Annotated in this window: 65 protein-coding genes (1 of these 65 running past the window's edge); 25 read left to right on the top strand and 40 right to left on the bottom strand. The window is 53.5% G+C overall.

Features of this window, described 5'->3' with window-relative positions; all coding sequences use genetic code 11:
- The 20 genes from RMR21_RS26180 to RMR21_RS26085 all read right to left on the bottom strand — a co-directional run.
- On the bottom strand, window positions 1-394 hold the 5' end (the start) of the coding sequence (locus RMR21_RS26180; protein ID WP_234625008.1) for a DotA/TraY family protein. The gene continues 1,940 nt to the left of window position 1, outside the view; 394 of the gene's 2,334 nt are visible here — the first part of the coding sequence; it begins with the start codon at window positions 392-394; its stop codon lies beyond the left edge, outside the window.
- 25 nt (window positions 395-419) lie between these two features.
- Complete coding sequence (locus tag RMR21_RS26175; protein WP_320188639.1) at window positions 420-1,934, bottom strand: hypothetical protein; 1,515 nt, start codon at window positions 1,932-1,934, stop codon at window positions 420-422.
- A gap of 3 nt (window positions 1,935-1,937) precedes the next feature.
- Window positions 1,938-2,543 (bottom strand): hypothetical protein, encoded by a 606-nt coding sequence (locus RMR21_RS26170; protein ID WP_234625010.1) that lies wholly within the window; start codon window positions 2,541-2,543, stop codon window positions 1,938-1,940.
- Window positions 2,544-2,546: 3 nt separating this feature from the next.
- Window positions 2,547-2,795, bottom strand: coding sequence for a hypothetical protein (locus RMR21_RS26165; protein WP_234625011.1), 249 nt, complete (start codon window positions 2,793-2,795; stop codon window positions 2,547-2,549).
- A 6-nt stretch (window positions 2,796-2,801) separates the two neighbouring features.
- Window positions 2,802-3,890: a hypothetical protein gene (locus tag RMR21_RS26160; RefSeq protein WP_320188638.1), complete on the bottom strand. Its 1,089-nt coding sequence runs from the start codon at window positions 3,888-3,890 to the stop codon at window positions 2,802-2,804.
- Between the two features lie 10 nt (window positions 3,891-3,900).
- Window positions 3,901-4,917 (bottom strand): hypothetical protein, encoded by a 1,017-nt coding sequence (locus tag RMR21_RS26155; protein WP_234625013.1) that lies wholly within the window; start codon window positions 4,915-4,917, stop codon window positions 3,901-3,903.
- Between the two features lie 4 nt (window positions 4,918-4,921).
- Window positions 4,922-5,689, bottom strand: a complete 768-nt coding sequence (locus RMR21_RS26150; protein WP_234625014.1) for a hypothetical protein — start codon at window positions 5,687-5,689, stop codon at window positions 4,922-4,924.
- A gap of 14 nt (window positions 5,690-5,703) precedes the next feature.
- Window positions 5,704-6,408: a hypothetical protein gene (locus RMR21_RS26145; RefSeq protein ID WP_234625015.1), complete on the bottom strand. Its 705-nt coding sequence runs from the start codon at window positions 6,406-6,408 to the stop codon at window positions 5,704-5,706.
- 222 nt (window positions 6,409-6,630) lie between these two features.
- Complete coding sequence (locus tag RMR21_RS26140; protein ID WP_234625016.1) at window positions 6,631-7,989, bottom strand: hypothetical protein; 1,359 nt, start codon at window positions 7,987-7,989, stop codon at window positions 6,631-6,633.
- 375 nt (window positions 7,990-8,364) lie between these two features.
- Window positions 8,365-11,907: a DNA methyltransferase family protein gene (locus tag RMR21_RS26135; RefSeq protein ID WP_498672879.1), complete on the bottom strand. Its 3,543-nt coding sequence runs from the start codon at window positions 11,905-11,907 to the stop codon at window positions 8,365-8,367.
- Window positions 11,908-11,918: 11 nt separating this feature from the next.
- Window positions 11,919-13,247, bottom strand: a complete 1,329-nt coding sequence (locus RMR21_RS26130; RefSeq protein ID WP_320188633.1) for a hypothetical protein — start codon at window positions 13,245-13,247, stop codon at window positions 11,919-11,921.
- Between the two features lie 145 nt (window positions 13,248-13,392).
- Window positions 13,393-14,331, bottom strand: a complete 939-nt coding sequence (locus tag RMR21_RS26125; RefSeq protein ID WP_320188632.1) for an LPD7 domain-containing protein — start codon at window positions 14,329-14,331, stop codon at window positions 13,393-13,395.
- An 11-nt stretch (window positions 14,332-14,342) separates the two neighbouring features.
- Window positions 14,343-14,828, bottom strand: coding sequence for a hypothetical protein (locus RMR21_RS26120; RefSeq protein WP_234625020.1), 486 nt, complete (start codon window positions 14,826-14,828; stop codon window positions 14,343-14,345).
- A 23-nt stretch (window positions 14,829-14,851) separates the two neighbouring features.
- Window positions 14,852-15,106 carry a hypothetical protein gene (locus RMR21_RS26115; RefSeq protein ID WP_234625021.1) on the bottom strand — a complete coding sequence of 85 codons (255 nt, stop codon included), beginning with the start codon at window positions 15,104-15,106 and terminating at the stop codon, window positions 14,852-14,854.
- A gap of 2 nt (window positions 15,107-15,108) precedes the next feature.
- Window positions 15,109-15,621 carry a YcbK family protein gene (locus RMR21_RS26110; RefSeq protein ID WP_234625022.1) on the bottom strand — a complete coding sequence of 171 codons (513 nt, stop codon included), beginning with the start codon at window positions 15,619-15,621 and terminating at the stop codon, window positions 15,109-15,111.
- Window positions 15,622-15,740: 119 nt separating this feature from the next.
- Window positions 15,741-16,958: a type IV pilus twitching motility protein PilT gene (locus RMR21_RS26105; RefSeq protein WP_234625023.1), complete on the bottom strand. Its 1,218-nt coding sequence runs from the start codon at window positions 16,956-16,958 to the stop codon at window positions 15,741-15,743.
- Between the two features lie 2 nt (window positions 16,959-16,960).
- The gene (locus tag RMR21_RS26100) at window positions 16,961-18,256 is read right to left on the bottom strand and encodes a type IV secretory system conjugative DNA transfer family protein (protein WP_234625024.1); all 1,296 of its coding nucleotides are present in this window, start codon (window positions 18,254-18,256) and stop codon (window positions 16,961-16,963) included.
- A 7-nt stretch (window positions 18,257-18,263) separates the two neighbouring features.
- Window positions 18,264-18,800, bottom strand: coding sequence for a hypothetical protein (locus RMR21_RS26095; RefSeq protein ID WP_234625025.1), 537 nt, complete (start codon window positions 18,798-18,800; stop codon window positions 18,264-18,266).
- 9 nt (window positions 18,801-18,809) lie between these two features.
- Window positions 18,810-19,982, bottom strand: a complete 1,173-nt coding sequence (locus tag RMR21_RS26090; protein WP_234625026.1) for a ParM/StbA family protein — start codon at window positions 19,980-19,982, stop codon at window positions 18,810-18,812.
- An 11-nt stretch (window positions 19,983-19,993) separates the two neighbouring features.
- On the bottom strand, window positions 19,994-20,179 hold the full coding sequence (locus tag RMR21_RS26085; RefSeq protein ID WP_320188630.1) for a hypothetical protein: 186 nt from the start codon (window positions 20,177-20,179) through the stop codon (window positions 19,994-19,996).
- A gap of 364 nt (window positions 20,180-20,543) precedes the next feature.
- Here RMR21_RS26085 and RMR21_RS26080 point away from each other — a divergent pair, with 364 nt between their 5' ends.
- On the top strand, window positions 20,544-21,602 hold the full coding sequence (locus RMR21_RS26080; RefSeq protein WP_320196644.1) for a site-specific integrase: 1,059 nt from the start codon (window positions 20,544-20,546) through the stop codon (window positions 21,600-21,602).
- Between the two features lie 3 nt (window positions 21,603-21,605).
- Here RMR21_RS26080 and RMR21_RS26075 read toward each other — a convergent pair whose 3' ends face one another.
- The 6 genes from RMR21_RS26075 to RMR21_RS26050 all read right to left on the bottom strand — a co-directional run bounded on the left by RMR21_RS26075 (window position 21,606) and on the right by RMR21_RS26050 (window position 24,084).
- A complete protein-coding gene (locus RMR21_RS26075) occupies window positions 21,606-22,004 on the bottom strand; it encodes a type II toxin-antitoxin system VapC family toxin (protein ID WP_320196645.1) in 399 nt (132 codons plus the stop codon).
- Window positions 22,001-22,246: a type II toxin-antitoxin system VapB family antitoxin gene (locus tag RMR21_RS26070; RefSeq protein ID WP_320188627.1), complete on the bottom strand. Its 246-nt coding sequence runs from the start codon at window positions 22,244-22,246 to the stop codon at window positions 22,001-22,003. Before RMR21_RS26070 ends, RMR21_RS26075 begins: the two co-directional genes overlap by 4 nt.
- Window positions 22,247-22,359: 113 nt before the next feature.
- A complete protein-coding gene (locus RMR21_RS26065) occupies window positions 22,360-22,728 on the bottom strand; it encodes a hypothetical protein (RefSeq protein WP_320188626.1) in 369 nt (122 codons plus the stop codon).
- Window positions 22,700-22,846, bottom strand: coding sequence for a hypothetical protein (locus RMR21_RS26060; protein WP_320188625.1), 147 nt, complete (start codon window positions 22,844-22,846; stop codon window positions 22,700-22,702). The genes RMR21_RS26065 and RMR21_RS26060 overlap by 29 nt, the downstream gene beginning before the upstream one ends.
- A 243-nt stretch (window positions 22,847-23,089) precedes the next feature.
- Window positions 23,090-23,383, bottom strand: coding sequence for a hypothetical protein (locus tag RMR21_RS26055; protein WP_320203508.1), 294 nt, complete (start codon window positions 23,381-23,383; stop codon window positions 23,090-23,092).
- Window positions 23,380-24,084, bottom strand: a complete 705-nt coding sequence (locus RMR21_RS26050; protein ID WP_234625032.1) for an AAA family ATPase — start codon at window positions 24,082-24,084, stop codon at window positions 23,380-23,382. Before RMR21_RS26050 ends, RMR21_RS26055 begins: the two co-directional genes overlap by 4 nt.
- A 768-nt stretch (window positions 24,085-24,852) precedes the next feature.
- Here RMR21_RS26050 and RMR21_RS26045 point away from each other — a divergent pair.
- Window positions 24,853-25,167 (top strand): hypothetical protein, encoded by a 315-nt coding sequence (locus RMR21_RS26045; protein ID WP_320188623.1) that lies wholly within the window; start codon window positions 24,853-24,855, stop codon window positions 25,165-25,167.
- Between the two features lie 504 nt (window positions 25,168-25,671).
- Window positions 25,672-26,235, top strand: a complete 564-nt coding sequence (locus RMR21_RS26040; RefSeq protein ID WP_320188622.1) for a hypothetical protein — start codon at window positions 25,672-25,674, stop codon at window positions 26,233-26,235.
- Here RMR21_RS26040 and RMR21_RS26035 read toward each other — a convergent pair.
- Window positions 26,232-26,798 carry a hypothetical protein gene (locus tag RMR21_RS26035; protein WP_320188621.1) on the bottom strand — a complete coding sequence of 189 codons (567 nt, stop codon included), beginning with the start codon at window positions 26,796-26,798 and terminating at the stop codon, window positions 26,232-26,234. The two genes, RMR21_RS26040 and RMR21_RS26035, sit on opposite strands and share 4 nt — an antisense overlap.
- 2 nt (window positions 26,799-26,800) lie before the next feature.
- A complete protein-coding gene (locus RMR21_RS26030) occupies window positions 26,801-27,145 on the bottom strand; it encodes a hypothetical protein (protein ID WP_234625036.1) in 345 nt (114 codons plus the stop codon).
- 161 nt (window positions 27,146-27,306) lie between these two features.
- Here RMR21_RS26030 and topA point away from each other — a divergent pair, with 161 nt between their 5' ends.
- Window positions 27,307-29,304 (top strand): type I DNA topoisomerase, encoded by a 1,998-nt coding sequence (gene topA / locus RMR21_RS26025; RefSeq protein ID WP_320188619.1) that lies wholly within the window; start codon window positions 27,307-27,309, stop codon window positions 29,302-29,304.
- Here the strand turns inward: topA and RMR21_RS26020 are convergent, their stop codons facing one another.
- The gene (locus RMR21_RS26020; protein ID WP_498672872.1) at window positions 29,305-29,709 is read right to left on the bottom strand and encodes a Ros/MucR family transcriptional regulator; all 405 of its coding nucleotides are present in this window, start codon (window positions 29,707-29,709) and stop codon (window positions 29,305-29,307) included.
- Window positions 29,710-30,122: 413 nt separating this feature from the next.
- On the opposite strand from RMR21_RS26020, the gene RMR21_RS26015 reads away from it, so the two are divergent.
- The 12 genes from RMR21_RS26015 (at window position 30,123) to RMR21_RS25960 (ending at window position 41,060) form a co-directional block, all read left to right on the top strand.
- Window positions 30,123-30,449 (top strand): hypothetical protein, encoded by a 327-nt coding sequence (locus RMR21_RS26015; protein ID WP_234625039.1) that lies wholly within the window; start codon window positions 30,123-30,125, stop codon window positions 30,447-30,449.
- Window positions 30,424-32,025, top strand: coding sequence for a hypothetical protein (locus RMR21_RS26010; protein WP_234625040.1), 1,602 nt, complete (start codon window positions 30,424-30,426; stop codon window positions 32,023-32,025). The genes RMR21_RS26015 and RMR21_RS26010 overlap by 26 nt, the downstream gene beginning before the upstream one ends.
- A 124-nt stretch (window positions 32,026-32,149) precedes the next feature.
- Window positions 32,150-32,926: a thioredoxin domain-containing protein gene (locus RMR21_RS26005; RefSeq protein WP_234625041.1), complete on the top strand. Its 777-nt coding sequence runs from the start codon at window positions 32,150-32,152 to the stop codon at window positions 32,924-32,926.
- 4 nt (window positions 32,927-32,930) lie between these two features.
- Window positions 32,931-33,194, top strand: coding sequence for a hypothetical protein (locus RMR21_RS26000; RefSeq protein WP_234625042.1), 264 nt, complete (start codon window positions 32,931-32,933; stop codon window positions 33,192-33,194).
- Entirely contained in the window at window positions 33,191-33,838 is a 648-nt protein-coding gene (locus tag RMR21_RS25995) for a DotI/IcmL family type IV secretion protein (protein WP_234625043.1), read from the top strand. The genes RMR21_RS26000 and RMR21_RS25995 overlap by 4 nt, the downstream gene beginning before the upstream one ends.
- A gap of 10 nt (window positions 33,839-33,848) precedes the next feature.
- Window positions 33,849-34,901: a DotH/IcmK family type IV secretion protein gene (locus RMR21_RS25990; RefSeq protein ID WP_320201738.1), complete on the top strand. Its 1,053-nt coding sequence runs from the start codon at window positions 33,849-33,851 to the stop codon at window positions 34,899-34,901.
- Window positions 34,902-34,913: 12 nt separating this feature from the next.
- The gene (locus RMR21_RS25985) at window positions 34,914-36,143 is read left to right on the top strand and encodes a DotG/IcmE/VirB10 family type IV secretion system protein (RefSeq protein ID WP_234625045.1); all 1,230 of its coding nucleotides are present in this window, start codon (window positions 34,914-34,916) and stop codon (window positions 36,141-36,143) included.
- A gap of 16 nt (window positions 36,144-36,159) precedes the next feature.
- Entirely contained in the window at window positions 36,160-36,441 is a 282-nt protein-coding gene (locus RMR21_RS25980) for a hypothetical protein (RefSeq protein ID WP_234625046.1), read from the top strand.
- A 6-nt stretch (window positions 36,442-36,447) separates the two neighbouring features.
- The gene (locus RMR21_RS25975) at window positions 36,448-36,870 is read left to right on the top strand and encodes a hypothetical protein (protein ID WP_234625047.1); all 423 of its coding nucleotides are present in this window, start codon (window positions 36,448-36,450) and stop codon (window positions 36,868-36,870) included.
- Window positions 36,863-39,838, top strand: a complete 2,976-nt coding sequence (locus tag RMR21_RS25970) for a putative type IV secretion/conjugal transfer ATPase (protein ID WP_320188617.1) — start codon at window positions 36,863-36,865, stop codon at window positions 39,836-39,838. Before RMR21_RS25975 ends, RMR21_RS25970 begins: the two co-directional genes overlap by 8 nt.
- Before the next feature lie 119 nt (window positions 39,839-39,957).
- On the top strand, window positions 39,958-40,401 hold the full coding sequence (locus tag RMR21_RS25965; protein WP_234625049.1) for a hypothetical protein: 444 nt from the start codon (window positions 39,958-39,960) through the stop codon (window positions 40,399-40,401).
- Between the two features lie 104 nt (window positions 40,402-40,505).
- Complete coding sequence (locus RMR21_RS25960; protein ID WP_234625050.1) at window positions 40,506-41,060, top strand: helix-turn-helix domain-containing protein; 555 nt, start codon at window positions 40,506-40,508, stop codon at window positions 41,058-41,060.
- 64 nt (window positions 41,061-41,124) lie between these two features.
- Here the strand turns inward: RMR21_RS25960 and RMR21_RS25955 are convergent, their stop codons facing one another.
- The gene (locus RMR21_RS25955; RefSeq protein WP_234625051.1) at window positions 41,125-42,828 is read right to left on the bottom strand and encodes a secretion/conjugation apparatus DotM-related subunit; all 1,704 of its coding nucleotides are present in this window, start codon (window positions 42,826-42,828) and stop codon (window positions 41,125-41,127) included.
- A 54-nt stretch (window positions 42,829-42,882) separates the two neighbouring features.
- A complete protein-coding gene (locus tag RMR21_RS25950) occupies window positions 42,883-43,269 on the bottom strand; it encodes a hypothetical protein (protein WP_234625052.1) in 387 nt (128 codons plus the stop codon).
- Between the two features lie 34 nt (window positions 43,270-43,303).
- Here RMR21_RS25950 and RMR21_RS25945 point away from each other — a divergent pair, with 34 nt between their 5' ends.
- From RMR21_RS25945 to RMR21_RS25925, 5 genes are all read left to right on the top strand, one after another.
- A complete protein-coding gene (locus RMR21_RS25945) occupies window positions 43,304-43,951 on the top strand; it encodes a hypothetical protein (protein ID WP_234625053.1) in 648 nt (215 codons plus the stop codon).
- Between the two features lie 14 nt (window positions 43,952-43,965).
- Window positions 43,966-45,516, top strand: coding sequence for a M23 family metallopeptidase (locus RMR21_RS25940; protein WP_234625054.1), 1,551 nt, complete (start codon window positions 43,966-43,968; stop codon window positions 45,514-45,516).
- Window positions 45,513-45,908, top strand: coding sequence for a hypothetical protein (locus RMR21_RS25935; protein ID WP_234625055.1), 396 nt, complete (start codon window positions 45,513-45,515; stop codon window positions 45,906-45,908). Before RMR21_RS25940 ends, RMR21_RS25935 begins: the two co-directional genes overlap by 4 nt.
- A gap of 8 nt (window positions 45,909-45,916) precedes the next feature.
- Window positions 45,917-47,527, top strand: coding sequence for an apolipoprotein N-acyltransferase (gene lnt / locus RMR21_RS25930; protein WP_320188615.1), 1,611 nt, complete (start codon window positions 45,917-45,919; stop codon window positions 47,525-47,527).
- A 236-nt stretch (window positions 47,528-47,763) separates the two neighbouring features.
- Entirely contained in the window at window positions 47,764-48,129 is a 366-nt protein-coding gene (locus tag RMR21_RS25925) for a DUF982 domain-containing protein (RefSeq protein WP_320188656.1), read from the top strand.
- Here the strand turns inward: RMR21_RS25925 and RMR21_RS25920 are convergent.
- From RMR21_RS25920 to RMR21_RS25910, 3 genes are read right to left on the bottom strand one after another with little or no spacing between them, the layout of a single operon-like run.
- Complete coding sequence (locus RMR21_RS25920; RefSeq protein WP_320188614.1) at window positions 48,075-48,437, bottom strand: hypothetical protein; 363 nt, start codon at window positions 48,435-48,437, stop codon at window positions 48,075-48,077. The genes RMR21_RS25925 and RMR21_RS25920 overlap by 55 nt on opposite strands.
- A 57-nt stretch (window positions 48,438-48,494) precedes the next feature.
- A complete protein-coding gene (locus RMR21_RS25915; RefSeq protein WP_320188613.1) occupies window positions 48,495-48,785 on the bottom strand; it encodes a hypothetical protein in 291 nt (96 codons plus the stop codon).
- Window positions 48,751-49,023 (bottom strand): BrnT family toxin, encoded by a 273-nt coding sequence (locus tag RMR21_RS25910; RefSeq protein ID WP_320188612.1) that lies wholly within the window; start codon window positions 49,021-49,023, stop codon window positions 48,751-48,753. The genes RMR21_RS25915 and RMR21_RS25910 overlap by 35 nt, the downstream gene beginning before the upstream one ends.
- A 206-nt stretch (window positions 49,024-49,229) precedes the next feature.
- On the opposite strand from RMR21_RS25910, the gene RMR21_RS25905 reads away from it, so the two are divergent.
- The gene (locus RMR21_RS25905) at window positions 49,230-49,766 is read left to right on the top strand and encodes a hypothetical protein (RefSeq protein ID WP_498672863.1); all 537 of its coding nucleotides are present in this window, start codon (window positions 49,230-49,232) and stop codon (window positions 49,764-49,766) included.
- A 25-nt stretch (window positions 49,767-49,791) separates the two neighbouring features.
- On the opposite strand, the gene RMR21_RS25900 is transcribed toward RMR21_RS25905, so the two are convergent.
- Window positions 49,792-50,073, bottom strand: a complete 282-nt coding sequence (locus tag RMR21_RS25900) for a chromosome partitioning protein ParB (RefSeq protein WP_320188609.1) — start codon at window positions 50,071-50,073, stop codon at window positions 49,792-49,794.
- A gap of 238 nt (window positions 50,074-50,311) precedes the next feature.
- On the opposite strand from RMR21_RS25900, the gene RMR21_RS25895 reads away from it, so the two are divergent.
- Together RMR21_RS25895 and RMR21_RS25890 are read left to right on the top strand one after the other, a co-directional pair.
- The gene (locus RMR21_RS25895; protein ID WP_320188608.1) at window positions 50,312-50,626 is read left to right on the top strand and encodes a hypothetical protein; all 315 of its coding nucleotides are present in this window, start codon (window positions 50,312-50,314) and stop codon (window positions 50,624-50,626) included.
- A 114-nt stretch (window positions 50,627-50,740) separates the two neighbouring features.
- A complete protein-coding gene (locus tag RMR21_RS25890) occupies window positions 50,741-51,064 on the top strand; it encodes a hypothetical protein (RefSeq protein ID WP_320188607.1) in 324 nt (107 codons plus the stop codon).
- On the opposite strand, the gene RMR21_RS25885 is transcribed toward RMR21_RS25890, so the two are convergent.
- Both RMR21_RS25885 and RMR21_RS25880 read right to left on the bottom strand, forming a co-directional pair.
- Window positions 51,057-51,278: a hypothetical protein gene (locus RMR21_RS25885; protein WP_234625059.1), complete on the bottom strand. Its 222-nt coding sequence runs from the start codon at window positions 51,276-51,278 to the stop codon at window positions 51,057-51,059. The two genes, RMR21_RS25890 and RMR21_RS25885, sit on opposite strands and share 8 nt — an antisense overlap.
- A 12-nt stretch (window positions 51,279-51,290) precedes the next feature.
- On the bottom strand, window positions 51,291-51,587 hold the full coding sequence (locus tag RMR21_RS25880; RefSeq protein ID WP_234625060.1) for a hypothetical protein: 297 nt from the start codon (window positions 51,585-51,587) through the stop codon (window positions 51,291-51,293).
- Window positions 51,588-51,823: 236 nt separating this feature from the next.
- Here RMR21_RS25880 and RMR21_RS25875 point away from each other — a divergent pair, with 236 nt between their 5' ends.
- Window positions 51,824-52,444, top strand: coding sequence for a TetR/AcrR family transcriptional regulator (locus tag RMR21_RS25875; protein ID WP_320188606.1), 621 nt, complete (start codon window positions 51,824-51,826; stop codon window positions 52,442-52,444).
- A gap of 16 nt (window positions 52,445-52,460) precedes the next feature.
- Here the strand turns inward: RMR21_RS25875 and RMR21_RS25870 are convergent, their stop codons facing one another.
- From RMR21_RS25870 to RMR21_RS25860, 3 genes are read right to left on the bottom strand one after another with little or no spacing between them, the layout of a single operon-like run.
- The gene (locus tag RMR21_RS25870) at window positions 52,461-52,688 is read right to left on the bottom strand and encodes a hypothetical protein (RefSeq protein WP_234625062.1); all 228 of its coding nucleotides are present in this window, start codon (window positions 52,686-52,688) and stop codon (window positions 52,461-52,463) included.
- Between the two features lie 56 nt (window positions 52,689-52,744).
- Window positions 52,745-53,083, bottom strand: a complete 339-nt coding sequence (locus RMR21_RS25865; protein ID WP_234625063.1) for a hypothetical protein — start codon at window positions 53,081-53,083, stop codon at window positions 52,745-52,747.
- Window positions 53,080-53,382, bottom strand: coding sequence for a hypothetical protein (locus RMR21_RS25860; RefSeq protein ID WP_432331065.1), 303 nt, complete (start codon window positions 53,380-53,382; stop codon window positions 53,080-53,082). Before RMR21_RS25860 ends, RMR21_RS25865 begins: the two co-directional genes overlap by 4 nt.
- Window positions 53,383-53,984: the final 602 nt, after the last annotated feature.

The raw sequence follows: 53,984 nt of genomic DNA, 5'->3' as shown, positions 1-53,984 counted from the left end.
CCAATCCTGATCCCCAAAGCAGTAACTGAAGCACGAGGATCTGAATGACGGAGAACCCGCTTGAAACAGGAAGGAGAAGAGCAGCGCCGCCAGCAGCGCGAAGAGTGGTCACGGCTAGGTTGGTCTCTCGCCCACCCGCTTCCCCATCGCGGGCTGTATCAAGGAAAAGCTGGTACATCATATATGCCGCAACAACGGTTGCGAAGAAAAGAACAGCAACGTTGAACGTACCGATCACGGTAGTGAGAATCGCTTTCCCGGCCACCGGGTCACTACTGCCGATCAGCGATGAAACCGTACTCCCGAAAATTCGCTCCAGAATTGAAACGGCGTAGTCACCGTCAACTGGAACAAATATCTCGGATACGGATTCGGTTGGATCACCTGCTGCCATGGCGGTTCGTCCCTAAGTAGGCGCGTCACATCGAGAGCGATGCGCCGGCTCGTTTCTCTTCTGAGGCTTCAAAGCGGTACTTGCGCGTTAGCGAAATGACCTCTGCGAGGCCCGCCACAAATCGTTCTGTCAAATCGCTATGGGGGGCGTGGTCGAAACCACCGTTGAGGGCGACAATCCCCCCACCGGAAACAAAATCGCTGTCACCGGATCTGCGCATATGATCGGCCATTGCTGCCTCAAAACTCCGCGCGATCATCTCAACCGGGCTCTTGAGATATGCAGCATGCTTCTCCGAGACATGAGCGTTTTGATCGACCAGCCAGTTGATATACTGGCGAATGCCCGTATCATCGAGAAGGATGGCTTCGGCGTCCTCGACCTTCAGGTGATGACGATGGCTAAGGTCGATAGCATGTCCCATTTCGTGGACGACGACGCCGGCAGCGCTGGGGCTCATCTTTATCGTACGCATCGAAACGAGTTCGCCCGCGACCTTCGGGCGGAAGCCACGCTGGTACCCAAGCGCATCATCGGCACCAATGCGTTTGCCTAGATGGAAAATGGTCCTATCCGCGAAGAGATCTCGCGGAGGTATCTTCAGCATCTCGGCGGCTTTTTCCATCGCCATGGAAACGCGCATGAAAATGCCACTTTTCCAGCTCCCCGGCATGGATGGGTCGGCGACAAACTTCGCGCTATAGCTTTCCGGCTCGATTTGAGGCGATCCGAGGGCTTTCCCGTCCCAAACAGCGAAGTTTGCTTCTATCGCCCGCGTGAATCCGCGGTAGAAATATGCCTCGTCCCAACCGTGATCTCGATCACCAAACTGAACGTATTGTTCCTGTAGGTGCTCAGCGAGCCTCAAAGCTCGTTGATCGGATTCGAGCCGATGATCGAGGTGCGGAACGCCCCGGCCGATCTCCGCAGCGTTGAGAACCGCTTCCTGGAAAGGGCGGAAGACCTCACCAGCAAGTTTGGCTCTCAAGATGGCCGCCGACATGGTTGCGGTTGCGTCAAAATACCCGATTTGTAACGCTAACTGGTGCCAGACCTCGACAGCTCGACCATCGAAGGGAACGACAGAGGGCGTGATCCCCATGATGTCCTGCGCCGCCACCACGCGTGCAATGATCTTATTGCGCTTGTCGCCATCGAGCATGCGAACGAGATCCTGCGCGACAGTGTCCTTGCTTGGATAGAGAGCCTGAACAAGATCAGCCCCGATCGGGTTCGTGAAGCCAAGCAGCTCTTCCCCCTGGCGAAGCTTTCCCGCATCTACCTTCGCCATGATCACCTGATCCCGGTCGAAGAAAGGCTCAAGGGCAGCAACAATTGTAGAGATCTTCGAGAAGTCTCGGTAGTTTTTGAATTCGATGCCTGGCTTTTCCTCGGAGGCAACCCATCCCTCAAGTGCAGAGCCGATAATTGCCGATGCCTCGGCTGTATTCTCGAACGACAATTTGAGAAAGTAAGCTCCACTCGCTTCCTGTGACCGCTCTAGCTTCGCTCCAAGATTTTTCAGGTCAAACCATTGCATAGCTCAGTCTCCGCCGCCGTCGTCGGAAAAATCTTCTTCAACTTCAGCCGCGCTAGTTTCTTGGCTTGGTTGATCGTGCACATCATGCAGATGCTCTTCCGTTGAAGAGATAGCCAGGCGACTCCTACCGCCACCTTCCACGTTGACGATCTCGGTCATCGAGCTGGCGAACTGCTCATTTTGAAGATCGTTCTTGAACGTCACTTCCTCGCCGTCATCATTCAGCTCGCACGCAACTTGAAATCGCGCATTTTGCAATGAGGGATCGAGCGTGAGCTTGGCACATGCGCGGATCTTCATGACGGTGTTCGCGCTGCCTGACCCGTAGGAGAGCAAGAATCCTGAATTGTCAGACAATTTCTCCGCATATGCCCAAAGGACGAGCTTGGGCTCATTCCCGCTGGTGTCATTGATGAGAAAGATGACGTAGTCCTGCGTTTGGAAGGTGGGGCAAAGCTCAAGCTGGTTAACCTGATCTTCCGTCATCACCTTTGATTCCCGGATCGCAGAGATTGCATCGGCTGGCGCAACCAGCGGCTTCGCTTTGCGCGTCAGCCTACGGGCATCAACTAGCGGCTTGGCGTGCTCTTTATCGCGAACAACTTCCAACTTTTATTCCCCGTTGCCTGGCACGACATCGAGATCGTCCTCGACCTCATGCGCGCTTATTGGCCTCGAAACAGGAAGCGCCTCACCTGATGTCCGCTCAGAAATTGCGACAAGCCTTTCAAACGCGGTTGGAGCATGAGGCGAGCCTTCAGTGGATGTCTCTTCCGCAAAAACGTGCTGTGCAAAATCGTCGCCAGCTTCAAAATCGGGAGCCGGATCGCCGGCAAAGAGGCTTTTGGAAAGTTTCGCCATAGTGAATTACCTCTGATCCGCATCTAGGGCGAGAACTGCTGCCATGGTCGCGGCAATGCGGGAATTGCTCTCCGATCGGAATGTCCTCATTTTGATGCTGAGAGCCCGAAGCTTGTTCAGCTCCTGCATCAGCCCTCGCTCGTTCTTGGTGGCAAGCTCTGTGTACCAGGCGTTGTAGCCGCTGCCGCCGCCATATGTGTCCATGAGTGCATCGAGCGATGCATTGAACGAAGAACCATCGGCATCAGCTCCGCCGCCGCCCTCATTCATTGCACGGATCGCCGCGATCGACACCATTGCCGGTGATCTCACGGCCTCCGCGCGCATCGACTCGATCATCAGAATGGAGCCTCGCGCCGTGGAGGCTTCCTGCGCAGTTGGTTTCGCAAGCGGCAATCCCACAAGGTTATTGATGAAAGCGTCCTTAGCGTCCGCTGAAGCCGAGGCATTCAAGATTGTCGCTACTTCAACGTCAGCGGCTGGCTCACTGCCGGCTCCGCTGCATAGGCCCGCTGCCGCCTCTGATGCAGTGCAGTATTTCTGGCGATGCTTGGCGAGCGTATCTTGGATCGCTTCCTGCGGTGTTTTTGTCGAGCCAGGTGCAGCATAAACACGCTCTGGAGTCATGTATTCCCTTGCCGAGTTCTTGTAGACCGACATTGCGCTGGAGGCCTCATCGATCAGAACAGCCGTCTCGCAGGCATTCACAGATTGCCCATCAGGACCGAAATCAGCGTGCGCCTGTGTAATCTGCTTGTTCACATCGGTCTGCGTCATCGTGCTGGCTAACGCCTCGTCCGACTTCTGAATGGCCTGCGATACCTTCTGGCCATCGACATTCTGCTGACTGGTGTCGACCTTAACCGCGCTCATCATGCGCTGATAAGCGAACGTCATCTGTTGCAAAATCAGGTTTTTGTTCGTGTCGAAGGCGGTGTTAAGCGCCGTTGTCGTTGTGTCGTGGACGGATGTCCAAGCGGCATCGGGGGCAATCGGACAAAAGCCGCCGCCAGCAGCGGCCTCCTCCACGGTGACGAAAGGCAATGTGGCTATTGCGAAGGCAGTCGAAGCCGCCAGTTTAGATAGCTTGTGCATGCGTCTCCCCTTATTTCGATGCCTGCTGATTGCCAGGCAGCATGATGGCGGGTCTCGACTTGCCATTCGCCCCAATCAGCTTTTCAGCGCGCGATAGCGCATAGGTCGCGGTGACCATCTCTGTCCGCTGTTGTTGCCGGATCTCGTAGGCGAGGGACGCGAGGTTGGCAGCTTCAATGCGTACTGCATCCAGCAGGATGCCCCGCTCATGGCTACCGGCCATCGACGCGGCCCATTTCTCCCCGCCATCGTCGCCGATATACCCTTCAATTACACCGTCCAGCGCAGCCTTGGCCCCATTTGGTGCATTTTCTTTTGCAATCTCATCCATGGCCCGCAAGGCAACCGATTTACGGGCATCGCGGTTTAGCTTTTCCTGCAAGAAGATGCCGCCTGTCGCCGCTTCGGCTTGAGACTTCTCGATCGTGTCCGGCGGTCCCATGACAGCGTTCATGTATTCGGACGCAGCCGCCGTGTCCCCGTTGAAAAGAGCCTGCGCGCTCAGATTTGAGCCGTTGAGGATATCAGAATAATAGGCCTTTGGATCTGCAATGACGCCTGGTTTCGCTTTGACGCTGCCTGTATAGGCAGGACCGGCTGTGAATGTGCTTTTGTAAGCGCTGTGGAAAGTTTCCATGGTGGACTGCACGCCACACGAATCATAGCCGAGCGATTGGTAGCGGTCAGACTCTTCCATGATCTGCATGGCCTGGTCGCTGGATACATATGCCGAAGCGGTCGCTTCATTGGATTTTACGACCGTCGTGGATATCTGGTCATTGCTTGACGCTGTCTGCGCCACGCCCGTCTTCAAGGCACTGATCAGCATCTCAGTCTGGTATTCATGGAGGGCGATCAACTGCGCTGTACCCGCTGCCATATACGCCGTCACAGTCTGGCCGAGTAAGGCGGTTCGAGCGTTCACGACTGGCACCCCGGTCACCAGGCATGACTGAGCAAGTGCTGAGCTGGCCATAAGTGCCGAAGCGAGACCCGTAAATCCGAAGAGCTTTGCAATGCTTTTCATTTTTTCACTCCGTCGCTGATGTACCGGACATGCCGTCCAGAATGATGTTCTGCAGGGTTGTCCGGGCGGCGTTCCGCATCACGCCGGATCGAATTGCTTCAGCTCTCTGAAGAGCCAGATCAGAGCGTGTCGTGCCTTTTTCCGGCACGGTTGGAAGAGGTGCTACCGTGTCCACGTAATCCATGCCCGTCATGGCTTCTTCGGCACCATATCCGCGATGTGCAAGCCATACCGACGCATCCGTGTTACCGGCGTCGTAGCCGTTCAATGAGGTCTGGCAGTAGGGGCCGAGATCTTCTTTCTCCTGATCGGAGCAATAGACTTCCTTGCGGAGCGCGATCATAGAGCTGAGAGTGTCTTCCGTGTTTCCATTCCCCTCAGCGAGCCAGGCGCTGTCGCGCGAGCCGACGCTCTTGCCATGCTGAACCCGTTCCTCACGCGCCTTGGCGATGTCAGACATGCCAACAGAGATCATGCACGCATTGTAACCTTGGCCGGTCTCGTAGTTATAACGTGATTTCGCCTCAGCCATTTTCATATTCACCCGGCTCTGCAAAACAGAGCTGATCTTCGCCTCACCCGATTTCTGTGAGGTGTTTGCGACCTGTTGGCTACTGGTGTTGGTCTGCGCGGTGTCGATTTTCACCGAAGAGAGCAGTTGTTGGAAAAACGTCTGCCAGGTGATGATCCCGCTCTGGTCGCCAGCCGCCAAGGCAGGCGCGGCAAACACCACACCAGCAGAAAACAGAGCCGAGGATATCAACTTCCGCATAAAGTCTACTCCAATCAATCCTTCAGCCAGCTCGCGCCACCGCTTGTGCCGTTGTTCGGCGTCACGGTTACATTCGGTATTTCAGCTTCGACGGCCGAGGCGGCGCTGCCAGCGCTTTGAGCCGCATTGTCCATCGTCGTAACGACCGAGCTGGCACCTTCGGAAACGGTAGTGTTAATGCTGCTCCCGACGTTGTTCACGGCACCCTGAAGGCCGTTGAAGTCAAAGCCGTCACCAAGGGACGACAGATCGTAAGAGCCGTAATTGGCACCTGACGGAGCACTGATCGAAAACGAGCTTCCGAGAATACCGGCCAGATCGCCGGTAAGCCCCGAATTAAACGAGGATGTCGTGTCATTGATTTTACCAATCACGCCATTGACCTGTTCGTTCAAAATATCGCAGGCTTTCTGCTTGGCCTGGTTGATGGCCTGCTGAGCGATCCCCTGGATGCCACCCGAGAGGAACCCCGCAAGGTCGGGGATCATGGCCGATAGGTCAAAACTCTTCAGAAGATCGGGGCTGATACAAGAATTCGCGCCAGTAAAAAACTCAGACGGGTTGACCTTTGCCGCGTCTATAACCGCCAGACGCCGCTGTAGAGCGGCCTGCGCCGCCTGCTCAACGCCGCACGCAGCCGCAAAACTTTCCGAAGCACCACCGAATGCAGCCGCAAAAAGCAAGCCACCACCAAGCACCACACCACGGTATCCCACCATCACCCTCTCCTATCCGTCCGCTTTGTCCTTTCGAGACCTGATAGCCTCAGAAAGCTTAGTAACTTCAATATCCATAAAAACAGCCAGGAACGCGTTTACCCGACGCGTTGTCCGCAGCTTATCATCACCACGATGCGACAACAATTCAATCAGCGGTGCGTGCAGTACCGTGTTTATCGTCTCGTCTACGGTGCTCATCCAAGCAAATCCATTTCAAATCGATCATCTGAACGCTGACAAGGAGTCGATACCAGCAAATGCACCGAAATCATAGATTGTTTTTGTGTGACCGACACGTTTAGCAACAGCCTCTGCGATAATACGCAACGTTGATTTATCGTCACTCCGCGTTGATTGACGTATAGCTATTTTAACAACGTTATCTTCAACCTTGATCTGGAATTTACTCGGAGCGGTCATCCAGAAATATTCGTCAGCTTCTACCTTGCCAGATGCCTTTAGCTCGTCCATGGCGCTGAGTGCGATCTTACAAATTTCTGCATGGCGTTCGTTGGTAGCGGTTCGCACCTCTCGCTTGACGATAGCAGTAGCAGCCGACGCTTGAGCATTTGTTTTTTCGTCGCGAGCAGAGACCAACTTTCTGAGATTTGATGAAACGTCTACGGTTTCTCGTTTCACAAGTCCCCAAAACCACTTTCCGCGATGGCTTATGCCGGTGCTTTCGAGTGCGGCGACGAGGATCGCCAGCGTCCGGAGCCCATGATGTCTGATACCACGATCCCAAGCACGGCCGTTGTCGTACCCAACGGGCAGAAGATTTATAGCCGCAGCGCGAAGAACTTTGACGATCTCATCGTCTGGAGCATCGCGGTAATCGCATCCGAGCAGATCCTCAATGGCTTTTTGAAGTTTCGGTGAAAGAGCGATCGTTTCCTTAACTGCCTCGCGGGAAAACAAATCCTCGCTGCCAAACATTGTTATTGTTTCTTTTTTAAAAGGAACATTAACTGTTAGGGGAAGGTCCTTGTTTTTTGGCAGAGGTGCTTGATCCTTCGGGAGGGAAACTGATTTTTCCGCCCCTCTTTTCTCTTGTTCTACCGGCTCGAACAAAGGCTGAAGTGCTTCGATAAACGGCGACAAATCTACCTGATCTCCTTCGATCGAGATAAGGCCTTTTTCGACTAGGCCGCGCCGAGCGGCGGTGCAGGACGAAGCGGAGAGGCAAACGTACTCTTCCGCCTCCCTTGCTGACAACCTGACGTGATAGTTGCCCCGCAGTACCGCTGAAGGACGAAGGACCATCACGTCGATAAGGGCCGAAAGATAGGTCCGCTCGCAAGCTGCCGCCTGCATCCTAGAAGCGAATGCATTGATGGCGCAGCGAATGCGATGAATGAAGTCTAGGAACTCGTAATGTTTCGCGCGGTCCTCGCTGCGATAACGGTCAGAAGCGCTGTAGCAAGCTTCCATGTAGGTCGATGGGCTTAAACGGCTTGAACGCGATAGGTTATTCGAGCGTGTTGCTCCGACTATACGCTTGAGACGTTCTTCAATATCACCAATCAATCCGTTCATAGTTGTCGGCTGTGCATGCTGCATTGCGGTGTGTGCTTTTGTCATGTCCTCTGGTCTCTCCAAGAGAGGGCCGTTCGACTGCAAATAGCTAGAAAGCACTTGTCTCCCGTTCGCAGAAATGGTATTTAAACCATCAACTGCGTTAACCGAGAGATCGGTTGACCAGAACCCTGCAGGAGCGTCAGAAACCCTGTTTAGTTCGGCAAGTTAGCTTTCAGACTTGCAATCATCGGAAAAGGCCTTGTCGAGAGACGGGCCTTTTCGCGTTTCAAGCCCTTGTTCATATTCAATTTGCTTCGGTTGCTATTTCCCTGTGTTGCGCGGACAATGGCCCACGAGAATCGCGCACTGATCCGATTCTCGTGCAACCGTACATCCATTTTGGTGTATTCGTCAAATAAGCTGACAATTCTGTTAATTTCACATTTCAAGACGCCGGTTTCCGTTCTTCAGAGCGAGATCTACCGCAAACTCGTGAGCCTTCGCGTGGTGGAGCGTCAGAGCGCCCTGAACACCAGCAATTGGACCTCGAACCATAATGTTGCTGCTGGACTCCTTCGCAACGACGTGTAGGAGACGAGCAACGTCTTCGGTGCGGAAAGATGAAGTCGCAAGCACGCCCTTGGTCAGTTTCGCTTTGTCGATTTTGTTGGTACCACGATCCAGCAGCTCCATATCTCCGCCCGCTTTCGCGACCAGTTCTGATTTCTTATGGAAGAGGAGGACCGAGGTTGAACCGGCAAAGACAAGATGTAGGTCGTCACCCCCGATGCCCTTCGCATGGGTAGCGAGGCCGAGAGGCGAAAAGCCCGTTTTGACTTCAACCCATTTCTTATGAGTGTCTTGGAAACATTCCCGCTCGATGGTCTGTGTTTTCGAGATGTCCGTGCCGGCCTCGATAAATACATCCGATCCCACATAAACCTCGCTTACCGCCTTCGATGACATGGCCTTACGCATGTCGTTGACGATGCTGAGCAGATGCTTATCGGCGTAATCGTAGACGCCTGGAGTATCCAAGCCATCGGAAAACAGCGTTGCTAAGTCATTGACGAGATATTCGCGCGCTCTCGAATCGATCTGCCCATAGTTCGAGTAAGCATAGCCAAGATCGTTGAGAGTTGAGATCCGGCGATACACATCTATGAAAGATTGAATCAACTCTGGATGCGTCTTATCGAGCGGCACCGAAAGGGCGGCAACGTTACTTTCGAGCTTTCCGATCAGCTTCGACACGTTTTCATTTTTGAGAATGACGCCATGACGTACTTCGCCGGATGAGGTCGTATAGATGGCCTTTTCACCAAGGCGTTGTTTGCCCTGGCTGATCTTCACAGCTTGGAACATGTTACCATCGAGAGCATAGCGCTCACGTTTCACTTGCCCGGCAGGCGCGTCATCGAAGGCGTGTCTTATGAAGTCACGGAAGCCCTCGTTCCGCGTCGAAAGGTATTGGATAGGATTTTCGAGGTACCGCGGAATTTTGATATCGGCGATGTTGGCCGCATGGCGGTCCCCATAGATATAGGGTGTGAGATGTTGGCTCGCGTATTCAGGTTTGCTATCCAAAAACTCACCGTAAACGCCGATCGCACTCACCGTAAAAGCGTACCGTGGAGTTTCATGGCCTGGGAATGCCTCCTTGCGCTCCTCCGAGGTCATGTCGGCCAGCACGCCGAAGGCACCCGTTAGGCCTACCGTGTCGACGTGGGTTTGCCCAGGCGACGCTACGTCAAGCTTCCAGGCACTGAGGTTTAGAGGATCGGTCGGCCTAAATTGCACACGCGTGATCAGCCCAGGCACGAAGCGGATTTCCTTATCGAGAACCCGCGCCATTTCCAACGCTATGCGGCTATCCTTCATTGCAGGAAACAATGTCGTGTCGAACTGGACAAAATTGCCGGGTTCGGAAACCGGAATGTTGAGCTTGCTGGCAACGAAATCGTCAACATCACCGTGCTTTGCCTCAACGTCGATCAGTGCCCGATATGTAAGCCCCTGCAAGCTCTTCTGGATTTTCGTCTGTGCTTCGCCGCAGTTCGAAAACGGCTCATATGACCTGACGAACACGTCGTCTTCAGTGTCATCAACCAATGTAATCGCTGTCGCCGGAATACCGGAAGCTGTCGGCTCTTGACCATCCGGTGGTATGGGAGCCGGGTCCGCTACAGCTTCCGGTATTTCGTTCGGTTCAACTGCTGAACCAGCCGGTTGCGCCGTTTGCGACCGTGGTTTACCCGCAGTCTTGCTTGGCGTTCCTGGATATTCGGATGCAACCGCGCCGTCCGAAGCATCATTGCCATGCTTTGGCAATGATGCGACTGGCGGCGATGACGGCCTGCTGGCCACGGCAGCAGCCGGCTCCCGCTGGACCCGGCCCTGATCGGTATATCCCGGCTCGGTCGAAGGGAGACCCGTCAGCTCAATCATCCGCTCGCGGGTTACGTCTGCCCACGATAGAAGTTCATCATGCGTGACCAATAAAGGAAGGGCTTCAACCTCGAGGTCTCGTAGCTCTTCGGTTGACAGCGGAACATCCCGCATCGGACCAAGGGCGTAAAGAAGGACCGGAAATTCAGCACCCATCTTCCGGTATAGCCGCCCGTCAACACAAGCAGATCCAGCAACGTGATAGGTCTGTCGCAGGTAATTGTCCCAAAACCGCCTGGCGCCGTCGAGCGCCCCGTTGGTGATCATATCGCCCGGCAAAACAAGAAACGCCCTACCCTCGGGCTTCAAGCGCTGGAGACCTTCATACGCAATTTGGTGGTCGAGACGACGAAGCGTCATTCGAGACCCAAGCCTGTCGTGAACGAGCTGGTTCGTCTCAAGGTTTTCGAACGGCGGGTTCGCAACAAACATATCGAAGTCGAGGCCGAGGCCGAGGCTCGCAGCCTCCTTGACGAAGTCACCTTCGATGACAGTTGCGCTCTCAAGAAGCCTGCCAGACCGCCCCGCACGAGCGGGATCAAGCTCTACGCCAGTGATATCGATGTTCCGGCCAAGGAATGACGACACGAGCGTACCGTTGCCAATCGTCGGTTCAAGAAGTCGGTCACCATCTTGAGGCAAAAGGACATCGAAGGCCGATCGCGCGATTGGAAATGGAGTCGAAAATTGCTGTAGCTTGAGCCGAGTGCCATTGCGCTCCTGATGAGCGGCGAGGTTGGAATCGAGGCTAATATTGAAATCGTGGATGTTATCAGCGCGTCGGCCGACAGGAGTTATCAGAGTTGCGAGTTGCCCCTCCACCTCTTCATTGAGGTCTAGGCGTCGAAATCCAGGCGTATCGGAAAGGTGCGGCGCACTCGCGATGATCGCGGAGTACAGCAAATTCATTCGCGGATTGTCGAATTTCTCACCATTCGCGATCATCATAGCGATGCCGCGAGCCGAACCGGAAAAGGATTCAGCAGTGATGCCGCGCATGAAGGAGTCAGGTCGAGCCTCCCCCTTTCTGCGTCCGTCTTTACCTGGCTCCCACTCCGCATGCCAGGTGCCATTCTGGACGATTGCGCGGCCGAGAATGCCGTCAAATACATCCTGCATGTACCTGTTTGATGCTATCCGGCGAGCTGCGACATTCTCTGGCTTGACGCCGAGATCAGCAAAAGCACGGTCTTGGAGTTGTTTCAGAGACGCAGGAGACGACAAATCGTGGTAAAACTGCTGTGTCTGGAGGCGAAATTCTGGCACGCCCAATGCAGCCCACTGGCGACGGCCAAGGTGAAGGCCGGGTGGCAGAAACACAGCATGACCGGTACCAAGAGTACCTTCGCGGATTACCTGGAGGTTATTTCGTTGAAGAACCTGTGAGAGGCGCTTGATACGAGGATCAGTACGCTCTTCGAAATACAAAAATCCGACGCTTTTCCCGACCCCGGAAAGTCGGGACGACAAGATTGCCGCCCCAAAGCCTTCGGTCCGAAATTCGGGCATGAAAACCTTAGCTTGGTCGCTCATGCTGATACCCCTTAAAAATCAGGGGCTGGATCGGAATAGATGTGATCGTTTTCTTCATCGACCGCATAATCGTTGTCAGGCGCTGGCGGTTGACGATCTTCAGATGGCTGTCTTGCAGGCTCAATATGGCCTAGCCTGGGAGTGTCTTCCGACGAAGGAGAATGTGTGGCCAAGAAGGTTTCATACCCGACAGCCGCTAAGTCGTGACGAACAAAATATTCGCTCTCCTTTTTTTGCAGCTTTCCATCAGGGAACATCGCCTTAACGACCGGTGAAACGATTTCACCGGTCTCGTTGGAGATGTAGCGAACACCGAGCATGCCGTTGACGAAACCGCGATCCACCAAGTCTTGTTCAGGCGTGCGAACGTTTGAGACGTTGCCGTTCTGATCCACCTTACGGCCGAGTACGGCATCAACCATGAACCGAGATGGTTGCAGTGTAGCACCGGGGATAAACGTAGCCGGTGTCGAGCCATCGGCTACACTTTCGTAGAGGCTCCGAAGCGCATCATGTTTATCGCCAACCTGGTTCGGCAGCTCGATATGCAAATTTTCGAACGGTATGCCCGCTTTCGCTGCAACAGCGACTGCTGCGACCGCTTCATTAAGTCGGGTTATCTTGCCCGACAAAGCGGTCTCAACGTCTTTCGTCGTGGTGTACGCCCCGGACGCATCTTGCGTCATCTTCGGCCGAAACGCGTAAGTTCCGGTCTCGTCTTCCAGTTTGACGGTTACCGCAATATTCGTCCGCATGTCGGCACCCGTGTCGAGTAGCCTACCGCTCAGCATTTTATCAAGAGCTGCCCGATTGACCTCCTCTGAAGGAAGAGCCGATTTCGGGAAATATGCCTGGATGAACGCTGTCTTAAATTCTTTACCGTCATGCTTTGCGAGGGTGGTACGAACCTCGAATGTGGCCGGAATAGCAACTTCCTTTTCAGGATCAGTTACCACCGCATTCGGCCAACGGCCGTAAAGCTCACCGTTTTCCAGATCCGGCCGAACGTTGGAAATGGAGATAACCCCGTCGATAGGCACCGCTTTGTTCCCGCGCGCCGCTCCGATCTCACGCATCGTTGTGCGCCTTGCTATTTGCTCTTCGGCCTGCTTGACGCGGAGAGCGAGATCTTCGTTGGGATTTAGGTACAGCTTCGCAAAACGATCAGGGTCAGCAAGCCGAATGACGACCTCTGAACCGTCTTTTAGGTTTGTGCCTTGCACAGCATACGCCCGACCCTGTTGATCTCTGAGATAATCCTCCACCTTAACGTGGACGTTTCCCAGATTAACTGGTCCAGAGCCTTGCCTGGTCCTGAAGTCGCGTACAGAAAGAGCCATGACATCAATCCTAGATAATTGTGGTTCGCAAACAATTAGATTAGTCGCGCAAAACTATGCACGACCTCTACGATAATCATGTCAAACCATCGCATGTCAATGATGTGATGCGTACAAAATAGCCACAAATGACATAAATGAGCGTTCAGATGGACGGCCCGTCATCGTTGAACGGAGCTTCATCGTACGAATCGTCGTTCGCTGCGGCCACAATATCGCTCAATGCCAAACTCGGAGCTGATTTTATCGCTGTGCTTCCGGTCACGATAGTAGTGACAACTGATTTTCCCGTCATTGTTGTTACATCAGGACGTTCAACCTTTTGTGTCTCAACGTTGTTGGATTGTTTCTGATCTAATTCAGTTTGGGAGACATTGGGCACGTTTTCTGGTCCGGCTTGCGGGTTTTTACCCCCAATTTCGAGGCTTGCGGGCGGTTCGTAGCCGACCACGGTCACCCCGGTCTCCTGGGCGATCTTCCAAGCTCGTGCCTTATAGTCTTCGGTTCCAATTAACTCGATCCTGTTGTTCCAATCGCGGGATGCCTTCAACATCAGCGCTGTGATAGCCTTGTCTGAAGTTTCTCCCTGGAGCATCGCCTCATCCCCGCGATCAAGCAGCCAGGACCGGCTCTCAATCTCCACGAGGACGCCCCTCTTAGAGATCGAAATATCGGTGAAACCTGTTGCTTGCCATTTCTCGGCGAGGGCTTGGCATTCCGCGCGGGTAAGTGGGGCAAGTTTGATCGGCTTTGAAGGACTTTTCGCCCTGCCCCAATCATCGTCGGGATGCTGGAAAAATCGGGCAAGTGTTGAATCTGCAATTGCCATGCCCAACGCTTTTGCTTGAGCACCGAACCCAAATTGTCTGACACGTTCTTTTTGAGGTTCAACGTCGAGCCGGTCGTCTTCGTGAAAATGAAGGATGACCCGTCCGTTTTTAGCTTCATCGATCGAGGCGATCTTCGCTGCGAACGGTTCGGCATCGACTTTGGGGAACAGGCGGCGAACCAGCGCGATTTTGGTTTCCAAATTCTGCGGTGGTGCCTGTCGAGCCCCGGCGACTTCATCGACGTCCGTATCCATACTTCTGCCCTCTACCAAGGTTTCGTGTTCAGTGCCGCCAATCTCTTCGCCACCAGGTCGTGAACGCTGCGCATTCCGGCCGCGCTATCCAGGTAGCGTTTCGTGCCGGCCAAAGCGTAGAGGTCGAACTCGTGATTTCTCGTTTCCGACAGTTCCTCAGAGGTAACAGACACGAGCTTGAGGCCGAAAAATGCGTCCTCATCCGCTGCCACATCGCACCGAATAAAGCCCTTTCCGCTTGGCGAAAGGAGATCACACAGATCTTCTGCAGCGAGCGCGAATAGGGGAAGAGTGAACTCGGATGACAGCCATATTGGCGACACGCCCTTGTCGCTATGCAAGGAAATCTCAGACCGAACGAAGTCCCGCTCCGCGTCGTCACCACCTATGAACTTAAGGATCTGCCTGGTGATCTCGTCTTGAGCTTGCTTCACGCTGCTATCTGCCGATTTCCGCCCAAAGAACTGGCGGAGCATCAACTCGGCAGCAACAACCATGTCGGATCTTTTGTCGAGCCTTTCTACCATTCGCGGACGCGCCATTCAAAGCCGAGCACGAACCGGCACCATAGGTAGTTCGTGTATTCGAGAGGGCCAAGCTGTCTACGTCCTGCGAGCACCAGGTACACGATATAGAGAAGTGCTGCGATGAAGACGATGTAGCCTAATCCACTGCTGGTCGAAACCGCTCCGAGCCATAGTGGGAAGAAAATGAGGAATGATGGGTGAAGGCCGAAAAAATTAGGCGATAGCTTTGACCAACGATAATCGATCATGTTCATCCTCTCCAACGACGACCAGGTGCGCCGACATCGACATGCGTGAAACTCGGGTAGACGCCGATCCCGCCAGCGCCGAGCATGCTGCCGGAATTTGCAACGATTGGCGGGGCGAAGCCTGGCACACCTAGATCGCTTGCCCTTGCGTTCAAATGCTCCGAGGCAACGGCTGCGCCTTCAAGCTTTGCGTTGTGCTCAGGTGTTCGATAGCCACTGTTCAAGATGAACGGCACTGGAGTGCCGGCCATAGTCGATAGCGAGACCTGCATACGTGAGAGAACATCGAAGAGGCCAACCGCGACGGTGACTCCAACATTCCTATCGTTCACGTCACGCCAAAAATACGAGAGGTTCAAACATTGAGAGGGAACGATTGCAAGGCCGAGACGGTAGTCTCGATACAGCGCGATGATCTCCTCGCCAGACGGTCGCCTGAGCCAGAGGCGATCAAATCCAACTGGATTGTTTTTAAGGTATGCTCGAACGTCGTTAGGATTACCGTAGTCAGTCATTACGGCTTCCACTGCTCGACGAGTTTCCTTTGTCTCCGCCTGAGATGCGCCGAATGCATGATCAGCAGCCGCATATGCAGATGCAGCAAGGCCCGAAAGGAAAGCGCGCCTCGACCACATCAGTGTAGATCCTCAATCTTGACGCGGTGGTAGCCGAAATTACGAAGCACCCACAGAGCCGTTTCGTCGCTGATAATTCCTTCGCGCCACCGCATCTCGACAGTTTTCTTGATCGAACGTCCCTTGTCGCCAAGCTCCCCGCTGTCTAGCAGTTTGCGCATGACCCGGTCGTATTTGCTTGGCCCGGCCTCTTCAAGAACACGACGAATGTCGTTGTCGATGACTATCCACTCGCGCAGACAAACATATCTCTCTGGATGATCTTTCCGGGGTACTAGGCGCTGAGCCACGATCATGTTGGTGGTAGCTAGAATGGAGAAAAATGCCTGGCTCTGATATTCCGAAGGAAACTTCTCGAACAGGCGTTTGAAGGTAAGATCCGTGCTGTTGGCATGGGTTGTCGTGTAGATGGGATGGCCATTGTTAGCGGCCTCTACAGATGCCGAGATTGTCTCAGCATCGCGAAGTTCTCCAATCAGAATGAGACCAGGCTTGCGGCGTAGCGAATTGCGCACACCAGCGGCGAAGGAGGGGAGATGAAGCCCGATTTCGGTCTGAGAGATGATACATGTCGCTGACGGCACATGATCGAATGTGTACTCGATCGGGGCCTCATACGTTAGGATGTTGCCCTTCATCGTCGTGTTGCCGGCCAGAACGTCCATGATGGCAGCAGCAATAGTGCTGGTTTTGCCTGAACCAGTTTCACCCGCAAAAATTACGGAGCCCATACCACTGTCGAGATGAGGGATGATTTCCTTTTCCAAGCCCACTGTTTCGAATGTGGGCGGATTTGACGGGATGTATCGAAGTGAGGCCTGATAACCGAGATCCCCATCAAAATAGTTGGCTGTGAGGTTGAGGCGAAAACGATGCTTGATTGGATAGCCGTCATCATCGACCCGCTCTGTATCATCAATCGAAAACGCGGAGTCGAAATCGTTCCCTGACTGAAGCCGCGCGACAACAGAGTCTTGGTTCGTGATCCAACGCATGACGTTTTCCATCACGCTCTTTTTGACCGGGTTGGTAATGCCGATCATCTTGCCGTGAAGGGAGACCATGACCGGCTTACCAGTCTGGATGAAAATGTCACTGACAGTGTTTCTGACCGCCGTCGTCAGCAGGGCGCGGAGGTCTTCCTTCTGGTCAAGGCGGATACCTGAGTTTTCGACGCCACCGAGCCAGGTTCCGTATCTCTCATGAAGCTTCAGCATGATTACCGGCCTCGTGGAGCTTTGTTCTCCAGGCGGTCCTTTTCAAGCGAGGCTGCTACGGCCTTGGTGCTCTTGAATTTTGGTTGAACGGTGAGCTTGACATTGATGCGCTCACCAACCGCTTTGCGACCGTTTAGATAAATCGCCCCGCCCTTGTGGGTGATGTTGACTTTGGTCAAGCTCACCGCGCCCTCGTCGGCCAGGCGATGATAGGTCTTCATTCCATTATAGTCGCGAACGAGCCGATCTAGGCCAGCCGTAAACTGAGCGCGAGCTTCCTTGACGCCCCTCTCCCATCCATTGCGAGCAGCTTCAGCCCAAACGGATTTGTCTGCACCATCCTTAACTTTGATGCCACTTGGGGGTGTCGGGCCGCCACCGTCCAGCATCATGTAATCCTGCCAAGCGGGTTCTTTTACTGTCACGTAAGCTGGTTGCACGATCTGGTACGCGCCGGTCGTGAGATACAGGTACGTTGCCGAACGGCGCTCGATAACATCTGTCACAGTCGTGATGACGGGAGGAACGATTGCGCCGCTTGCTTCCAACAAAGACCGGAAATCAAACTTCTGATCCATCGAATACCGATATTTCAGAAGAGAATTGTTGATCCTCTGAGCTTCGGCAGCAAAGCCTGCTTTGATACCAACCTGATATGCGGCATTGCGGATCTGTGTCTGACGAACATTATTTCCCCTCGCCTCGCCCGAATAAAAAGACGAGTTCGGGTTCATAATGTCTGCGCGCGTATAGGTCCCGCCGTCGTATGAACCGCTATACGCGGGAGGGCCTGCCGTGATCGGGCCGGCAGTGTTTCCAGTCCCTCCGGTGGTGGTAGAAGGCGACTGATCGATAAAGTTGCCTTGCTGGCGAGAGAATGTCGCTGCGGGCGCGCCATCATTCAGACCAAAAGTCTGCTGCTGCTGAGCTGCGTTCGCTTCAGGTTGTTGCTGATACTGTTGCCCGTATGGGCTCTGCTGTCCACCGCCACCGTATGAGCAGGGGTATACATACGGTGGCGCACCACAAAGCTGCACGTTGCCGTAGGCTTGACCGCCCGTCGCGCCGCCTGGATTGTAGTAACCCACGCCGGGGTTATAACCGCCGCCATTTGGGAGTGCTTGGGCTTGTGCCGCCGCCAATGCGTTAGCCTGGGCCTGTTGCTGAGCCGTCGCTGCTTGGTTTCCCCCAAAGGTCAAGACGGTTGTTTCGCTGGCGTCTTGTGCCTGGGATGTCACAAAGGACAAAGCCAGGAACGTTGAAGCCAGTATAAGCGAACGGCGATCCCCGAAATTCATTTAACCATCACCCCTTGAAGGCCATAAACGCTTGGATGTTAAGCCCATTGATCGTGTCGTTTGACGATTCGGGACCTTCTACAACGGTCGGTACATCGATTTTTGGACGATCTTCATCCTCCATATTCGATCCGAATGCTGTAGAAGGTCCCGCGCTAGACGTTGGTGTTCTCGGTTTAACAAGATCATCAACGGTAACTGAACCGTCGTTGTCGTTCTCTATTAGACGAGAACGCACATTATTGAAAGTCTCCGTAGACGATGAGCGTTCAAGAAAACGCTCCTCTAACGTTGACGGATGTTCACGGTTTGAAATTCCGATTGGTCTAGGCGGAATAAAAGACATGTTGTCGTTTTGGATGCCAAGTTCCTGCATCAAACCGAGTAACATCAACCGTTTCATCTGATCGCGTCGCTTGCCATCTGGTACCTGTTTGTACAGATAATCCACAAGGACAGCGTCAAGGCCCGATGAGGCGAAGACAAAACCGTCCTTGCGGATCGACTTATCGGATGCAGGTTTGCGTGCCGCTCGTTTCACCATGAGATGACCTTACCGGCGAGGTGCCTTGGCGGCATGCAGCATTTTCATAACCTTGAGCATGCCGTTAGCGTTTGCAAACTGAGGCTGCGCAGGAATGAGGACCACAGAGGGGTTGAACAGCGTCCTAATCTTTTCCTTCAAAAGCATTGAGCCGCCGCCTACGAAAATGACATATGCGAGGTCGGAAGCGTCTTCCAGGTGGCGCAAAAGGGGCTCTCTGATTTTCAGATAGAGCGCATCAAGAACTATATCAGCTTCAGCGCTAACATCATGCAGCTCCCCGAAGACGGATATCTGTTTATTGAAAAGTGCCTTTTCTGGATCTGAAACCCTGCGTAGTTCAAGCTTTTGCTTGATTAGCTCGCCGAGCTGGTCAGCAGCATCGAGCGTCCCCTCTTTTAGGCTGGTCGAGGCTTTCGTCTTAATCATCGTCTGGTCGGCGAAGTTTCCGCTCCACGAACCGAACACAATGTCGGTGGTTTTCCCGCCGATATCGATCACAGCATATGAGGTCGAATGTTCGAACCGTGCCGCGAACTCTTTGTTCGATTGCACCGACGATCCGTCGTAACCCATCATGCAGTCAAAGAAGGTAGCGACACCCTCGGAGAACACCGCTTGGTCATCGATTGAATAGGTTGTCGTTTTGGGTTTCAACGTGCGCGGTTCGATCGCCATCACACTCTTGGCGATGTTCTCTTTTTTCTTTGCGATCAGTTCCACATTGTGTTTGCCCGAGGCCGGCATGTGGAAATCTGAATAGGGCAGGGCAGTGGCCAAGGTGAACGAGACGTTCCTGCCGGCAGCGATCGTGTGTAGGGCATGATTGACCAAGACGCGATTACGATCCGATGTAGGGTAGTCATGCGTTCGGTTTTCGTTGTCACTACCGGAGCGGCCACGGTTTACTACAAGCATCGGTGAGGCTTGAGCTAGATCGGCCGGGTTTGCGTTGGCAACATCAAAAGCGAAATAGGCGTCGGGCGGAGCCGCCCCGGTTGCGTCCATTTCTTCCCAACCGCGGATCGTCCTCGATGGGAAGGAGAAATTCTTGATCGGGCCGGATGTACCATTTTCGAAATACGCAACTTTGATCTCGCTATGACCATCGTCGATCGCAACGAGGATTTCAATTTGCGGTTCTTCAAGAGGTGCCGCGACCTTTTTCTCTGCCGATGCCATGATGAAGACTCCTAAGATGATGGTGCTACGAGAACGCGATCAGGTGCAGAGGTCGTTTTTGCGGTGCTTCCTTGAACGCCGTGCTTCGACATCTCTCGCGCCACGAAAGCGTCGGTCGATTGCTGACCTTCAGTGGTGGTGCATCCAGTGAGCGCCGCCATTGCCAGCATCGCCCCGATCATCATTTGCCTGCTCATTGATACCTCTCCGGAATTCAATCGATGTTTCCCTGCCGTAATTCGAATCCAGTAATAGATTCAATCGGATGTAATCCGCTTACAGCCAATTCCATCGATATATCTCATTGAAAAAGATGGATATTTGCGCCATCACGATGACTTACGAGGGCTTTCATGTCAATCTAATTGACGAAGAAATCAGTTTGGTTACCATGCAAACCGAACGTGAGTTCGGGAAGCCTTGCCGGCAATTAGAAAAAGAATGATTTTACATGCAGTTAGCTTGCCTGATGTCAGCGGATGCAATGGAATGTAAGCGGCTACAATTCGCTTACATCAGATACAATATAGTAGGGGGGAAATCTAAAGTGCGAAAAGTGGGATGGCTATGATGTCTGTCAGTAAGTCGACTGAAGAGCTTTACGGATCTCACGCAAGGCGATTTTTGAGGTGGCATGAAGAGCGCGGCAGCGATGTCAGTGATCCTAAGCGGTGGGTAGATGCCCTTCAGGAATTGACAGTTGGCCTGTCCAAAAAGACGTGGCGGCTATATCGAAATGCGGTGACCTGGTACTTGCGCGAGACATATGGCGGGGTGTTCGCCGGCACCTTCCTGACGGCAACCGATATCGTTGAGAAGCCACAGACCAAGTCCAAGAAACTGCTTCGTCATATTGAGCCATTAGTGTTGAAAGAGGTTGTCGCTGCCCTACTGAAGCGGACGGACGAGAACGCTCACCGGCTTGCAGATCTCATGATCGCGATGGTGGCGACAGGTCTTCGCCAGAAGGAATTTGGAGCGGCTCAACTCGTCGCGCGCAAAGGTTGGGTGCTCGTTGTCGAGAATGCGAAGTATCGACAGGCGTCTGAAGGCGTTCCTGGTCGTGGGAATGGGCCAGTAAGGGAGCTGCACATTGATGACAGCTCCTCCCCTGCCCTACTCGCGACGATCGAGCGCACCCTTGTCTGGTGTCGAGGCAGGGAATGGAGAAAGACGCACGGCCCGAACGTAAATCGAATATTCCGTCAGGTTGTCGATGACTTGGTGCGGCGTCGGAAGATCGGTTCCAAATGGAAGAGGTTGCGGATCTATGATTGCCGCCATCAGTTCTCGGCGAATGCTAAAGAGCATCTTGATTTGATGGCCGGCGAGGTCGCCGCCGCAATGGGGCATCGGTCGGTCGTTACGGCAGTTTCCCATTATGGCAAGCGGAGCTATGCTCGCTCAGGGGCTGTCATGGTGCGCCCGTCGTCAAGCTCGTTAGCTGCTGTAAGCGAGGCATCCAAAACCAAGGCGAGATCTCTTGTGCAGCGGAGCGAGCTAGCCAGGGCTTCCCGATCTCCTGACGGTCAGGCTCGTCCAGGCACGGCTCGACAACAGGATGACATGGGGATCGAGCCACCGACCGTTCCGTTGCGGGAACCAGGCCGTGACAGGTAGGTATCAGGCAGGTTGGATGTCCGTTTTGGTAAAACCGCTCGAGGCGAACAAGAGTGGTTTGCGGTATGCCTTTGCACAAGCATAGGCGATGCAATCGCCGTAATTTAGTGCTGCTGGATGCCGTCCAATTCCGTAAGTATCGAACGCATCGATCGCTAATGTCGCTGCCTTGGGCGTGATTGACACGATATTCATCCCCTGGGCTTCGATAAAGCTCTCGACGGAGGCTTTGGCATCGCCGATGGGGAGGTCGAGTATCCGCGCAACGGTAATGGTTGCCTCGAAAACGGCGATCGGTGATGTCAGGCGGCTTTTGGCCGCTTGCATCCTCCCGGCGATATGATCCCCGTTCTGTTCATCGGTGAGCATTGCGACGATTGCTGAAGCGTCGATAAACATCATTTCCCCTCGTAACAGCTATCACGGAACGGCTTATCGGCCGGAAGTTGGTTCGGGCCGGCGTTGGCTCTCAGTGCTTCCCGATACTTACGTGCAATCTCTATGGCTGTGGGGGCGGATTCATGGCGCTCAAGGGCCTGCAGTAAGGCCTGCTTAACGGCATCTGACTTCGTCGTCGCGTTTGAAAGCGCCATGTACTTTTTGGCAAGTTCGTCTACGGCGTCGTCTTTGATAAAAAGTGGCATCTGAAATACCTCGCGGGATATCCATTATTGAATATCCGAATATCCTACGTGGGATATCCTGATGTGTGCAAGGGATATTTGCATTGTAGAGCCGGTCCTGTTTACGTCAACCGTTACCAAACTTTGGGTAGGGCGAAAGCAGCGATTACGATAATGACCGTGATCCAGAAAATGCTTGAGATCGCCGATGTTCTGCGCCGCGACGATCGCGTAGACGGTCCTGTATCACCTGTCGAACTTGGACGGCCGTTTGTGGTAGCAAATTCCGTCTGAGACTTGATCTCCTCGTCGCGGCGCTCTTGAGCGTTCACGATTGAACAAATCATCTGGCGAGTGATCTCGTAACGGCTGACGCCATCGGAGGCGAGCTGTCCTAGACGCTCATCCAGCTCCGCTTCGGCCTTCTCTCTTGCATCTTTGTCAGTAGAGAAGAAATGTCGGTAAAAGGTTTCGTCAAGCGACGAGGTTTCTGTCGTCGGCAACGCATACATCCTTTGTGTATCGCAGGAAGCCTGCACCTTCGATTTCGTCTGCCGCGTTAAGGCGACCTGTCAAGACGAGCTTTTCTGGCGGGTTCGGATAGAGGGAGAGTTCGTTCATTAGCCTTCGAAATGAGCGGCCCTTAATCCGAGCTCTAACCATCCGAGCTGGTGATCCTCCATACGGTATTGTGAGGACTACGTCTGGCTGCGCCTGAGTGCGGCCTTTGTCGTCTTGGGCGGGCACTACCGACGCTTTTGGTAGATCCGCAACACGAATGCTTATCTGGACGACAAGCGTCTGCGCCGGCAGTTCGGCGACTATGGTGGTAGAGTTCGGCATCATGGACTCCCTGCCCTGCCCTCAGATGTTCTTTTCGTTCATCCAGATCTCGATGATCTGACCATAAGTGTAGCGGTTGTCTTCGCAGTAGTCCCGCAGTCGTTCGGCGACGGTATGAGGAAGACGTACCGATATCTGCGTGGTAGGTTCTTTCCTTTTACGAGTGGAAACTACCTTTTGTTCCACTTCCTTGAAGCCGGTTCGTTCGGCTGCTCGATCTGCTGCTGCGATCTCCGTGCTGGTAGGAGCGTCCTCTTTTTCAGGCAGAGGTAGGCTGGCTACACCGCTAAGGGTAAATCTTTTCGTCTGGTTCATGCTGCGTCCTCCTTGCGTGGAGACAGAAGTGAAAACACCTCGCCTGCTAGTTCCTCAGCATTTGCAATAGCCTTTTCAACACCTGAGACCTGATCGGGGTCTAGTTCATGAACTGCAATACGGTCCAGAAATACGGTTCTGAAAGCTTCGCGCGCTCGAAGTTGCGTTTGGAGAATCGGTACGTTTTCATCCCTTGCAAACTCTTCGAACTTTTTATGGATCTTCGATTTAAAGGCGTCCGAACCTGGGGTTTCTGTCATGACACAAGCGTAAGCTACTGTTCGACCAATCCCCTCCATTTCAGCCCGGATCAGCTTAATAGCTTCGATTGCCTGATCTATATCTTCGGGGCTAGGACGAACAGGGATGAGGACGAGGTCGGCGCGCAAAATGACGCGGGAAAGGACAAGGGTCGCGCGACCTGGTGTGTCGAGGATTACGATCTGATTTCTCTCGCGAAGATCCTTTAGGACGTCGAAGAAGTCGTCATTGTCGATGTCAGCGACAATTTCAATGTCGCACTTGGTTAGGACGGGCAGTTCACCCTTCCTCCCCTCTTTCCACTTTTTCAGTGTCTTCTGAGGGTCGTTGTCCATAATGGCAACGGAAGCGCCGTTTCTGTTGAAGGTGGTTGCGAGCATGAGCCCAACCGTCGATTTTCCAGCTCCGCCCTTTGGGCTCATCACTGCGATTGTTGGCATCTTCGTTCCGTTCCTGGTGCTTGAATTCCTGAGCTGCCTCAGTGCTGCGACCTGATACTGATGCGTATCGACGCGCACCGAATGCATTTAACCCGTGTTGACATATACCAGTATCAGTTAACAGCGGTTAAATCAATGCAAGACACACCAACACCAGTCAACCCGTATCAAAATAATGCGCCACGATGCAAATGCCGGTAACTGCACCTAAAGGCAGTTGGTACCTTGTGGTACCACAAAAGTTTGTTGGGTTGAAGAAAATGCACCAAAATCAATTGAAGAGCTGATTTAACTAAATGGGTTCTTGGACGTGAAGCATGGAAAAAAGGGGGGGTGCGCTGAGATAAGGAGATTAACGATGGTTGTGGGGATGATGCAGTAATGTAACAACGTTATAGCAATATATCGCTGACTGGTTGTCTTGACTTGAGAAACGTCAAAAACCGAGGCACATAAGCCATGATCATATCATGGGGCATGCGATGGTCAAAATACGTCCATACGCCAGTCATCTGGTGACGATCAACGTTTAATAAAATGCAACGGGTGATTTTAGGCCTGGTAGACGAGTAAGTCTTAGGTTGACACCCAAAGACGGTAGAATTACTAATTCGTAATCGTTCAGCATGGTTGAGCAGGAACGTTGATAAGCGTTAAGCCTACCCCAAAGAGCCAAAATGTCTTAAAATATGCCGATAGTCAAACGTTGTAAAAGGATAGAATTATCCAGACAACGTTCATAAGGGAATAAAATGGCAGGAGAATTGTGTGACAGAGGCCAATGACGTTCTACGGTACGTACCGCTTGTCTACATGGTTTCGCCGTCAACAGGTAAGCGCGTCTGCGTGGCCCTGCACAACGGTCTATCTGCTGCCGATGCACACGATCTCGCTGCGCGTTCGATGGAGAACGAGTTTACCGACACCGCTCTGGATGTGCTGCATGAGTTGCGGCTCATTAAACTAATCGAGCATGCCATTGACTGGCGGTTCATGACAGATCAGGAGCGCCTGGAGTTCTGCACGATTGTGCCGAACGTTTACGAAGAGCCTGCAGAAGATTTGGTTTCGGCCGAGGGCTGACAAAAAAGTGGAAGCCGTATCCCACCCGATGTGGCAGATCATATCGCCAAATTAAGGGTAGCCCGCGCGACTGTTTTGAATGCCACCGGGAAACCCGACGCTAAAGACCAAGGGAAGCCTGAGATGCTTAATCGGCCAACAATAATCATACTCACATCGCTACTAGCGAGCGGGCCTGTTTACGCACAGCAGCAGCCGGCACAACAGCCGACACAACAACCTACACAGCAACCTACACAACAACAGCAGCAAGGTCAGAACGAGCCTCGCGAGGGTGGGTCGCGCTGGCAGTACCAATCTGAACAATCGGAGGCTCGGACGTACACCCAGCCGAGCTTCGCTCCATCGATCCCTCTTGAGGTTGAGCAGCTTCGGAACAGAACCGCAGCCCTGGAGGATCGGGTGGAGAAGCTCGAGAAAGCACTCTCGCAAGCTGTCTTGGTCATCAACGCTCAGACTGAAACTTTCCAAAAATTGAGCGGGAAGTAACGGAGCAAGTCTGGTATGCCCGATCTTATTACCCTTTTTAACAAACTTGCCGTCGTTCTGCCGTCCGCGACAACGCTTGTTTATACGTTTATGGGCCTCGCTGGACTTACGATTGGCATCTTGGCGTTAGTTGATGCATATCAGCATGCTATAGGAGAGGTTTCCCCCCGCCTGCCGTCAAAGGGCAGCATACCATTTCGACTGTTTCTAGCCGGCGCAATGGTCGTCTCGCCATTGCTGCTCTGGCGTGCTGCCAACACATTCGTCTTGGGTGGCGACCGGACCCTGGATATGTTTTCCTATATTGGGGGAGGGGAAAGCACTCCCTATTGTGATCTATTTCACCAAAGCCTTGCATACTTTTTTATGTTTATTGGCTCGATCGCGATAGCCACGGCGGCGATACAGGCGAACGGCATTGCAACGGGTCGAAACAACAAAACCGCATTCGGACCTGTCGTGTTCTTCATCGGCGGGGTCTTGTGCTTCTTTATCGATGATGTTGGAGCCATCATTGGCAACACAGTCGGTATGGAGATTACGCTCGGAAATATTTGCGCGAACCTTAATCCCGCCTAAGCTGATCTGTTTTTAAAGAATGGCAGTTCAGATCGTAGCCACTCTTTGAACGGCGATTTTCGCTCGTAAACGCGCATGTTGGAGTATTGCCATGCTCGATAGCGCATGCCTGCTGATTGGACCCAAAGTATGGAGCCAAGAAGGATGCCGCCGAGGAAAGTAAAGACGCTTCCATTCCACATCGAAATCAGAGATGCGAGAACAGCCGCGCCGAGGCCGACGTAGAACATCTGGTTCGATTGATCCATGAAACGGTGTGAGCGTTCCATTGCCTCAATCGGGTTGATAGAAAGCGGCTCTGAGTGGTCGCATGAAGTGCAAACGAGAGATGCTGCCCCTTCTCCTTCCTGTGCTTTGAACACCATCCTGGCATCGCATTTGGGGCAGATATGTTCTTCTGCATCTATTGATGACTTCAGCTTCGATAGGAACGAGGCCTGTTCGGCTACATTCCGCACTTGTTGCTTGAACGGATGCAGCCGGAAAGGGACCAGGCGTGGCCGCAGGTGCCGCAACGGGTTCTTTGGTTCGTCACCGTTGTCGTTTTTGTTTTTCCTGGCCATGCTCAGTCCGTTATCTGTGCGTTGAAGTTTTCGAGTGCTGCAAGATCCTGGGACCGATCACCCGTAAAGGTAAAATCAACGCTGAAGCTGTCGTGGCCATCGGCGTCAGACCATTTTGTCCATCGGGCGTAGCCGGGGAAAATGAAGATCACATTCGAGGTAGACCCGTCATCTTTCCACATAGTCGATATTTCGTCGTCATCGACAACATATTCCTGTCCATCGACCTCGATCGTCTTCGGCATATCGACGTTGTCAGCGAAAGAGAGAAGAAGCGCGTCACGTAATCGCGATGAAATTTGCGAGTTCTCGATGTCCGTTTTCGTGAATGAAGCGCTCAACATCATTTTCATTACCTCTTTATGTGTTGTCGAAAGCGATCATAGACGTTAAGCCTCTACAATAATCGTATCAACCTACAGGTTTTAGCTCGCATAGTCGGCGTCAATAACGTTAATACGCATGGCAATGCCCCCCGACAACCTAACGCATTACAGTGGGTATCGCAATGAAGCTGATGATTGTCGAGTCTCCTAACAAGGTGAAGAAGATCAGTTCGATTCTTTCTGGTTTGGGTGGCGACTGGACAGTCGCCGCAAGCGTTGGACATGTGCGGGACTTGCCGGAAGACCAGGCGGGGGTCGTCGGACCTCATTACAAGCCGATGTATCAGCTCACCGAAAGAGGAAAGGGTGTCGTCGCTAAGCTACGAGAGTTGGCCGTGAGATCTGATGAGGTTTATCTCGCGACTGACCCTGATCGAGAAGGAGAGGCGATCGCCTGGCATCTTGCCGAGGTGCTGAGGCTGAGCGATCCTCGCAGGGTGACCTTCGATAGCATAACGGATGCGGCGATCAGAGCAGCACTGTCTGCTCCACGGAAAATCGATATCGATCTGGTTCGCGCACAGGAAGCCAGGCGCGTACTTGATCGGCTTGTTGGCTTCACCATCTCCCCGGTGCTCGGTCACATGCTCAAGGAGCGTGCGAGCGCTGGCAGGGTTCAGAGCCCTGCAGTACGTCTGGTGGTCGAGCGAGAGCGCGAGATTACCGGCTTTAAGCAAACCAGGCATTTTCAAGCGAAGCTTCATTTCGCCGACGCTAAATGGTCGGCAGACTGGTTCGTGAAGCGCTACCTGCCGGAGGGTGGCAAGTACATTCTTGATGAAGAATTGGCCGGAAAGGCAGCTTCTGTTCGGGATCTGAAGGTCATCAAAAGCGAGATGAAGGATGTGGAAAAGGCTCCGCCACCGCCTTTTACGACATCGACCCTTCTCCAGGCGGCGAGCGCTCAGCTCCGGTTTAAGCCGGCGCACACTGCGAAGGTGTCCCAGGCGTTATTTGAACAGGGTTTGATCACCTACCATAGGACAGATAGCCAGAACCTAAGCGATGATGCGATCGCTGAAATCCGCCAGTATGCCGCAACAGCGGATCTGCTGTTACCCAAGGGGCCGCGGAAATTTGGCAGCAAGCAAGATGCGCAGGAGGCTCATGAGGCCATTCGGCCAACGCACGTTGCTACAGAGCGGGCAGGGGAGACCAATGATGAGAAGGCACTGTATGACCTAATTCGCAAGCGGGCTATCGCCAGTCAGTTAGCTGATGCCGTTTATGCATCTGTCATGGTCGGCATGGTGGGCGAGGGGCACGGAATGATATTCCACTACCAGGCGCGATCAAACACTTTGAAGTCGAAAGGTTGGCGAGCCCTCACTACAACGGACGCGGCTGACGAAACCGATGAAGGCGAGGGAGAGGTTGGCAATGTTCCCTTTTTGGAAGTCGGGACGGCGCTAAGGGCAGAGAAGGGCGAGGTGTTGTCGAAGGTGACAGAGCCCCCGGCTCGCTATTCGCAGGCAGGCCTGATCAAAAAACTCGAACAGCTTGGCATTGGTCGGCCATCGACCTACGCAGCGATCATCACCAACATCATGTTCAGAGGTTATGTAGAAGAGAAAAAGAACCATGTGCATCCGGCCGACAAGGCGTTTCGCGCGATCGATGCGCTTACCGGAAAGTTCGGTTTTCTGGAGTATGACTTTACGCGCGATGTGGAGGTGAAGCTGGATCATGTTGCTACCGGCAAAGCGACATATCTCGATGTTGTCGCCCAGGCCGACAACTTGATCCAGCAGGAGCTTGGTCGAACAGGTGTTGATCTGTCGGCATTGACGGTGCCGACAACGCCTCAGCTCCAGTTCGCGCAGAAATTGGCTGAGAAGCTCGGGGAGGAGATCCCGGCAGAAGCGTTGACTGATCGATCAAGGCTTGGAGATTGGCTGACGGGTGCGAAAGAGCGGGCTGACAAGGCGTTTAAGGAGCGTTTGAAGTCCGAGCCGGCGAGCGAGGCTCAGATCGCTTTGATCCAACGCGCGATAGACGAGGGGAAGATTGAAAAGCCAGAAGGTTGGCCGGCGATCGATAAGCTGTCGGCCAGCCTGAGTATTGACGCAATTATGGGCGGAAAGAAATCACGGTCAAAACGGACGGGTAAGCGTCGTTGACTAGCTCCGCTTGCGGTTGATGCGGCCTTGTTCACCGAGATTGTTTTTCAGTGCCAGCTCGGAGCGCTGCTGTGAGTAGGATTTCGCAACGAGCGGATAGTCGTCACTAAGCGACCACTTCGCCTTATACTCCGTCGTCGTCATATCGTGGATCTGGCCAAGGTGGCGCTTGAGACTTTTGTATTTGCCGCCACATTCCAGGCAGACGATGTGATCGTCGGTGAATGATTTTTTGATCGGGACTGCTGGTTTCAGATCGCCCTTGTCTTCTTCAGACGCAGCAAGGCCAAGTCCCTCTTTCAGAACGTCTCGGATATTCCGGTATGCTTCGGGAATGTCCTTGTGATCGAGGCGCGTCGTGGGATTCGACAGGTACGCGGTAAGGATTTCCACAGCGCGATCCATGATTTGGTCTTCAATCTGCGGATTTTTTTGTTTGATTTCTGAGTTCGACATTTGGTGTCCTGTTGGTCACAAACCTAGCTCATCGATAGCGGGTAACGATTAAGTCATCTTCACCCCATTTAGCGATGGCGCTTCTAGCGTCTACTATCGTTGAATCGCTTCCTCAACGCAAATAAAGAATTTCTCTCTATATCAATGTTATAGGCGACAACGTGAGCGGTTCTTTTACCCGCTTGCGATGTGGTGACACTAGACGCGAATATGCGTGCGATCATGCCTTCTTCAATTAGATCTGAGTGTAATTCACAAGTTTCGAATAGACATTCGCCAAGTTTTGAAAACGTCACTCCAATTGACGACAACACCAAAACGATTAGTATGGCACTCGTTATGGTGAACCGAACGAGAGCGCTATGCCGACATATGATGCGGATGAAGTCGTCGTTAGAAACGATGATTTTGTGGGTTTTTGGGAGGCGCGAGGTGCGTTGCTCCAAGCCTTCGGCGGCTATGGAAACCTTCGTTACCAATTCAGCAGCTCAAAATATCAGAGAGCACTTAGGAAGGCCCGTAGGGGCGAGCTAACACGCTCCGAGCTGATGGATTGCCTGTGTCATGTAAGCGCTCGCCAAGACATTCCCCCGGTCGAGCGACCAGATGCCCGCGCCGTCGCGCTCACCGTCATATCCAACAGCGATCAAATTGAGGAAAAAGATGGCCCGTATTATGCGCAGCTCTAATTCTGATGGCCGTCTATTGGACGCGCAGCGCGAGCATGCTGCCCAAACCTTTCTGTCACATCATCCTGATATTGCGAGAGATCTATCGTCGCGCCGTCAGGATGATCTCTACACGTCGATTGCAAACCACATCAGCATGACCGGCGATCCGGGCCGTAGGCAGTTGCTGACTGTCGGGCTTCGGCAAGAGTTTGAGAAGGCGCAGTCGAACATTATCGAGGTAACAAACGCGCGGCCTCAGCCGGCCGGCCGTTTCATTCACGATGCAAGGCCCGATCCTGAAAAACTTCTTGCCGAACTATATGAGAATACGCACAGGGATGCATCCAGTCGCCCACTAGGTAATGTTGCTGGCCACGCGCAGGAAAGACTTGCAGCGACCTATGCTGCGCTCAAACTCGTTGAGGTCGCGCGCGACCAGGGCCTACTACCAGAAAACCCAACTCTCATCGCGACAAAGGCGATGGTGCAGGACAAGCGGACGAGCCAGGAGTTTCCAGCCGCTCATCGCATGCCGGGTGATTTGGCAATCCAGAATGAGGACGGGTCAACTACGCGGCTTACGGATGTCTTCAAGGTCGATCTCAATAAGGTGGCAATCGACAGGGAGGTTTTCGCAACCACCGATCGGGTCAACCGCCTTGTCAATGTCGCCGACGGTTGGGCGGAAAATGCAGGGATGAAGACGGCGCTTGCACTAGCGGCGACGGAAGTAGCGAGGGGTGCCAGCGCAGGCAGCGCCATGAAGGACATAATCGAGCCCGGCTATGCCGATGCGGTAAAAGCAGCGTATTCAAAGGTCGAAATGAACTTCACAGTCGCAGAGCAACAGATTGTTGGCGGTGCGATACTGGATGCCCGCACGATGCAGCCCATCCGTGGCGTGATTGAAAACCTCAAGCTTTCCTCGACCGACCAGGAGGCGAGGGCGCACGCGAAGGAGCTTATTCGTCTCACGCTCCATACCTATTCCAAAGAAACGGAGCTAGGCGAGGAGCAGCAGCTTAGGATCGACAATCTGATCGAGGGCATCAAAGACAACGAGACTAAGCTTGGGGCCTTTTCCGAGAATGCCGTTGATCCGAAACGTGCGATAACGGAGCAAGGCTTCTACCGTCAGCGAGGCTTGCAGGCCTACGAGGATTTGATGGGACCAATAGAGAAGCTGGCCAATGAAGCGATGGCGGCATCTGTAAAGGCCGAAAAGACGGTCAATGATCCTCATGCGACGGATGGGCAGATCCGAGCGAGCTTCGCCGCCGTCGATGGTTATAAGCAAGCGATTGGAAGATCACTTGAATCGATGGAGGGTAAGATTAACGATCAGCTGTCATCTCAGTTCCGCGATGAGGGCATTAAGGTGTCCACAGCCGACGTTGCAGCAATATCGAAAAGCGTCTTGGATAGCGTTAAGCTTCCACCTAAACTTCAAGAATTTGAAAGATATTCGCGTCACATCGACTACCTAAAACGTGATTACACTAATGAACGCATAGAAAACGGGCCAAGGGCAGTTGACGAGCCGTCGAAAAACGCTGAAGTCAGCGTTGAGATCGACCATGATCCTAGACCATGATGGTTGATTAACGTAAAGGGTGAGGTTATTCGTGGTTAATCCTGAATTGAGTGAATCAGTCGAGGCGAGGGCGAAGATGGGTAAGGCCGGCATAATTGCGCTTGGATGCGTTGCAGGAGTGTCATTGATCGCAATGACCGTGATGGCGACATACATGTTTGTTCGTCAGAGCGAGCCTCAGTATCCGCCACAGATGCCGTACGCAGGCCAGATGGCTGGTCAATATCAGCAGTATCAGGGCCAGTATCAGCAGCCGCAGTTTCAGCAGCCCCCACAATTCCAGCCGCAGCAGCCACAGCAGTTCCAGGCACCGCAGGCTCAGCCTTTCCAACAAGTGCAGGCTCAGCCCGCGCCGCTACCGGCTTCGACAAATCCGGCGAATCCTCAGCTTCAGGCAAGTTCGAAAGACATCCTGAAAATCGTTTCGCAACTTGAGGGCTTTACCGATAATTCGGGAAAGACTGAAGCGACGGCCAATCTTCCGCCGATCCAGATATTCTTTGATCCGCGCTGCCCGTATTGCCACAAGCTCTATGACAACATTGCCGGGAAGGCTCCGATCCACTGGATTCCAATTTCCGCACTGGCTCCCGCAAATGGAGGCATTGCGCCGGGAGCGACGATCATTCAGGCGGAAAAAGACAAGCCAGGGATCGGTGGCAAGGAGGCCATGCGCGCGGCGTTCGACAAGAAGCTGACTGCAATCACGCCTTCGGATGCTCACAAATCTTCGCTGGAGCAAAATCTCGGATCGTTTGTGCTCATGGCGAAGACGCTTCCGCCATCCGTTCAGGCCGGCGTTCCGTTCGCACTAATCCCTAAAGCAGATGGAACGTTCGAGACACACGTCGGATACACCGAAGGTGATGAGACCGCCATTATGAACGCCTACGGGAAATAATCATATGGCATTCACGATCCCAAGGTTCGGGTTTCCATCCGACGACAAGATGGAAGCCCCAAGCGTTCAAGACAATCGGATAGCTGCGCTTCACCGCGCAGTTGCTTTCGTTTTGAGTGCCTTGGTCGTGTCGGTCGTGGTCAATCTTTTAGTCGTGCCGAAAGTCTTCAGAGCTGCCGAGGTCATCCCCTATGTGGCTGATGGCGGCGTGTTCGGTTGTCAGGTGAAAGTCGTAGATGAACCGATGCCGCAGGGGCCAACTCAATGAAAACCAAAGATCAGATCATCTTTGAGAATAGTGCTGCCGCAGCGGTATCAAAAAGCCTCAGACTTGTCCTCGTAGCATTGGCGATTACACTGTTCATGTCGCTCGTGCTCAACGTGTTTTCTCTCTACGCGCTGCGCAATTGGTTCCCGATAAAGCAGTTCGTTTGGACGCAGGATGCGAGAGCAGTGTGTGAGGCGATCACGCTCGATCAGCCAAACGTATCTGACGCTCGTGTTCGTAACATGGCAGCGGATGCAGCCATTGAGCTGAACTCTTATGACTACCTCAATTGGCGTCGCCAGATCCAAAACGCCATGAATGCTTATCTGACAACTAATGCTCAGCGGGCTTATTCCACCGCTTTGAGCGGGTCGAATACGATAAAGCGCGTTGAGCAGGGTTATTACACCGTCTCGGCTCTGTTGGGGAATAAGCCCCCACGCATCGCCGAAACAGGGATGCTTGATGGCCGGTTCTACTGGAAGGTCGAGGTTCCCTTGGTGATTTATTACCGCACGCCGGAAGTATCGAAGCCGGAAAGTCGCGTGCTGGTCATGACGGTCGTTCGTGTCGATCCGTCGTTCATTAATCCCAATGGTATTGCGATCGACGGGATCACATCAACGCAAGAAGTTTCGAGATGACGGGGCCGACATGGGGATAAAACTAACATTAGTTTCTGGCGCTGCCGTGATGGCACTCTTGGCGGGTAACGCCAGCGCTCAGGAAAAAGGTCGTGGACCGGGGCCGCAGGATTGCGGCGACAAGGCCAATCCTTGTGCTGTGTTGAAGCCAGCAGAGCCGATCACGCAGCCGGCCTATCCTTTTGGTGGCCCGAAGGATCTACCAGATCCCGAGCTTGAAAAGCTTCGAGAAGGCGTCGTGAAGGAAAATCTTGGCACGATGTTGGGACCGGGTGACATTGGCGCGGTCAATAACCAGAAGCTCGATGCTCAGGGTGCAACCGCTTATCCCGGTTACGCGGGCAAATCACTGCCCTCAGCGCGGCGGCGAGACATCACCTATATCAAGGGGCCGCAACAGGGACCGGAACAGCTTTGGCTCGCGCAGAACATCCCGTCACCTATTTCGTTTCAGGACCAGTATGGAAACCCCTGGCCGATTGCGTCGATCGCTTTCGATCCACGTTTCTATTCAGTCAACGGGCAGGGCTGTGGCGCTAATAACGCGCCAGCGCCCCTGTCTGATGAGCGCCCAACGTTCATCACGGTCACCCCATGCCGTTTCTGGACCTGGAGTTCGTTTTCAGTCCAACTGCAGGACATCAACACACCGATCGTGTTCGTAGCGGGTAGCGGCGATGACCAGACCAAGAAGTTCATCGACGTTCCTGTTCTTGTCCATGTTCAGGGGCTTTCGCCGACTGGCAAAAAACCCAAGCCGGTTGCCAGGGCGCAGCGGCCTCGTAAGCCGGTAGAAAGTGGCCCAGATTCCGCTTACCAAGCGTTTCTTAACGGCACGCCGCCCAGCGGTGCTACCCGGATGGATACCAATGATGGCAACGCTACCGCCTGGCTCTACCAGGGAAGCCTCTATCTGGTGGCTCCGTACAAGGTGATCACTCCGGATTATGAGGCGATCGCCAGCGGAAACAACAAGAACATTTTCCGCTTTGGTGCGGCAACCTCCCGCGTCCTCGCTTCGGCAGCAGATGGCTCCGAGCGCGTCATCTCAATCGGCTATTAAGGGGCGACCACCATGGCAGCATCGAAATACTATATCGCAGCCGGTGGAGCGGCCGTGATCGTCGCGGCTGGTGTCGTATTGCTCACGACTGGTGGACCTTCGGTCGATCAGGGTGGCAATTCACCTACCAACCTTTCGCAGAATGCTCCGCGCCTCAATACGGACATGCTCAGTCCCGTTGGGCAGGAAGAAGCATCTCGGCGCGCGACTGCAAACGACCAGAAGGCTGAAGAAGCAAAGCAGCAGCCTGATCAAAGCTATGTGGCTCCCCCGGTCATTGCTGAGGAAGTCAACATGGGTGCTGATGGCCCCTTGGCTCAAAAACCGCCAGTTGGCCTTGAATTGCCGGAAGTGAAACCGATCCGGCCGGAAGACATCAAGGTGCCGGAAAGAGTTGTTGTCCAGCGTCAGCCGAACCCGCAACAGGAGGTGCAGGTTGCGGCCGAGCGGGAGCGGATCAAGGCCGAGAATGATCGCAGGAACCAGCTCGCAGCGAAGGTGCAGGAGCAGGTCAACCAGCTCCTCGCCAACAACGCGCAGCCCAATATCAATATTCAGGGCTACAAAGAGCCACCGAAAAAAGAATCCAACGGCTCCGGTAATGGTGCTGGCAACGGAAACGGGCGAGGCAAACCTTCCGGTCCCGTTATCCTCGCAGCCAAGCCAGGTGATGTTTTCTACGCGAGCTTGAAGGTTGGCTTCAATTCTGAAGATCCAAGGGGCTTGCCCGTCTATGCCACGATCTACGATCAGCGTGGCAACGGCTCGTATGGCCCACTACACGGCGGCGTGTTGGCAGGCCAGGTCACCTACAGTAACGACCAGGCAGCAGTGACATTCAGGCAGATGACACTGCGTGATGGTCGCACCGCACCGATTCAAGCAATGGCCGCGACTCTTGACGAGGTTCGACCAGGCGTGGCGGCAAAAGTTGATCGCCACACCCTATCCAGATGGAGTGGCCTTGTCGCAGGCTCCCTGCTTCAGGGCCTCGGGCAAGCTGGCCAAGAGCTAGTTCGCAATGATACCCAAACAACGATTTCTGATGGTTTTGCCACCACATCTGGCCGCGCAGGTATTGATTGGCAGAAGGTTGGCCTCGCTACGCTTGAACCTCTGGGCAACAATCTTTCGCAGGTTATGGCGAGAAACTTCCAGCGCAAGCCGACGATGTCGAGCCCTGCTGGCACTGATGTAGGTATCGTGTTCTTGCAGCAGGTTACCGTTGAAGCTTCCAAGTAAACCCGACAGGTGACGTGTGGCCGTAAACTCTACCGAAGGTGACCTTTCGAATGTCATCACCAATCTGGATTCGATGTTCCAGAACTACGGCACCGTTGCACTCATCTTCGCCGGGGTTGGCGGCGTTGTCCTTGCTGGATATGCGGGCATGAAGCTGCACTCGACGTTGATGGAGGATAGCCACGCGATGATGCAGTCACGAGGAAGCGTAGCGGGGTGCCTGCTTGCCATCGTGATTGGTGGTCTCATAACGATCTCGTCTGTCATCGTTACATGGTTCGGATTGCTCTACGGGTGAAATTAGATGGCTGATCTTTCAAGGCGCAAGAAAATTTATCTTGGTTCGAGCGACCCCGAGGAGAAGGCCGACGATATTCACCTTGTCCGAAAGCTGATCCGTGCAGTCTATGAAAAGGGGCTTGAGCGTCAGCTCGCTGGTAAGCCCTTACCTGACAGCTTTATGGACCTTTTCGGCAACGACGCCACCGTGACCTCCGCTGTTCGTGCCGGTGATGCTGATGCGTTCCGCTACGCCAGTGAGGGTGGCGCGATTTCCAACAGAGAGCGTCTTCTACTTGAGGTTTTGTCCGGCCGGGCCGAATCGAAAATCACCTCGACAGAGGGCATAAAGGAAAGCCTGTTGTCGAATATCTTCTGCATCTCCGCTGTCGATAATCCTGTCGATCTTGCAAACAAACAGAAAGCGGAGGGAGGCGACGATGTCTAAGTTCTCTGACGATTACTGCCATCTGTCCGGATTCGATCCCGATATCGACCAGCCGGTGTTCTACGCGCATGACGGCAGTGAATGCACTATCCTTGAAGTTCAGGGGATGCGTGACATCCTATCCACTGACGAAGCCACGGTGGCGATGCGTGATTTCTTTGGTAGCGAGATCGGGCCTCTTCTCAAAAAGCATGGTCATTTCATATCTGTGTCCTTTGAAACGTCGGGAAACACACTTCAGCAGGTTGAGCGACTGTTCCGGCCGATCCGCGACGCCGCGAAAATCAAGGAGCTTTCAGTTGAAGTCCTGGTGAACGAGGCCTTCGAACTGACGCTGAAAAGAGCGCGCTATTCGAAGACGCTGGTTGCGTGCTGGACTAAGCCAGACGCGGTATTGAAAGGCGACTTGAAAGAAGCACGGAGCGACAACAAAAAGGCACGTTCCGACCTCCCGCCAGCCGTCAAGGCGATGCAGCCCTTCTCTCGCCTTGAACCAATCTCCGCAGAACATGGCGCTTTCGTTGGCCGTGTCGCCTCGGCGCTGGATGCTTCCGGCGTCCAGGTCGTGGAACTAGGCCCTGATGAAGATGGTCATCGGCCCGATCTTGCTGAAGTTCGCAAGGGGCTGCTGTTTCACGAAACACCTGATAATTGGAAGCCGTTCGGCCCTGGCGATCGGAAATATCCGGGCGTAAAATCGACCCACGATAACGATCTGTCCGAGTTCTTTGCTCCACCACTTTCCATGCAAATCATGTCCGCAGGCATGATCGCGAAGAACAACATGCGTTCCTTGCAGCTTGGGGGCCGAGCCTACGCTCTTGCTGCGATGCAGCTCTTTCCACGGTCCATGTATCCATTCAATGACCTTCTGGCGTCGATCAAGAATGGTGCAGATCCTGATATGCCACTTCGTGTGGCCTTCCATATCGAAGGCGGTCCTTTCAACGTTGGACTGAAGCAGGTTCTTGCGTCATTTGCCTCCCTGACCGGGCCGAAATCGAAAAACCTCTTTCTAAACTTGAAGGAGATGTCTCGGATCGCTCAGCAGGACCGCGAGACATTCGTCAAAAGCTGGATCGTCGCCTGCACCTGGCGTGAGCCGAATGAAAGCGAGGAGACGCTTGAACGTCGCCGATCGTACCTAATCCGCTCGATGATGGGTTGGGGTGATGCGCAAGTGAGTGACACAACAAAGAATCCTATGATGTCACTGGCAGAAACCGTGCCAGGCATGGTCAAGCGTGTTGACTCAATCAAGCCGACGTTCGTCCCGATGGGTGACATGGCAATGATCATGCCGTTTCACTCGTCGGCGCCTGTCTTTGACCGTGGCGAAACGATATTCACGACTACAGAAGGAAAGATTGCGCCTCACAATGCCTTCTCTTCGGAGCAGAACTATTGGTTGACGCTGATTTTTGCGACGCCTGGCGCGGGTAAGTCTGTTCTTATGAACCGACTGAACTATGAGTTTACAGCTCATTCGAAGGGGCGGACAATGCCATTTGTCTGCGTCATCGACATTGGCGTATCGTCCTCGGGCTTCATTCGGTTGATTCAGGAGGCGTTGCCTCCCGAAAGGCAGCACGAGGCTTACTATCGCCGCCTATTCAACGACCGCGACAACTCTGTGAATTTTCTTGATCTAGGTTTGGGCCGGCGCACTCCGCTGCCCCGTGAGAAGAAGTTCATCGAACGCTTCCTTGTAACGCTCATCGGCGACACCGATCGCGAACAGCATTACGAACAGATCGTTCAGAAGGTCGTCACCCGGATCTTCCAGCTCAAGAGCGATCTGGAAATTTCCTCGTCTCCCAACACATGGGAAGCTGGCCATGACCCGCGCGTTGATGAAGCCTGCGAAAAGCACGGCATTCCACTTTCGTCGCGCGAGAAATGGTGGACGATCGTCGACCGTCTTGTTGAGAAGAAGGATTTCGTTTCAGCCATTCGTGCGCAGCGTTACGCGATGCCGCTTCTTCAGGATGTGGCTCGTGTCCTTAGCGAACAGAACATCATCTCGGAATATGACGAGGATGCTGTGAAGTTCATGAAGCAGGCCATCAACGCAGCAATCGAGCGGTATCCGATTTTCAGCTATCCTACGAAACTCGATTTCGGCGAGGCGCGAGTTATCTCTGTCGATCTGAATGACGTGAAGCAGGATGGCCAAGACGCGGCCTCCTACCGCAACAATTCTCTGATGTATATGATTGCGCGTCACCTCTTCGTTCAGAAGATCGGTGGCGATGCTGAAGAAATATCATCCATGGATTTCCCCAGGCCGATGCGCGCGCTCTACCAGACGTATTGGGAGCGGCGCTATGAGGATATCGCCGAAACACCGAAGCGACTTTGCTTTGACGAATACCATATGACCGGTGGTGCGGGGGGTATCGCTCAGCAGGTGCTTGCTGACGTTCGCGTTGGTCGTAAATGGGGCATGGAGATCATACTGGCGTCTCAGTTGCTGCGCGACTTTGAAATTATGCAAAGCATGGCCAGCACGATCTTTATTCTCAAAGCCGAGACAAATGAATTGCGGGAGCAGATTCAGCAGACGTTTGGCTTCTCTGATGCGGTCAAGGAACAGCTTTACAAGCACGTCCATGGTACCGGGAAGAAAAACGCGGATGGCGTCAACTTCCTCGCCAACTACAAGCTGAAACAGGCTGAGCGCTGGATTGTGCTCAACAATTTCCTAGGGCCGACGCTCCTTTGGGCTCTTACGACAAGAGCACAGGACCGAAACGTTCGAGAGGAATGCTACAAGCGCTTTTCGGTAAATGAGGCGTTGAGCATGCTCGCTCTACGTTACCCTGAAGGGACTGTTGGTCAGGATTGGGACGTTATGGCTAATCAAAACAACGTTGACGAAACTTCAATCGCCCGTCGTCTTGTGGATAGACTTATCGTTGAATCCGTCAATGACCGTCGTAAACGTGAATCAGTCGAAATAGTTTAACGTATAGGTCTGAACTTTAGCGTTGAAAACGTCGATAAATGGTTCTATGGATCGTTACGGTATCAGCACGCATTGAGTTAACGTCACATTCAACGTGAAATCGATCGATAAGAGGGATTATGATGATCATCCGAAAGGGTTACGAGGCAAGCGCACGGGCCAACGCCATGCTTATCAAGGGGGCAATGACATTCTTTGCGCTGCCGGCAATTCTGTCGACGGTGGTTACGTCTGTCGCGCAAGCTCAGGATGTAGATCCTTCAGCGCCGCTCGACGTATTGAAGACCGCGCGGGACACGGCGCAGAACTCCAACATGAACGTTGAAGACGTTACCACGACGGGTACAAACGTCCTCAACATCATCCTAATCATTTTCGGCGTTCTCGGCGTCGCTCTCGCTGGCATCTCCACCTACAAGCTCTATTCCAATATCCAGCAGGGCGAACAGGCGCGAGGTAGCAACATGTCCTACATTGTAGGACTGATCGTTGGCTCGATGCTCACGATTCTTGCCATTATCGTCGGCTTGGTTACGACCTACGCGACTGGCTCTGGCGGCTAATTCAAGATCCTCCCAAGCTTGAATTTAAAGACCCCGTCGCAGCGATCTGCTGCGGGTTCTTCTTTTTTGCCGACTCAGGTGCTACATAATAGAAGAATTCGAATTTGGAGACCTCGGTCCTCGCGATGCCTTCTGAAGAAAAGACACCACATCCGAAGCTTGCGGCCTATATCGAGAACGTTGTTTCTCGGGCCTACTCAAAGGGCGTCCTGGCAAATAACTACGGCTCCGCAGCTCGATTCGCGGAGCTTCTTGGCGTTGAGGTGAGCCGTCAGTTGGTCTGGTCGTGGATCTGGCAGTACGACGGCGTTCCAAGGAATCGCATCAACCAGCTCAAGTCTCTCAATACGACGCTCGGTGTTGAAATGAGCGAAGATGAACTCGAAATGCTGTTGCAACCGCGCAGAGATGACGTGAAGCCGGCGCAGCTCCTATTTGAGGAAGTCGAGCGATCCGTCATTGAAAACAAGCAGCAGAGCCATATCGTTCGGAAGCGGATCGCTGACTACATGGGTGTGACGACACGGACGCTGTTTCGCTACAAGGCCGATGGCGACATTCCGAAGACCAAGCAACCGAAGTTGAAGGAAGCTTTGACCTCGCTGAACATTAAGGTGCCCGACGACGTGATGTCGGCTGTGTTTGGCAAGGGAGCGTGACGCTAGACGCCCTACCAGACTGCCTGGCTGTCAGGTAGCTGATCGACCGTAATCGCGCTCGTTCCTAGTATTCGCCTCCGGTCGGCGTGTGGTTGCCCTCGATTGCGCCATCCGATAATTCTCTAGTGGTGATTTCGTCCTGTTTCTGTTGGGCTTGCTGCGCGAAGCTCTTGGCGAGTGTTCTAATCGTCGCTTCTATCTGAGGACGAGCGGCGAGCGTCTTTTGACGGGCGCTGCGTTCGGTCTGGATCATCACGAATTTGCGTCGCATATCGTCGGTGATGTATTTGCTCGCCTCGACGCGGACGCCTTCTACGGCCGATACCAGGTATGGTTTCGTGAGCGGCATGCCGCTTTTGATCTCAGTTTGAGCGTGATCGAACATGCCGGCGACTTCTGGAGTGGGGGTATTCATCCCGGTCACGCGTAGGTAGCTCCATAGAGGGTAGTCGTAGAAGCGCATCCAGCGAAAGAGGGAAGGGGGCAGTGTGCCGCCCGCTCTTGTTTCGTTGAGCAGGCTGGACGCCAGCCCAAATTGGTATCCATTGGCCCGGAGGAGGCGTTGAATTTCTACTGTTACGCTTCGTTCCTGCTTTTTCTGGATCTGAGTGTATTTCGCAAGTTCGAGCTGCGACAGGTCGCTGTGCTTTTTGATCTTGCCTTTGTGGTCCTTGATGTTCACCAGGCGGTCCGGAGATACGTCCCCAAACTCAGTTAGGATGCGGTGAAGCTCTTTGCGGGCGCGCTGCGTAGTTATAAAGGATTCGCCACGGCTGACTCGCCTGTCCTCGAATTCGACCTCTTCGTTAAGCCATTCCGTTAGCGTGAGAACGTTGAGGTTCTTCTTTTTTGGAAAGGCTTCTTTTGCGGCTTCAAGCTTCAGGCGCTTGTCGTCTTGATCGATATAGCCGAGCACCAGGAGTGCGCCGAGGCTCTTTTTCCCTTTGTTGATCTCTCGCCAGATGTCTTTCAGATAGTTCTCGATCTCAGCATTTGTCGCCTCGAAGTCGTCCGTTTCCATTGTGTCGAGCGCATAAAGTCGAGCGACCGAAGCGTAAACGATCGAGACCGTGTGCCATGGAAGAGCGTCGATAGCAGTTTGAATGGCGTCTTTATTTCGGAACGGAAAATTCTTGCGAGCAAAAGGATTGAGGGGGCCGAAGTCTCGGACAAGCCTGGCTGTAACAAGATCATCATTGATCTTCCAACCTGTCGCGGCACCGGGATCGGAGAGGGTGTCACCCTGGTGAATGCCCTCAATAGCGTCCACCTCAAGCAGCAGTTCCAGTGCGGTCATCGGCATCCTCGCCGGTCCTTTTGAAACCGAATAATCTTTGGCGATTTCAAAATCGAGGAAGAATTGGTTTGCAGGAAACTCAGGAGCCTGCAGCTTCATCACGTCCTTGTATCCGAGCGGCTTTTTATGCTGGACCTTGGCTCTGATGTGCTTTTCGCTCACCTTGTGGTGGGCGATCAGTCCAAGGACAAAAATAAACAGGCCGAAGACAAGGTTGAACGTCACGCTACTCTGAAAAATAGAGCTGAAGGCATATTTATCTCCGAAGGGCATGCGCCAAAAATACCGACCCCAGCCTGTGAAAAGCCATCCGCCGCCTGTCTCAACGATCCGAATCCAGGCGTAGGCCTTTCCGATCATCGGCGATGCCACCCACCAGAGCAGGCTGAGCATTCCAATAACCACGCCCATAAGAACGACTATGATTAGGAATTCGCTGTGTTGTGGAGCGTTTCCGTTGTTCTGTGCCATCGTCTAATCCTGTTCGTAAATTGATCACGAACCTATAGGAACGTTGACGCAATCTCAATCGATAGTGAACATCGATGTCTTCAGCATAAATGAGAACAATGTACGCATACCGATAGAGTTAAAGCGCCGGATGTATCCGGCCTCTAGGAGAATTGTCAGTTGATTGGTGACGGAGTTTGCCGAAACGAACTCAAGGTCGCGTCGAATATCGTCACGAGTGCCGCTGGATATGAATGAAGCATAGGTTCCAGGCTGCAAAAACGACAAATCGGAACGATGAAACTCATCTTCAACGCCTGAACTATGGATAAACAGCTCACAGTTGGCTATCATGTGAAGCAGAACGCGCGTTTCGGAACGCCCTAAACGCTTGTCGGCAGCGATCTCAGCTAGAGCTGATCGCTTTACATTGAAATCGTGGTGGGGCACTTGAGCGTTCATATGTGTATTTTGACTGAAAATTCTGGAGTTTTTGATGGTTGAGGATCATATAGCGTGCAGGAAATTACGTCTACACAAGCTCAGCTTCCTCAGCATTGGAGCAATTGTTCTATCCTCTCTTAATATTGGGTTTACTTTTGGTTTGAGCCCCGCAGTAGCCCAAGATGAGGCGGGCTGGATGCAGATGAAAGAGGTCAAAACGGAAGTCCAACCTGGTGATAGCGACCTAGTCCGAATCTGGAAGGACGTGATGGATTCCGAGGCCGAGAAGATCCGCGCGAGTGGCGGCAAGCTGTTCGTTAAGGGAGAGCAGACCGTACTGCCGGCCGGTGGCTATCGGCCTACCAATTTCCTTTCAAGCGAATTCCAGACTGATAGAGCCACCTACATTGTCTCGATCATGCTTCAACGGCCCCCAGGCTGCGATAGCGGCGAGAACGGGAGCGCTGTGACTGCGATCCATTCGTCGTGCCCCGCTCGCCTCACCATTCTCCCAAAGGACGGTTCTCAGCCATCGACGACGGAGATGCCTGGCGCATGTGGAATATGGCCGAGTATGCAGGTTGAGCCATTGGAAAATACGGGCACCTTCGCACGCATCGAGGCCGACAGTATCCAGGTAGAGGCGATCAAAGGGAACGCCACGATACCAGGATGCGAAGTCTCATTCCCATTGAAGTAGGTAGAGGGCGATCAATGCGGTATATCCTTCAGACAGCAATTCTCGCAGTAATTGTCTTCCTGGCCTATGTTGCGCCGTCTCAAGCGAGGTCGTATCTCGCGCCAAACACTCAATACAGCCAGGCGCAGATCCAGACGATGTTCGAAAACAGCGGGAACTCGTATCTCGCTCAAAATGCTTCTACCTTCGCGGCCATGTCCTACAAGGTCGAAAGTATGGGCGGCAACTCGGCCATCTATAACGGCTCGTGCTGCACAGGTCTTATGCAGATGAACCAGGGCAACCTGGCGACGTTTTGCGACTGCACGTCGGCTCAGTATGCTGCGATGAGCGGACAGCAGCAGATTAACATCTATGCGCAGTATTATGAGTCCATCGCCAATGCGGGTTCGGTCCAAACGTTGCTCGATATGCAGGCCAACGGCGAGAGCGTCGGCGGCTACAAGGTGGACTCTGCGATGGTCGCGGCTTGTATCCAGCTCGGCGTGGGGAATTGTCAAAAATCGATCGACAATGGCTGTGTCGGTGTTTCTTCGTCAGCCGGTGGCGATGGGAGCGTGAATATCTGCACCATGGCCGCAAAGGCGGGTGGAACTACTGGCGGTGGCGGAAGCAATGCTGGTGGTCAAATGGCGTGCCTCGTCCCTCTGATGAAGGACAATGGCGTTCAGCTCATGTCGCCATATGGTGCTGACCGTTCCAATCGGCCAGGCGCATCCAAGGGCATGCACCAGGGCCTCGATATTGTGAACGGCTTCACTGGTGGTAATGTTGAAAATAACCCGATCTACGCCGGCCATGGCGGCAAAACGACCTTCCGCTTGAATGGCGCGGGTGGCAATTGGGTCTCTGTTCGAGCTGAAAACGATAAATACAATACTGTTTACTACCATCTGGCCCACAAGGACCTGGACACCTTCCGGCAGCAAAATCCTACTGTGGCAGCGGGCGACACCATTGGCTACATGGGCAATACTGGCACGAGTGGCGAAGGCCATGGAACAGGAGGGACGCATCTCCATCTCGGCATGACAGTGCGTGGATCTGTTCTGCAGTCGGCGGGTGCTGGTGGCCGCGTGATGGCGACCGGCGCTTGCCCTACTTGTGGTAGCAAATCCCGACCCCCTCTTTCTGCGAGCGAGATTTCCAGCGCTGCGAATGATAGCTGGTACTTCGTCAACCCGGAGCCCTTCTTGGATAAGCAGATCCCGGTGCCGGCGGCACTCCAAAGCGGGTATCCGGGCTATTTTTCCGAGCGAGCAGATCCGTCCAAAACGCTTCCTACAACATGCTCACTCGATCCCGCTATTGCGACCAGCCAGCCGATGAGTACCGGCTCAGGAACGTCTGTATCCAACGCCGAGGCTGGCTTGGGATCATACCGCAACGAGGGCGAGGATTTCGCCTCCAGCCAGGCATCTGGCGACACCAGGTCCATTTACCTCGATCTGGCGCGCGTTGCTCTGGATGAAGCCCAGGCCGCTTCGCTTGGTATGTCGGCCCAAAATCAGTTGGCGTCGGCTGTGGCTCACATGATCGTCAACGAACAGAGGACCAGTCGATGAGATCGGGCATCAAACTCGCGGTTGCTGTTGTCGGCATGGGTCCGTCGCTTTTCAGCATGACCGGTTTGGCCGAGGCGTCGAGAAACGTTCCCTGGGCGGATGGCTACTATACCCCTCGCGATCAGGCCGCGAGCTGTAAAGATCCGAATTTCGAGGTCTATGATTGGGTTCTACGTTTCCAGAAAAAAGGTCGCGCGGAGATGGGAACGAGTGAAGGCGTCTGCACGGTATCAAACTTCAAGAGCAAGGGCGGTGGCCGGTACGAATCTCAGCTCGATTGCGATTCACAAGGCGAAAAATCCACATCAAGAATGAGCTTTCGAACTGACAGCGCGATGAAGATCATCGAGATCGATGGCCAGCCCTATGCTTACTGCGCGCCTTTGAAGTAGGGCCGGTAATGAAGAACACGAGATCCCTCAAGCGCTGGCCGCTTGCGCTGGCTTGCCTTGCTCTCGGCGCTGCGTTGACGGTGATCCACGCACCTCTGTCGATCGCAGCGGCGATCTTCCTGATTTTTCCAGCTCTTCTGCGTCTGATGGACATTACTGCCGATCGCGCCGATACGGCCATGGGAAGGGCGTGGCGGGGTTTCGGTGTCGGTTGGCTCTTCGGTTACGGGTACTTCTTTCTTGGCCTCCTCTGGCTCGGGGAGGCCTACTCAATCACTCCTGGGGATGGTTGGAAATATCCGGTTCTAGCATTCGGATTTCCGGTTTACCTGGCTCTGTTCTATGGGATTGGGTTCGCGATCGCGGGCGCGATGTGGACGAGTTCGGTTTGGCGTATTTTTGCCCTCGGCCTGGCGTTTTTTGTCGCTGAGTGGCTGCGCGGCACGGTGCTGTCCGGTTTCACGCTGATGGCTGTCGGTGAGGTCGTGCTTTTCAGCAAGGTGGTGACGCCACTCGTCGGCGCCATCGGCGTCGTGGGAGCTAATGGGCTTGTTCCTGTCGTGGGATGTCTGCCGCTCGTTGGGATGTCCCTTTGGGCTGGGCGGAGATCGTCTTGGACGGTGACTGCAATCCTCCTGGTTATGATTGGAGGCGGTATTATCTATCTTCAGGCCGGCCGATCGACGGCAGACGGCAAGCCCATTGCAGATGTGAGGATTCTGCAGACTGCGTTCACTCCTCCTGAGAAATGGAACCCGGATCTTGCTGTCAGGGCGGCGAACCTCGCCTCTATGGTGAAGCTAACCAATCAGCCGCGGGAAGATGGTTCGCGGCCGACGCACGTCATTTGGCCCGAGACGGCATTCGCCCTTTTTCCTGAAATGGAACCTCACGTCGTAAACGACGTGGTATCCCAATTGGTCGGGTCACCTACCTTCGTTGCCGGTGGGATGCGCTCTGAACACACAGTAACGGGCGTTCGAATCTTCAACACGGTGTTCACTGGTCGGGCGGGCAAGTGGTCCTCGATCTACGATAAGCAGCACTTGATACCGTCCGAAGAGTTCATTCCCTGGCGCGGCCTATTCGAGGCTCTTGGCATTGCCAATTGGATCATCCCGGCTGCGGACTATTCGCTTGAGTGGGGCACCAGGTCCAAAGCAGTCGCTATCCCCAATGCTGCGCCGGCACTGTTGGCCATCTGCTTTGAAATCCTGTTTTCTGGCGAAATTGTTGCCGCCTACAATGACGCGCCGGTCAAACCCGAATGGATGGTCGTAGTATCGGATAACTCCTGGTTCGTCCTTACTCAAGGTTCGGATATCCTCCTCGCGCAGTCCCGTCTCAGGGCGGCAGAGATGGGCATGCCCCTCGTTCAGGCTGCGAACCATGGCATATCTGCTCTAATCGAGCCGGATGGCAGCGTCAGGGAGAAGATCGGCCTCGGTAAAGCGGGGGTGATCGACGCAAAAATTCCTGGCGGGGCATCTGGAACCTTCTATTCGGAAAACTCCTGTCTCGTTTGGTGGCTGATTTTGGCAGGCTTGGCATCTGGCGGAACTATGGGATTTCTTCCCGGCTGTAAGGGTTTCATAATTGGGCCGGCGATCAACGCGTAGCGCCGCTGGTCATTGTGAAAACGACTGCATGCGCAATCTTGCGATTGATGGCTTCCTCTTCCTCAGCAATGAGCTGCAAGGACTGCGCGCCAATACCGCTGATATAAAGAAAGCCGCTCGGTGTGATCCGGGCGGCTTTTTGCGTTTTGGCGTTTGGAATAGATTTCTGCGGATCTTCAAAAACACGAGCTGCCGGCGGCATCGATCGTGAAATTAAATTACGCCTTCACGAACGAATGTTTCAAAAAGGATCTCGGCCGGCGCGACCTGGTTGGAATGGTTTTCCCCTCCCCTCTCGATCACCCATCTATGAAAGCACCTGCATGTCGTCTGTAAACGATCCGCCGATTGCGCCTGTCACGGTCGAATGGGGCAGCTTCGAAACGCTAGGCACTGTCTCGGCCTTGGCACGGTGCCTATTGCGGCATTGGCCTGATGGAACCCATGGCGAGGCATACGTTACAGCGCTGATGGTATGTGATGCCGTTCTGGCTGGGGGTGAAGATGATACGGCAGAAGATGCGCGGGCATCTTTTATTGCTGCGGCTCACGAAGCCGGTTTGTTAGTGTCGCCAGATGATGCTGGCCCTGACTGGTTCTGATTGCGCTGGGTGTTGAGCCTTAGTCCATTCAATGCAGCAATCCGTTCGTAAAGCTGCTCAACCTTGGCGGCGGCTACCCTTGGGTGATCGACCCAGCCATTATGTGGAAGAATGGTTTTCTTAGCGCCATCCATGTGGCTGATCGACCAACGCCATTTCCTGCGCATGGTGCCGTGGGTTTCGAGCATGATGCGACCGAATGAGCGGTCGCCATCCCACCCCAAATAATCTTCGTGGTTTTCTCCCGGCCAAGTTTCGCGCCAGCGGTAGCGTGGCTGTGGGCCGGGGTCGTCGGGATATTTTTTCATGAGTTGCTGTTCGTCGGAATCAATAAAGCCGCCCGAATGTTCTTCGGACGGCTTGTCTTAGGTGGTGTGGCTTTTGCGTTGAGCGTTTGCGTAGGCCTTCAAAACAGCCTGCATCCGTGTCAAATGCCCTTTACCACCGGTCTCTGTCAGAAAGTGCTCAAAAACCTCTGGATCAAGCTTCAGGTGAACGGACCGGGGTTTAACCGGTCCCTCCACTTTTGCATTACTCCAAAAAGCTTCATCAAGCTTTTCACCTTCCGGGGCTTTGGGGTTGTGGTATAACTCACCCCTCGTCCTCATCTGCGCTATCTCGCTAAGTGATGCTCTCTTCATATTTGATGCGGTCATTTCGACCTCCTTTCCACGCTGTTATTAAGCGTGTCACGTCGTCTCGACGTGTATGGACGACTATAAAACACTCGTCCCCAACCAATCCAATGGACCTTAATCGTATCTCGCCGTAGTTCTTACGGTCATCAATGCTTGTTACGACTGGCCCTTCGAAAATCAGCGCGGCATAGACGAAATCCACCCCACGCTCTTCGATTACTTTTTCCCGTTTTTCGTCATCCCATTCGAATTCCAAAATCTTTTTCCTCCTGAAATAGCTTCCATTTTAATTTTCCTTTTCAAAATTGGAGCTGATTAAAAATTACTTGGTTTTTGAAACCACCTTAAATATACATGTATTGTGTACACTTTGCAATATTAGTTTTGCGCGGCTATGCAGCTCGAAGGGTCGATGCAGAAGCCCACGGGTGTTTAGAGCGTTTCAGCGCTAGGAGTGGGCCAATGCCAGCAATTAAAGACCTGATCGATTTTATGGGAACGAGCTGGCCAATCGCTTTAGGCACGTTGATCGCGTCAACTGGCCTTCTTTCTGCTGATTATTTTCAGTTGTCGTATGTAAAATCTCTCCCCGGGTGGGTTCTGGGAGTGACGTTCATACTTCTTGTTCTAAGTGGAAGTGTGCTCACTGTCTCGCTTATCAGGTGGGTGATTGAAGCGATAGAAAAGCCAATCCGACGAAAGAGGCGAGCGCGGTGGGAAGCGGAGCATGTCGCTGCTATAAATGAACTTCCGAACGATGAGGGCTATATTTTGGCTTGGGCTGTAGCCAACCAAATGCAGGTTTTCTCAGCGCCCTATTTTAATGCTGATATCAAGGCGCTGATGGCTAAGGGCTATCTTTTTAACGTGCCTGGAAGCCATGCTGCCCATCAAGTCCCGTTTATGATTCCTGAGTACATCTGGCGCTATCTGAAGCAAAGCTGCGAAGGGGAAGATATGTCACGATTTGTGGGCCAGCGACCATTTAGCCGCTGGTGACAGTTTCCAAAAGTCGTGGCGTGGCCTAGCGCTTATTTTCCTTATAAAGCGCCCATGCTTCTTCGATAATCACCCCCTGCACTACTCCGCGCCGCAACGCCTCCTCGGCAATTTCTTCCGAGACATGCGGCAGCACCTTGGCATGCACCTGGCCGGTTCTGTCGCTCTTCTTGCGTCCCGGCTTTCCGCGTGGTGACCGATCAACGAAGCCGTGCGCCTCGCCCACAGCATCCGCTCGGGCGATATCGGTTTCGGTCGATGGCTTCTGTGTCCTTTTTAGTGCGGCGATATTAAATTCATTGCTCATTTCAGTGCCTCCGTCAGTTTCTTGAATACCGCCATTGCGAACGCCTCGGCGTTCTGGATTGCTGTTTCCATGTTGCCTTGCTTGGATTTCATAGACCGTAGATCGCCACCGAACTGGAACAGCGCGGAAAAGGCGGCGCGCTCGACAAGTGGCGGCTCGATGATCTCAACGCCATTTTCAATAAGCGATGCCTTAATTCCGGTCTGTTCGTTTGAGCGGATAATCGAAAGGATTACCTATGAAGAAATTAGCGGTCATCTCATCTGCAATTCTTGGTGTCTTCACCAACGTGCCGGCTTGGGGGCAAACATCTGGCCCCACCGAAGCTGAGGCTCTTGCCGCTTACCAGGAGGCCTATTCTCGCAACCCGATGTCCGAGCGCGGCTCGGAAAAAGAGATCACGATAGCTCTCGGCGAGTGCGGAAAAAATGCAACCGGTCCCGGTGTCTCATGTATGCTTGCGATCAAATACAATCCGGGGGCTCGACCAATCGATCGTGTGATAGGATTTTCAAAGTCGGCCTCTGGCGAGTGGGTGGCTTTGAGCTTCTGACATCTAACCTAAGATGAAAGGGCGTCCATTGGATAGGGTTAGGCCTATCTACCTATACGGGTCGTGGAGTCGTTGTAGGCTGAGTGACAGGCTCAAGGATCGAGGGAAATTGCTATGACCGAGAATGGGCAGGCATGCGTGCTGATCCTCACCGGCTCTGAACGTGAGTTGCTATCTTTGGCGCTTCGCAGGGAGGGCTCGCCACTGTCTGTCGATCTGGCGGAGCATTTGACATCGAGGAGCCTACCGCTGGAGCTGGTCACCAAGACCGTCACAGCATCCTTTCACGCGCTAAGGAGCTATCAGCATCACAACGCATCCGGGGATTTAGCCGAGGAGATTGCCAATGTCTGTGAGCGGACGTTGGGAGAGATCGAGGAGCGAATTCCTGAAGGATCGAAGCTCAGTCTGCATAATGGGGTTGTGACGCTCACGTAGAGGCCTGAGACCGGGCCGCTTCAGCAATCTCCTTCAGGCGATGTGACATTGTCAGCGCGTCGAACTTTTCGCCCCCTTCGGCATTGAGGCGCTTTTTGGCTTCATCTGGCAATTTCATCCATATGGCAGAGAACTCGTCATCGACCTCTTTCCAAAGGACTGCGGCTGCATCGAGCGCTTCAACAGCGCTTTTTTTGTCGGCAATCTTGGTCATACTGATCCTCGCTTAGATGTTCGGGCCGTCGTTGTCAGGCTCGGCATATGACGATGTGCTTTTGGTTGAGAAAGCGGCGTCGTCCTTGTCCAGCCGTTCTGTGAGAATCGTCTCAGCTATCAACTTCATCTTATTTGCCCAATGGTGAGGGTCCATATCATTATTCGGATCGGCTTTATTAATGAGTTCCATTACGTGCTGATCGAAATGAGGATATGCCGCTTGCAATAGGCGATCTATTTCCTTTAGCTTATCGGCAATAAGGTCTAACTTCGCTGATGCTTCGTATTCGTCGTACTTGTCAGCCATTGAAGTCCCTCTTTTGAACGTTCATGACGCAGCTTGTGCGGTTCGTTTGTTGAAAAACCATATTATCGTTCGGCACCAAAATCAAAGACAACGTTTCGAATGGGCAACGTTGGCGGGTAAACGCCAGTCACTAGAGGAACTACCTGATTGCATAATCGTTTCGTGCAGCTGACTGCTTGGTTTTTGGCTATCTCGTAGGGGGAGTCCATTTTCGCTTTATTTAAGGGATAAAAAATATGATGGGCCTTATGACCAGTGGTGTAAAATCAGAGACAGAAAGGCAAATTCTAGCTGCTGCGAGCGAACTTCTCGAAACAAAGGGCGAGAAGGGGCTTACCGCTAGGGCTGTTTGCCAAGTTGTGAATGTAAAACAACCCACACTTTACCATTACTTCGGCAGCAAAGACGGCCTTTTGCATGCTCTGGTTGCTGATGGGATTACTGATTTTATCGCGTTCAAGCGAACTTGTGGAGATGTTGCTGACCCTATAGAGGGGCTTATGCTCGGCTGGCATGCTTTCCTCGACTACAGCGCCCTGCATCCGCAGTTGATGAAGATGATCCACCGTACTGTAAGTCAGTGTCCGGACGCGACGGCCTCGGCCATGGCAACGGCTCGCCAGAAGTTGGGGCGGCTTGAGCGTGAAGGCCGACTTCAGATTGAAGTGGATATAGCGATCGATATGCTGCTGCTGGTCGCCCACGGCACGTTGGCACTTTGGACGCAAGGGAAACCCCTCACTTCCGTCAGGGAGAGCGCCACGCGGTCGTTTGAGGCCGTACTAAGCGCCATTATTCGGGACTACAGATCCCCGCCAGAGAATCATGCCCGTTTGGAGGTTCTGGAAGGAGCGTGAGGCAGTGTGAGCCGCCTCATTCCTCGTCCTCTCTCATTTCCTCCGCCATGGAGGCATAAGCATTCTGCGAGATCGCCTCGCACTCGTCAATCGAGAGACCTAGCTCGAGGCGAGCATAGTGCAACAGGTCGTTGATCAGATCCTTCACGTCCGTGACCGGCTCATCGCTACCGCGCATTGCTCGATACGTGGCGATGGCTTCTCCTGCCCAAGCTGCGCGATCTGTGTTTGTTGGTGTGTGCATTTCAGCATCTCCGTGGTTGGTATGGCGTGGTACCATTTGGTACCTTGGGGCATGATTTAGAGCTTCGGAGGCTTCCAGCGCTCGGCCATCACGGTCGTGTAGGTTTTGCCACCTGAGCCTTTTGCGATGGCAGCATCGAGGGTTTTCCAGTCGATGGGTGTCTTTGGCCGCTTGTTTGGGTCCATACGAGCACACAGCGAGCCGTAGGCGAGCAAAAGCGCATCGAAGACAGGGCTTTCGGCATCATGCAGCGGAGCGTGGCAGAGTGCGCCGCAGCTCGGGCACTCGCCAGCAGGCATGATTTCACCTGGCATTACTCGTTCGGTGATGTTGCGGATCTCGCGCAGCTCGTTTTCCGCAAAGCTGTTTGAGCAATTCTGGCAAATATATTTCATCGTGTGATCTCCGTCAGGCGGAAATCCGCGTAGTTTCTGTCGAATGTGATTGCGAGGTTGCGCCAACTCAGTTGCTCGTTGATCCCTTCGTGGATCGTCTCGCTTGCATCCATCGCAATGGTGCGGAGACCGTCTACGTCGCTATCCTCCCAATTCCCCTCTCTATCAAGGAGCAGGGTCGAGGCGGCGTCAGTCGCGGCTAGCAGAGCGGTCATCGCCTCGGCGATCAGCTTTGCGACCTCTTTGATCGCGACCTCCTCTTTGATGTCGGGATTATCGTTGGTGTGTTCTTCATCCATGTTTTTTAGCCTTTCTGGAAGGATTGCGGGGCTATTTCTGGCATCCAGATGCAGGTTGCTGCGAGGAACGCGACGATCGCGGCGAGAGCGCAGATATCCTGAATGAGAGGCATGTATGGGGAGATGTCGAAGGCCCTGCGTTGAGGGACGTTGCAAAGCGTGATAGGTGGGCAAGACATGCAGCGATCGCTCCGTTTGCGATGAATATATATTGCGTTCTACATGGGAAATATATGCCAATATGGACGAATGCGCAATAGGAAATATATGTTGGTTTGTAATTTGTGTGTGCTGAGCTGCGACCGCCAACCCCAAGGGAAAGGCTGAGCGACCAGCGCGACGCATATAGAAGCCATGCTAGCACGCAAACCCACTGGCTTACAAGCATATATAATCCATATTTTACGATAATTTAGATGATTTTTACCGCGTAGCATAGATTTGCTTAGCTAAGTATAAATATAGTACAATTTGGCAGTGCTAGCTATAGAATGCGGGTATAAAAGGTATGATATACCCCGAATTAGTATAAAATAGTATAGAATATATACCCGGTGAGCGTGCCGTGTCCCTTGACGGTTGCCACATAGATAATACTATCC

The organism is Agrobacterium sp. rho-8.1, from assembly GCF_033957725.1.
GTDB lineage: Bacteria > Pseudomonadota > Alphaproteobacteria > Rhizobiales > Rhizobiaceae > Agrobacterium.
Note: the sequence above shows the minus strand (reverse complement) of the source record. Positions and strands in the feature narration are given on the sequence as shown.

What these genes read in the sequence shown, in the direction of transcription:
- RMR21_RS26125 (WP_320188632.1), bottom strand. Translation starts at nt 14,331, where the DNA reads ATGGATACGGACGTCGATGAAGTCGCCGGGGCTCGACAGGCACCACCG.
- lnt (WP_320188615.1), top strand. Translation starts at nt 45,917, where the DNA reads ATGAAGAACACGAGATCCCTCAAGCGCTGGCCGCTTGCGCTGGCTTGC.
- RMR21_RS26100 (WP_234625024.1), bottom strand. Translation starts at nt 18,256, where the DNA reads ATGAATTTCGGGGATCGCCGTTCGCTTATACTGGCTTCAACGTTCCTG.
- RMR21_RS26080 (WP_320196644.1), top strand. Translation starts at nt 20,544, where the DNA reads ATGGCTATGATGTCTGTCAGTAAGTCGACTGAAGAGCTTTACGGATCT.
- RMR21_RS25950 (WP_234625052.1), bottom strand. Translation starts at nt 43,269, where the DNA reads ATGAACGCTCAAGTGCCCCACCACGATTTCAATGTAAAGCGATCAGCT.
- RMR21_RS26070 (WP_320188627.1), bottom strand. Translation starts at nt 22,246, where the DNA reads ATGCCACTTTTTATCAAAGACGACGCCGTAGACGAACTTGCCAAAAAG.
- RMR21_RS25920 (WP_320188614.1), bottom strand. Translation starts at nt 48,437, where the DNA reads ATGAAAAAATATCCCGACGACCCCGGCCCACAGCCACGCTACCGCTGG.
- RMR21_RS25935 (WP_234625055.1), top strand. Translation starts at nt 45,513, where the DNA reads ATGAGATCGGGCATCAAACTCGCGGTTGCTGTTGTCGGCATGGGTCCG.
- RMR21_RS26110 (WP_234625022.1), bottom strand. Translation starts at nt 15,621, where the DNA reads ATGACTGACTACGGTAATCCTAACGACGTTCGAGCATACCTTAAAAAC.
- RMR21_RS26115 (WP_234625021.1), bottom strand. Translation starts at nt 15,106, where the DNA reads ATGATCGATTATCGTTGGTCAAAGCTATCGCCTAATTTTTTCGGCCTT.
- RMR21_RS25990 (WP_320201738.1), top strand. Translation starts at nt 33,849, where the DNA reads ATGGGGATAAAACTAACATTAGTTTCTGGCGCTGCCGTGATGGCACTC.
- RMR21_RS26050 (WP_234625032.1), bottom strand. Translation starts at nt 24,084, where the DNA reads ATGCCAACAATCGCAGTGATGAGCCCAAAGGGCGGAGCTGGAAAATCG.
- RMR21_RS25925 (WP_320188656.1), top strand. Translation starts at nt 47,764, where the DNA reads ATGTTTCAAAAAGGATCTCGGCCGGCGCGACCTGGTTGGAATGGTTTT.
- RMR21_RS26030 (WP_234625036.1), bottom strand. Translation starts at nt 27,145, where the DNA reads ATGATGTTGAGCGCTTCATTCACGAAAACGGACATCGAGAACTCGCAA.
- RMR21_RS26035 (WP_320188621.1), bottom strand. Translation starts at nt 26,798, where the DNA reads ATGGCCAGGAAAAACAAAAACGACAACGGTGACGAACCAAAGAACCCG.
- RMR21_RS26075 (WP_320196645.1), bottom strand. Translation starts at nt 22,004, where the DNA reads ATGATGTTTATCGACGCTTCAGCAATCGTCGCAATGCTCACCGATGAA.
- RMR21_RS25955 (WP_234625051.1), bottom strand. Translation starts at nt 42,828, where the DNA reads ATGGCACAGAACAACGGAAACGCTCCACAACACAGCGAATTCCTAATC.
- RMR21_RS25860 (WP_432331065.1), bottom strand. Translation starts at nt 53,382, where the DNA reads ATGGATGAAGAACACACCAACGATAATCCCGACATCAAAGAGGAGGTC.
- RMR21_RS26010 (WP_234625040.1), top strand. Translation starts at nt 30,424, where the DNA reads ATGGCCCGTATTATGCGCAGCTCTAATTCTGATGGCCGTCTATTGGAC.
- RMR21_RS26175 (WP_320188639.1), bottom strand. Translation starts at nt 1,934, where the DNA reads ATGCAATGGTTTGACCTGAAAAATCTTGGAGCGAAGCTAGAGCGGTCA.
- RMR21_RS26130 (WP_320188633.1), bottom strand. Translation starts at nt 13,247, where the DNA reads ATGGCTCTTTCTGTACGCGACTTCAGGACCAGGCAAGGCTCTGGACCA.
- RMR21_RS25995 (WP_234625043.1), top strand. Translation starts at nt 33,191, where the DNA reads ATGAAAACCAAAGATCAGATCATCTTTGAGAATAGTGCTGCCGCAGCG.
- RMR21_RS25905 (WP_498672863.1), top strand. Translation starts at nt 49,230, where the DNA reads ATGCCAGCAATTAAAGACCTGATCGATTTTATGGGAACGAGCTGGCCA.
- RMR21_RS26055 (WP_320203508.1), bottom strand. Translation starts at nt 23,383, where the DNA reads ATGAACCAGACGAAAAGATTTACCCTTAGCGGTGTAGCCAGCCTACCT.
- RMR21_RS25970 (WP_320188617.1), top strand. Translation starts at nt 36,863, where the DNA reads ATGTCTAAGTTCTCTGACGATTACTGCCATCTGTCCGGATTCGATCCC.
- RMR21_RS25895 (WP_320188608.1), top strand. Translation starts at nt 50,312, where the DNA reads ATGAAGAAATTAGCGGTCATCTCATCTGCAATTCTTGGTGTCTTCACC.
- RMR21_RS25875 (WP_320188606.1), top strand. Translation starts at nt 51,824, where the DNA reads ATGATGGGCCTTATGACCAGTGGTGTAAAATCAGAGACAGAAAGGCAA.
- RMR21_RS25900 (WP_320188609.1), bottom strand. Translation starts at nt 50,073, where the DNA reads ATGAGCAATGAATTTAATATCGCCGCACTAAAAAGGACACAGAAGCCA.
- RMR21_RS26120 (WP_234625020.1), bottom strand. Translation starts at nt 14,828, where the DNA reads ATGGTTGTTGCTGCCGAGTTGATGCTCCGCCAGTTCTTTGGGCGGAAA.
- RMR21_RS25890 (WP_320188607.1), top strand. Translation starts at nt 50,741, where the DNA reads ATGACCGAGAATGGGCAGGCATGCGTGCTGATCCTCACCGGCTCTGAA.
- RMR21_RS25940 (WP_234625054.1), top strand. Translation starts at nt 43,966, where the DNA reads ATGCGGTATATCCTTCAGACAGCAATTCTCGCAGTAATTGTCTTCCTG.
- RMR21_RS26060 (WP_320188625.1), bottom strand. Translation starts at nt 22,846, where the DNA reads ATGAACGAACTCTCCCTCTATCCGAACCCGCCAGAAAAGCTCGTCTTG.
- RMR21_RS26015 (WP_234625039.1), top strand. Translation starts at nt 30,123, where the DNA reads ATGCCGACATATGATGCGGATGAAGTCGTCGTTAGAAACGATGATTTT.
- RMR21_RS25880 (WP_234625060.1), bottom strand. Translation starts at nt 51,587, where the DNA reads ATGGCTGACAAGTACGACGAATACGAAGCATCAGCGAAGTTAGACCTT.
- topA (WP_320188619.1), top strand. Translation starts at nt 27,307, where the DNA reads ATGAAGCTGATGATTGTCGAGTCTCCTAACAAGGTGAAGAAGATCAGT.
- RMR21_RS25865 (WP_234625063.1), bottom strand. Translation starts at nt 53,083, where the DNA reads ATGAAATATATTTGCCAGAATTGCTCAAACAGCTTTGCGGAAAACGAG.
- RMR21_RS25945 (WP_234625053.1), top strand. Translation starts at nt 43,304, where the DNA reads ATGGTTGAGGATCATATAGCGTGCAGGAAATTACGTCTACACAAGCTC.
- RMR21_RS26095 (WP_234625025.1), bottom strand. Translation starts at nt 18,800, where the DNA reads ATGGTGAAACGAGCGGCACGCAAACCTGCATCCGATAAGTCGATCCGC.
- RMR21_RS26135 (WP_498672879.1), bottom strand. Translation starts at nt 11,907, where the DNA reads ATGAGCGACCAAGCTAAGGTTTTCATGCCCGAATTTCGGACCGAAGGC.
- RMR21_RS26140 (WP_234625016.1), bottom strand. Translation starts at nt 7,989, where the DNA reads ATGACAAAAGCACACACCGCAATGCAGCATGCACAGCCGACAACTATG.
- RMR21_RS25985 (WP_234625045.1), top strand. Translation starts at nt 34,914, where the DNA reads ATGGCAGCATCGAAATACTATATCGCAGCCGGTGGAGCGGCCGTGATC.
- RMR21_RS25870 (WP_234625062.1), bottom strand. Translation starts at nt 52,688, where the DNA reads ATGCACACACCAACAAACACAGATCGCGCAGCTTGGGCAGGAGAAGCC.
- RMR21_RS26040 (WP_320188622.1), top strand. Translation starts at nt 25,672, where the DNA reads ATGCCCGATCTTATTACCCTTTTTAACAAACTTGCCGTCGTTCTGCCG.
- RMR21_RS26105 (WP_234625023.1), bottom strand. Translation starts at nt 16,958, where the DNA reads ATGCTGAAGCTTCATGAGAGATACGGAACCTGGCTCGGTGGCGTCGAA.
- RMR21_RS26165 (WP_234625011.1), bottom strand. Translation starts at nt 2,795, where the DNA reads ATGGCGAAACTTTCCAAAAGCCTCTTTGCCGGCGATCCGGCTCCCGAT.
- RMR21_RS26020 (WP_498672872.1), bottom strand. Translation starts at nt 29,709, where the DNA reads ATGGATCGCGCTGTGGAAATCCTTACCGCGTACCTGTCGAATCCCACG.
- RMR21_RS25965 (WP_234625049.1), top strand. Translation starts at nt 39,958, where the DNA reads ATGATGATCATCCGAAAGGGTTACGAGGCAAGCGCACGGGCCAACGCC.
- RMR21_RS26150 (WP_234625014.1), bottom strand. Translation starts at nt 5,689, where the DNA reads ATGCGGAAGTTGATATCCTCGGCTCTGTTTTCTGCTGGTGTGGTGTTT.
- RMR21_RS26145 (WP_234625015.1), bottom strand. Translation starts at nt 6,408, where the DNA reads ATGGTGGGATACCGTGGTGTGGTGCTTGGTGGTGGCTTGCTTTTTGCG.
- RMR21_RS26085 (WP_320188630.1), bottom strand. Translation starts at nt 20,179, where the DNA reads ATGAGCAGGCAAATGATGATCGGGGCGATGCTGGCAATGGCGGCGCTC.
- RMR21_RS25885 (WP_234625059.1), bottom strand. Translation starts at nt 51,278, where the DNA reads ATGACCAAGATTGCCGACAAAAAAAGCGCTGTTGAAGCGCTCGATGCA.
- RMR21_RS25975 (WP_234625047.1), top strand. Translation starts at nt 36,448, where the DNA reads ATGGCTGATCTTTCAAGGCGCAAGAAAATTTATCTTGGTTCGAGCGAC.
- RMR21_RS26000 (WP_234625042.1), top strand. Translation starts at nt 32,931, where the DNA reads ATGGCATTCACGATCCCAAGGTTCGGGTTTCCATCCGACGACAAGATG.
- RMR21_RS25915 (WP_320188613.1), bottom strand. Translation starts at nt 48,785, where the DNA reads ATGACCGCATCAAATATGAAGAGAGCATCACTTAGCGAGATAGCGCAG.
- RMR21_RS26160 (WP_320188638.1), bottom strand. Translation starts at nt 3,890, where the DNA reads ATGCACAAGCTATCTAAACTGGCGGCTTCGACTGCCTTCGCAATAGCC.
- RMR21_RS26155 (WP_234625013.1), bottom strand. Translation starts at nt 4,917, where the DNA reads ATGAAAAGCATTGCAAAGCTCTTCGGATTTACGGGTCTCGCTTCGGCA.
- RMR21_RS26090 (WP_234625026.1), bottom strand. Translation starts at nt 19,982, where the DNA reads ATGGCATCGGCAGAGAAAAAGGTCGCGGCACCTCTTGAAGAACCGCAA.